The following is a 48,415-nucleotide window of genomic DNA, read 5'->3' as shown; positions in this document are numbered from 1 at the left end:
GTCGCTTCGTCTTGCGTCGCTTCGTCTTGCGTCGCTTCGTCTTGCGTCGCTTCGTCTTGCGTCGCTTCGTCTTGCGTCGCTTCGTCTTGCGTCGCGCTCGCGCGATGCGCTTCACGCGACGCGCGCACATCACGCGCAATCGCGACGCCCCGCACGCACGCCCCGCGTGAACGGCGCGCAGCGTCGCAGCGTTCGATCCACGCGGTCAAACGCGATTCGATCGAATCGCGACGAGCGGAGCGGAGCCACGCAGCGCGGCGTCGCTTCGAAGCGCACGCTGTCCGCGCGAGCGCCGCCCCGCGATCCGGCGGCATCCGCCCGCGCCCCGCGCCGCCGCGCTCCGCTATCTCCGGCTCGCGCCCCCGTCCGTCAACGGACCATACGCGTCAACGCTCCGCCAGGCCGCGCTCCAGCGCCGCCGCCACGCGCGCGACCACCTGCTCGCGCCGCGCGAGCACCGGCTTCGACCGCTCGCGCACGCGCTCGACGATCCGCGCCGGCGCGGTGTCCGGATCGCCCGCGTCGAACGGCGGCGCCGGCGCGTATTCGAGTTGCAATTGCACGGCCTGCGCAACGTCCTCGCCGACGAGTTCCGCCGCGAGCGTCAGCGCGAAATCGATCCCCGCCGTCACGCCGCCGCCCGTCACGAGGTTGCCGTCGCGCACGACGCGCTCGCGCACCGGAATCGCGCCGAGCGGCGCGAGCAGCGAATGGAACGCCCAGTGCGTCGTCGCGCGCCGGCCGCGCAGCAGCCCCGCCGCGCCGAGCACGAGCGCGCCCGTGCACACCGAGCTCACGTAGCGCGCGTGCGCCGCCTGCCGGCGGATGAACGCGAGCGTGTCCGCGTCCTCCATCAGATCGGCGACGCCCATGCCGCCCGGCACGCAGATCACGTCGAGCGGCGGACAGTCGTCGAACGTCGCGTCCGGCGCGAGCGCGAGCCCGCTGCTCGCCGCAACCGGCTCGCGCGTTTTCCAGACGAGCCGCGCCGTGACGCCCGGCAGCGACGCGAACACGTCGTGCGGCCCGGTCAGGTCGAGTTGCTGCACCTGCGGAAACAACAGTAATCCCACTTCGATGGCCATTCCTCACCTCCTCCTTTTCGCGGTTGTCGCACCGCGCCGCGCGCCCGCGCCGGCGTCGTGGACAAACCGACTGTACGCAAGTACCGTATGGCGGATATGCCAAAGTCCCCACGAATCCCGCCAGCCGAGCCGCTCATATCCGTGCCCGCGCCCGCCGCCGCGCGCCGCGCCGTACACGTGCTCGCCTTCGACGACGTGCAGTTGCTCGACGTCGCCGGGCCGCTCCAGGTGTTCTCGACCGCGAACGACTTCGCGGCGCAACGCGGCCTCGCGATTCCGTACGCGCCGCGCGTCGTCGCCGCGAACGCGCGTTCGGTGGCGTCGTCGGCGGGGCTTGCGTTCTTCGCCGCGCCGCTGCCCGCCGCGCGCGAGCCGTCCGACACGCTGATCGTCGCGGGCGGCTGGGGCGTCCACGACGCGACGCGCGATCCGCGGCTCGTCGACTGGGTGCGCCGCCGCGCGGCCCGGACGCGGCGCGTCGCGTCGGTGTGCTCGGGCGCGTTCGTGCTCGCGGCGGCGGGGCTGCTCGACGGCCGCCGCGCCGTCACGCACTGGTCGCGCTGCGAAGAACTCGCGCGGCGCTACCCCGGCGTGCGCGTCGACCCCGATCCCATTTTCGTACGCGACGGCAACGTCTGGACGTCGGCAGGCGTCACGGCCGGCATCGATCTGGCGCTCGCGCTCGTCGAGAACGATCTCGGCCGCGCGCTCGCGCTCGACGTCGCGCGGCATCTCGTCGTGTTCCTGAAGCGGCCGGGCGGCCAGGCGCAATTCAGCACGGCGCTGACGCTGCAGCATGAAGGCGGCGGCTTCAGCGAACTGCACGCGTGGGCGGCCGCGAATCCGGGCGCGGATCTGTCGGTCGCGGCGCTCGCCGCGCGCGCCGGCATGAGCGAGCGCAGCTTCATGCGCCGCTATCGCGAGGCGACCGGCAAGACGCCCGCGCGCGCGATCGAGCAGATGCGCGTCGAGGCGGCGCGCAATCTGCTGGCCGGCGGGCCGCTGCCGATCAAGCGCATCGCCGCGCGCTGCGGGTTCGGTTGCGAGGAAACGATGCGGCGCAGCTTCCTGCGCATGCTCGGCGTGACGCCGCGGGCGTACCGCGAGCGGTTCGCGCCGCATGGCGCGAGAACCGAAAATGTGCGACCCTAGCCGCATGCCCACGCAGCTTCCTCCCCTCTCGCACTGCTGGCGCCGCGCCTGACGCAGCGGCATAGTCACATCCCGTTCACGACCATGCCGCCGCATCCGGCCGGCATTGCGTCGATCGCGCCCCAGCTCGGCCCGGATTGCGGCGGTTCTTCCCGGAGAAACCGTTCATGCAAGACGACATCTCGATCCCGGCACGAGCGCCGATCGCGCTGACGGGCGACCGCCCGACCGGCCCGCTGCACCTCGGCCATTACGTCGGCTCGCTGAAGACGCGCATCGCGCTGCAGGACACCCACCGGCAGTTCATCCTCGTCGCCGACACGCAGGCGCTGACCGACAACGCGCACGATCCCGACAAGGTCCGCCGCAACGTGATCGAGGTCGCGCTCGACTATCTGGCCGTCGGCATCGATCCGCGCAGGAGCACGATCGCCGTGCAATCGGGGCTGCCCGCGCTCGCCGAGCTGACGCTCTTCTATCTGAACTTCGTCACCGTCGCGCGCCTGGAGCGCAACCCGACGATCAAGGACGAGATCCACGCGCGCGGCTTCGGCCGCGACATTCCCGCGGGCTTTCTCTGCTACCCGGTCGCGCAGGCGGCCGACATCACCGCGTTCAAGGCCGACACGGTGCCCGTCGGCGACGATCAGCTGCCGCTCATCGAGCAGACGAACGAGATCGTCCGGCGCATCAACCGGCAGGCGGGCGTCGACGTGCTGCCCGAGGCGAGCGCGCTGATCTCGTCGACGGGGCGGCTGCCGGGCGTCGACGGCCGGGCGAAGATGAGCAAATCGCAGGGCAACGCGATTGCGCTGTCGTCGCCGCCGGCGGCGATCGCCGATGCGGTCAAGCGGATGTACACCGATCCGAACCACTTGCGCGTGTCCGATCCGGGCACGGTCGAAGGCAACGTCGTGTTCACGTATCTCGACGCGTTCGACGACGAGCCGGACGAAGTCGAGCGGCTGAAGGCCGCGTATCGCGCGGGCGGGCTCGGCGACATGACGCTCAAGCGCCGCCTCGAAGACAAGCTGCAGGCGCTGATCGCGCCGATCCGCGAACGGCGCGCGCAGCTCGCGCGCGAGCCGGGCTACGTCGTCGACGTGCTGAAGGAAGGCACCGCGCGCGCGAACGACGTCACGCAACGCACGCTCGACGACGTGCGCGATGCGCTGGGCGCGTTTTCGTACCGGCGGTTCGTCGGGTGACGCGCGCGTCGGCGCGGAGCGACGTTGCGCCTTTTCGCCTTTTCGCCTTTTCGCCTTTTCGCCCGTTTCACCGTTTCACCGTTTCACCGTTTCATCGATTCATCGATTCATCGATTCACCGTTTCGACGTTTCGCCGCAGCACCGGGACGCTGGAGCGTCTGGGTATCGCTGCATGGCGGCATCGCTTGGCGTGTGCCGTTCGAGCGTGTCGGTCGGATCGCTCGACGCACGCGCTCGACAACGCGCCGTTTCCTCGGACGAATCGTTTCACCGGCCCGAAAACAGCCGTCCAGGACGGGATTTCCGCACGCGCCGACCGCGCGGCTACAGACTTTACACACTGTTACGCGCGGCGCTCATCCAACGATGACGGCATTCCCTATACTGCCGCCGTGCAATAGCAACCACCCGCTACCATGAACACGAAGCCCATCCGAAAGACGGCAACGCAGCGCCCGGCTTTCACGAAGACTGCTCTGCTCGCGTCGCTCGCCGCGACGGCCGCGCTGTCGCTGAGCGCATGCGTCGCGCCGGGTGCGTACGGACCGTATGGTTCGCAGCCGCAGTACGGCGCGCCCGTCTATTCGCAGCCGTCGTATGCGCAGCCGTCGTACTCGCAACCGTCGTACGCGCAGCCCGATTACTCACAGCCTGCACAGCCTGATTACTCGCAGCCCGGTTATCCGCAGCAAGGCTACGCGCAGCCCGGCTATCAATCCGGCTATCAGCAGGGCTATCAGCCCGGCTACTCGACCCAGTACGGCACGATCGCCGGCATCCGCCCGATCGGCGGCGCGATCGGCCCGTCGGGCGTCGCGGGCACGGTCGTCGGCGCGCTCGTCGGCGGCGTGCTCGGCAACCAGATCGGCCGCGGCCATGGCCGCGACGCCGCGACGGTCATCGGCGCGCTCGGCGGCGCGGTCGCGGGCAACCAGATCGGCCAGCAGATGGGCACGCAGCCGAGCGCCTATCGCGTCGACGTGCAATTGAGCGACGGCTCGATGCGCTCGTTCGACCTGCAGACGCCGGGCGATCTGCGCCCGGGCGATCGCGTGCGCATCGACGGCAATCAGATTTCACGGTATTGAATCGCGCCGCCCGACAGCGGCGGCGGCCGCGTACGCGGCGCATGAGCAAAGCGACGGAAAGCTCGGGGCCGGCCGTTACGGCCGCCCGGCTCCCGTCGTTTTTTTATGCGGCGTCGCGAAGCCCGTCTCGAACGTCCGGCCGCGTGATCGTTCGACGATTCGCGGCATGCGCCGGACTGCACGAGCCGACGCATCCTTGCGTCCCTTTCGCCTTCCTCGTCTTCGCGAGCAGGCGTACATCGACTTCCTTGGCCTCGTCACGCGCGTCGCCGGACACCTCGCGCGGAAGCCGATCCACTATCGCGCGAGGCTCGCCGCCGTCGGCGACATCGACGCGGCGCTCGCGCGCGGCCGCGCGTTGCGCGAACTCGTGCACGAAACGAATCGCGGCGACGCGTTCTGGTTCGTCGCGGATGTCGGCGCGCTCGCGCAACGGCTGCCCGAGCGCAGCCGCGCCGCCGGCGCGCGCTGAGCGCGCGGAGCCATCGCGTCGCGCGCGCGCCGAACCGCACGGATCGCGAACCCGAATCGGCGCGTCGATCCCGTGCGGCGCCCAGCGCGAGGCGATGCGAACGGCGTTGCGGCGCACCCGACGCATCGCCGCCCGCCCCGGACGCACGCGCTGAAACCGCTCGCTGAACCCGCGCGAGGCCCCGCCGCGCATCGCGCGACACATCGCGACCATTCTCCACAATCCGCGACACCACATTTCCTCGCGCCGGATGTACCATTCGGCCCGGTACGCGCCGCATTCCGAGACCTGGCCGAGCGACGTACGCGAAGGCAATTCGTAAGCATTTCCATCGAAAAACCAGTGACGCGCAAATGGGAGATGTGAACAAAACCGGCTGGCCGCCCCCGTCATCGCCTCGACTCAAACGCATCTGGTACGGCGCCCACGGCCTGCGAACCGGCTGGGCCGTGCTGCTGTATGCGGCGATCGTCGTGGCGATCGTGCTCGCGCTCGGCTACGCGGCTCGCATCGCGCACCATCCGTTTCGTCCGCACATCGAGTCGAGCGCGGCCGGCCAGATTCCGTTCGAGCTCGCGCTGTGCGCGGCATCGCTGATCGCGACGCGCGTGATGAGCCGCATCGACCGTCGCTCATGGCTCGACTACGGGCTGCGCGCGCCGCACAGCGCGTCGCACTTCGTCTGGGGCGCGCTCTGCAGTCTCGTCGCCGTGTCGGCGATCATGGGCCTGCTCGTGCTGACGGGCGGCGCGACGATCGAATACTCGGGCGCGAGCCGGGCGGCCGCGCTCGAATCGGCGCTCGCGTGGGCGGCCGCGTTCGCGCTCATCGCACTCGCCGAGGAAGTGGCGTTTCGCGGCTACCCGTTCTTCAAGCTCGCGCAGCGCGCGCATCCCGTCGTCGCGGCGGCGCTCACGTCGCTCGCGTTCGGCATGTCGCACGTATCGAATCGCAACGAGAACATCGCGGGCATCGTGCCCATCGTGATGTACGGGCTCGTCGCGTGCGTCGCGATCTGGCGCACCGGCTCGCTGTGGTGGGCGCTCGGCGAGCATGCGATGTGGGACTGGAGCGAGTCGTTCCTGTTCGGCGCGGCCGACAGCGGGCTCACCGCGCACGACACGCTGTTCAGGAGCCACGCGATCGGCCCCGTCTGGCTGAGCGGCGGCACGGTCGGCCCCGAGGCGAGCGTGCTCGTGTTTCCGGCGCTCGCGGCGCTTGCATACGTCGCATGGCGCCTGCCGCCGCGCGCGGCGTCGAACGATCCGGCGCTCGCGCACAAGCGCCGACAGATGATCTGAGCCGCCTGCGGCGGTCGATTCGCAATCGGCGCGCGGCCGGCGCGCTGCAACGCGCCTTTAGAGGTCACGCACGCGCCGCCCCGTCCCCACGCGCCGCGGCGCGCGCTCACCTCGCCGCCGCCTCCTTCGCAGCCGGCTGCGCGACGCTCGCTTCGCCGCGCGGCCCCGGCAGCTTCGCTTGACCGACGCGCTGCGCGCGATAGATGCCCGCCTGCCCGGAGAACAGATACGCGACGACGCAGGCCAGCGCCGCATACACGCCGATCGGCGCGCCGAACAGTTCGATCGCCATGATCGTCGACGCAATCGGCGTGTTCGCCGCGCCGGCGAACACCGCGACGAAGCCGAGCCCCGCGAGCACGGGCAAGGGCAGCGCGAGCAGATGCGACAGCGCGTTGCCGAGCGTCGCGCCGATGTAGAAGAGCGGCGTCACTTCGCCGCCCTTGAAACCCGACGCGAGCGTGACGACCGTGAACGCGAACTTGCCCGCGAAATCGTAGACGGGCAGCGGCCCGCGAAACGCGGCTTCGATCGTCGGAATGCCGAGGCCGAGATACTGCGGCGTGTGAAGGAGCGTCGCCGCAAGCGCGACGAGCGCGCCGCCCGCGACGGGACGCAACGGCGCATAGGCGATCCACCGCTTCGCGCGCGCGCCGAGCGCATGCGTCGCCGCGGCGAACAACCGGCCGACGATGCCGAACGCGATGCCGGCCGCCACCGCCGACGCGGCGCCCGCCGCGCTCAACGCGGGCACGAACGGCACCGCATAGACAGTGTGATGGATGCCCCACATCCGGCACACGGCATCGGCGACGACCGACGCCGCGACGCACGCGAGCAGCGCATCGTAACGCAGCCGTCCGATCGCGAGCACTTCGAGGCCGAACACCGCGCCCGCGAGCGGCGTGCCGAACACCGATGCGAAGCCGGCGGCGATCCCGCCCATCAGCATGATCCGGCGGTCGTCGCGGCCGAGTGCGAAAAGCTGCGTGACGCGATCGGCGAGCGCGCCGCCCATCTGCACCGCGGTGCCTTCGCGCCCCGCCGAACCGCCGAACAGATGCGTGAGAACGGTCGCGGCGAGCACGAGCGGCGCCATCCGCTTCGGCACGATGCGCTGCGGATCGTGGATCTCGTCGATCAGCAGGTTGTTGCCGCGCTCGACGGACCGGCCGGCGCGATGATAGACCCAGCCGGTCGCGAAGCCCGCGGCGGGCAGGAGCCACAGCAGCCACGGATGCGCGACGCGCGCGCCCGTCGCGAGATCGAGCGCCCGGAGAAAGAACGCGGACGCCGAGCCGGCGAGCGCGCCGACGACGGCCGACAACGCGAGCCAGCGGCACAGATGCGCGAGCGCCGCGACGGGCTCGAGGGTGTGCAGACGTTTCATGGATTTCCAGATTCGACAGGACATCAAACCCGGGCGGCAGGATGCCGCTTGTTGACGGATGGCCTACGACCTCCTGCACCCAGGAACGCGTAGGCATCATCAGCCGGCTCGCCGGCGGTTGTACGGAGGCATGCCATCTCCGGTCGCCGCGGATTGTACGCGATGCGGCTCGCGCGCGGCAACCGTCGCGGCGAACGCGGCGCGGCGGTTGCCGCGCGCCCTCGGCCCTCAGCGCATGCGCGGCCGGTCGAGGCACGGCGCGCGGCCCGTCGCCCGGCCGCGCGCCGCGTCGCTCGTCACGCGCCGAGCCGCTGCGCGAGTTCGACGAAATCCGCCGCGACGACGTCCCAATCCTGCTCCGCGCGCAGATCCGTCGTCTGCGCGGGGCCGTGCTCGCGCGGGCGCGCGACGAACGCGCTGCGGTAGCCGCAGCGCCGCGCGGCCGCGAGATCGCCGTTGTGCGCGGCGACGAGGCACACCTGCTCGGGCCGCAGCGCGAGGATGTCGGCCGTGCGCAGATACGCTTCGGGCGTCGGCTTGTACGCCTGCGCGAGTTCGGCGCCGAGGATCGCGTCCCACGGCAGACCGGCGCGCTTGGCCATGTCGATCATCAGGATCACGTTGCCGTTCGACAGCGGCGCGATGATGTAATGCGCCTTCAGCCGGGCGAGCCCCGCGACCGAATCGGGCCACGGATCGAGCCGGTGCCACGCGAGATTCAATTCGTCGAGATCGGTGTCGGGCACGCTCGCGCGATCGACGCCGAACGCGGGCAGGATCGCCTCGAGATTCTCCCGGTGCAGCACGTCGAGCCGCGTGAACGGCCGCCGGCCGCTTCGCACTTCCTCCATCGCGGGCGAATAGCTCGCGCGCCACGCATCGGCGAACGCCGCGGGATCGGCCCCCGCGCGGCCATACTTCGCCAGAAAGGGGCCCGCGTCGCGAATGATGCCCGCGCGCCAATCGACCACGGTGCCGAACACGTCGAAAACCAACGCCTTCACGCCAAGCGCTTGCATGATGCTCTCCTGAGTCGTGGGATGAAGTTTCAGGATGCAGCGGGCCCGTCGGGGAAATCGTGCGGTGCTCGTCGGCCGTGCGCGCGCGGCCGGCTCGTGCCGCGGCCGGCCGCGCGGGCGGGATCGACGAACGCAGAACCGCCCCGTGCGGCCGCCGAACGCAAACTGCCGAACGCGGACCGCCGCTCCTGCACGTCTGGAAAATCGCACATCTGCCGCTCGACATTATCGGCGAATAGCGCGCGCGCTTTCGCTAGGACGCAATCGAGGCAGAAGTCGATGTCGATGTCGATGTCGAATTGGAAGCCGAATCCGCGGTGCGAAGGGGAACTCGGGGAAGACTTCGAACGCTTCGAACGCTTCGAACGCTTCGAACGCTTCGAACGCTTCGAACGCTTCGAACGCTTCGAACGCTTCGAACGCTTCGAACGCTTCGAACGCGCGCTCAGCGCCAGCGATGCTTGCTGCGCGGAACGAGCGAGATCAGTTGATCGGCGATCCGGTCGAGCGGCAGCACGGCGGTCGCCGCGCCGATCGCGGCGGCCGCCTTCGGCATGCCGTACACGGCGCTCGTCGCCTCGTCCTGCGCGATCGTGTAATGCCCCTTCGTGCGCATCGCCTTCAGGCCAAGCGCGCCGTCGCGTCCCATGCCCGTCAGCAGCACGCCGATCGCCCCGCCCTTCCAGTGCTCGACGATGCTGTGAAAGAACACGTCGACCGACGGCCGATAAGGCGTCTCCTCCGGCCGCCGCGTGTAGCCGAGCAGCCCGCGCGGCGTCAGATGCAGGTGATCGTTCGTCGCCGCGAGCAGCACCTCGCCCATCTGCGGCACGCTGCCCTGCCGCGCGATGCGCACCGGCAGCGGCGAGTAGCCGTCGAGCCATTGCGCCATCCCGATCGCGAACGCCTGATCGACGTGCTGGACGATCACGATCGCCGCCGGGAAATCCTCCGGCAGCCGCCGCAGCAGCGCGGTCAACGCGGTCGGCCCGCCCGCCGACGCGCCGATCGCGACGAGCGGCGGCAGCGCGCCCTGCGGCGCGGGCGCGGCGGCGGACGGCGCGGCGGACGGCGTGCGCGTCGCGAGCAGCCGGCCGATCTGGTCGATCTTCGCGAGCAGCGGCTGCGACGGATCGGCGCTGCCGCCCTGCTCGAGCGTGGGCGTGTCGACCGCGTCGAGCGCGCCTTCGCCCATCGCCTCGTACACGTACGACGCATTCGCGCCGACGTTCGCGGTGACGATCAGGATCGCGCACGGCGAGCGCGCCATGATGCTGCGCGTCGCCGACACGCCGTCGATTCTCGGCATCACGAGATCCATCAAGACGAGGTCGGGCGGCTGCGCGACGCAGAAATCGACGGCCTGCGCGCCGTCCGTCGCGACCCACAGCACGCGATGCTCGGGCCGCAGCGCGATCGTGCGGCGCAACGCCTCGACGGCGAGCGGCAAGTCGTTGACGATGCCGATGTTCATGGCTTTACGCGTCCCCAATCAGGTCGTGCACGGCGTCGAGCAACGCCTCGTCGTGGAAGCCGCCCTTCGCCAGGTAATAGTCGGCGCCCGCTTCGAGCCCGCGCCGGCGGTCCTCGTCGCGATCCTTGTACGAGACGATCATCACGGGCACCGATTTCAGCAGCGGATCGCCCTTGATCAGCGTGACGAGCTCGATGCCGTCCATCCGCGGCATGTCGATGTCGGTGACGACCAGGTCGAAGCTGTCGCTGCGAATCGCGTTCCAGCCATCCATCCCGTCGATCGCGATCGTCACGTCGTAGCCGCGCTTCTCGAGCAATTTTCGCTCCAGCTCGCGCACGGTCAGCGAATCGTCGACGACGAGCACGCGCTTGCTGCGCCGCGCGAGCGCGTCCTGATCGCCGCGTCGCACCTTCGCGAGCTCGCCGCCGCGAATCAGCTTGTCGATCGAGCGGATCAGATCCTCGACGTCGACGATCAGCACCGGATCGCCATTTTCCAGCAAAGCGCCCGCCGCAATGTTCTGAATTTTGTTGAGGCGTCCGTCTAAAGGCTGCACGACGAGCATCCGCTCGCCGAGAAAGCGGTCGACCGCGACGCCGTAGGTTTCCGGCTCGCCGCCCACGACGACGACGGCCGTCGTCGGCCGGCCCTCGTCGAGCTCGCCTGCGTCGAGCAGCTGATGCGCGGTGACGAGGCCGACGCGGCGGTCGTCGAGCGGGAAATGCTGCTGGCCTTCGAGCACGTCGATGTCCGCGCGGTCGAGCTCGAGCGTGCGGCGCACCTGCACGAGCGGGAACGCGTACGGCTCGCCGCCGACCTCGACGATCAGGCTGCGGATCACCGACAGCGTGAGCGGCAGCTGCAGCACGAAGCGCATGCCGAGGCCCGGCTCGTTGAAGATCCGCACCGCGCCGCGCACCGATTTCACCATCTCCTGCACCGCGTCGAGGCCGACGCCGCGGCCGGACACGTCCGTCACCTGCTCGCGCATCGAGAAGCCCGGCAGCAGCAGGAATTCGAGCAGTTCCTGATCGGACAGGCGCGCGGCCGTGTCCTCGTCGGTCAGATTGTGGCGGACGATCGCCGCGCGCACCGCGGCGAGATCGGCGCCGGGGCCGTCGTCGCTCACGCTGACGAGCAGCGACCCGGCGCTGTGCCGCGCCTCGAGCGTGATGGCCGCTTCAGCCGGCTTGCCGCGCGCGAGCCGCGCATCGGGCGGCTCGACGCCGTGGTCGATCGCGTTGCGCAGCAGGTGGCCGAGCGGCGCGTCGAGCATGTCGAGGATGTCGCGGTCGACCTGCGTCGCTTCGCCGGCGATCGAAAAGCGCACACGTTTGCCGAGCGAGCGCGCGAGATCGCGCACGACGCGCGGATACGCGCGCGTCGCGTCGCCGAACGGGCGCATCCGGCATTGCAGCGCTTCGTCGTAGAGCTGCTCGGCGATGTGCGAGCTGCGGCGCTCGAAGCGGTCGAGCTCGTCGAGCCGCGTCGCGAACGTGCGCTGCACGTCGGTGAACATCTGCCGCGCCTCGTTGAGCGCGCCGAGCACTCGCGGGTCGGCGTCGTCGGCGAGCGATTCGACGAGCGCGTCGAGCGAGCGGGCCGCATCGCGCTGCGCGCGCTTCACGCGCAGCATCGATTCGGCGAACGGCTTCAGCCAGCGCGATTCGACGAGCGATTCGCCGGACAGGCTCAGCAGGCGGTTCAGCGTGTCCGCGCGCACGCGGCGCATCGAGCCGGATGCGCCGCGTGCTTCGCCGGCGTCCGATGCAACGCGAACGCCACCGACACCGGCCGCATCACTCGCATCACCCGCGCCACTCGCGCCGCCCATGCCGCTCGCATCGCCCGCGCCGACCGCGCCGACCACACCGCCCGCGCCGCGTCCGCCGCCGCTTGCGCGCATCGCGTCGGTCTTCCCGCTCGATCCGGCGGCGGCATCTCCGCCCGCCGCCCCGCCGCCGCGCGCGCCCGCGCCATCCGCCTCGCCCGCGTCGCCCGTCTGCGCGTCGCCCGTCCCCGCATCCGCCGCCGCGAGCGCCGCCGCGAACGCGTCGATCTCGTGCTGCGCGACCACCGCCGCCGCCTGCGGATCGCCCACGCGCACGAGCAGGTCGACGCCCGTCAGCAGCGCGTCGACATGACACGGCGTCAGCGGCCGCCGCCCGTGCTGCGCGGCGACGAAGCAATCCTCCATTCGCCCCGCGATGTCGACGCCCTGCGGCACCCCGACGATCCGCGCCGCGCCCTTCAGCGAATGCGCGGCGCGCATGCACGCCTCGAGCGTCGCCGCGTCCTGCGCGCCGCGCTCGAGCGCGAGCAGCCGCTCGGAGAGCGCCTGCGTCTGCGTGTGCGTCTCCTCGCGGAACAGCTCGAGCAGCGACGCGCGGCCGAAATCGTCGTCGTGACTCATCGCAGGCTCCGCGTGAGCGAATCGAACAGGCGGTCCTCGTCGAGCAGGCCGATCGTCTTGCCGCGCCACGCGAACACGCCGCGCGAATGCGCGTCGCCCGTGCGCGCGACGGTCGCCGGCACCGGCATCCACTCGGCCGGCGTGAAGCGCAGCACGCCTTCGACTTCGTCGACCGGGAACACGACCGGATCGCCGCGATGCGCGACGACGAGCATGCGCGTGAAGCTCGCGCGCGACGCGGCGCTATCGGCGCGCGCATCGAGGCTCAGCAGCTCCGCGAGCGACACCGCGACGCGCAGCGTGCCGCGCACGTTGACGATGCCGAGCACCGCACGGTTGCGGCGATGCGGCAGCGGATGAATCGATCTCGTGTCGGTGATCTCGCGCAGCACGCGGACCGGCAGCGCGAGCCATTCGTCGGCGACGCGAAACGCGAACGCCGAATGAACGGTCTCGGCCGCGCCGTCGCGCGCCGCCGACGGGGCCGGGGCCGCGTTCGCGCGCGGCGCGCGCTCGGCGGCGAGGCGCGCCGCGTCGGCGAGATCCGCGTCGGTCAGCGGGCGGTCGAGCAGCAGCGCCGCGTGACGCTCGAACACGGGGCAGTTCAGGCAGCGGCGGTACGTATCGAGCCGCTCGCACGAACGGTCGCCGCGCGTGCCGATGCGATTCCAGCAAGCGTCGATGTCGAATGCGATCCGTGGTCGCTCAACGGCGTCGCGGTCCATGGGTTCCTCTCGGTTCGCCGCCGTCCGTGTCGGTCACGGACGCGGCCGATTCGTATTGGGCCGCGCGCCGGGCCCGTTGCATCAGCCACTGTGCGCCGTCGCGATCGCCCGCTATGTCGAGCAGCGTCGCCAAATGAGTCAACGCTTCGTAATGCGACGGCTCGAGGTACAGCGCCTTCCGATAGCAGTCCGCCGCTTCGTCGCCGCGGCCTCGCGCATCGGCGATCAGGCCGAGCAGGTAGAAGGCGTCGGCGCACGGGCCGGACTGTTCGATCGACGCATGCACCGCCTGCTGCGCGGCGTCGAGCGCGCCCGCGTCGGCGAGGCGGCGGGCCACGTCGAGCAGCGCCTCGGGCGGCGCGCCGATGCGCGGATCGCCGGTCGCGCGCTGCGCGGCGTCGATCGCGGCGCCCATCGCGGCGGCGCCGCCGAGCGCCGGCGAGCCGGGCGCGCGCGGCGCGGGTGCCGGCTGCGCGACGCCGGCCGCGCCGGCGATCGGCCCAGACGCGAGCCACGCGGTGTCGAACGCCCGCGCGAGCGACGCGGACGTGCGCGGCGCGGCGCCGGCATCGCGCGCGATCGGCCCGGCAGCGGGCCAACCGGCGTCGGCCGCCGCCGTGGGCAGTGATTCGAGCGCCGGACGCGCGACGTTCGCGCGACGCGCAAGCGGCTCGGCCGCGACATGCGCGCCGCCGCCCGCACGCTCGAACGCATCGGCGTGCGCGTGCGCGCCGCCGGGCGCGCGCGAGAACGCGCCGGCCGCCGCCCAGCCCGCATCGAACGCGTTCGCTTGCGGCGCGATCGCGGCGCGTGCGGCGTCGCGAACCGCTCGCGCGAGCGGTTCGCCACCGGGCCGCGCGACGTCGGGCGCGCGCGCGAATGCGCCGACGGCCCGCCAGCCGGGATCGGAGCCGGAGTTGAAACCGGAGTTGAAGCCGGAGTCGAAGTCGAAGTCGGAATCGGATTCGGAATCACCGCCACGCGCGAGCGGCTCGGATGCGGAGCGCATCGCGGCCGGCGCGGGCACCGACGATCCGGCGGACGGCTCGGCCGGTGCGCCGTCGATCGCGCGCGCGATCGGCTCGGGCGTCGGCCATCCGGCATCGAAGAACCATTCATGCGCGATCGCGCGCAACGTGCCGCCGAGCGTCGGCGTGCGATCGGCGCCCGCGATGCCCGCCGCCGCCGATCCGCCGCGCCACGCGGCGCCCGCCGCATGCGCGCCGGTGCCGTTCGCGCCGGGCCACGCCGACGCGTCCACGGCCGGCTTGCGAAACGCGAATGCCAACGGAATCTGCGCGGACGTCAACCCCTGCCGCATCACGACCCCCGTCTCGGCCGGCCCGACGAACAGGATTCCGCGCTCGTCGAGCTGCTCCTCGACGATCCGCACGACGCGATCCTGCGCGTCGCGATCGAAATAGATCAGCACGTTGCGGCAAAACACGAAGTCGTACGGTTGACCGGGGCAGCCGAGCAGATCGAGCAGATTCGCCTGCCGGAACCGCACGCACGCGCGCACTCGCTCGTCGAGCACCCAGGCGTCGGCCGCCGCCTTGAAGTGCCGGCCGCGAAAGCCGAGCGCGTGGCCGCGAAACGAGTTGCGCCCGTAGCGCGCGCGCTCCGCGTGCGCGATCGCGCGCGCGCTGATGTCGAGCGCGTCGATCTCGAAGCGCGCCGGATCGATGCCCGCGTCGAGCAGCGCCATCGCCGCCGAATACGGCTCCTCGCCCGTCGAGCACGGCGCGCTCAGGACCCGCAGCGCGCGCGCGGGCTGAGCCGACAGCCGCTGCGCGCCGAACCGCGCGAGCGCGCCGAACGCCTCGCGCTCGCGGAAAAACCACGTCTCCGGCACGACGAACAGCTCGATCAGCGCGCGCCGCTCGTCGTCCGACGCGTTCAGGCGCTGCCAGTACGCATCGAGCGCTTCGCTCGTGATCGGCTGCGGCGAACGTGCGGCCTGCTCGGCCGCATCGCCGCCCGCGCCCGGCTGCGTCGCGGCGATCCGCTCGGCGAGCGCGCGCGCGACGAAGTCGTTGCCGAGCGAGGCCGGATCGATCCCCGTCTCGCGCGACAGCCACGCCTGAAAGCGCGGATCGAACGCGTTCATCGGCCGCCTCCCGTCGGTGCGCCCGCGAGCGGCGCGCTCGCGCCGGCCGGATCGAGCGCCGCCGCGTAGTCGAACAGCAATGCGCGCGCATCGCCGCTAACGATGTGCTGGACCGCGACCCACTGGACGACGCCGTCCGCGTCGCTCGCGATCGGCCCGAGCCAGCGCGCGTGCGGCGTCGCGATTCCGCTGTCGCGGAACGCGTCGCGCGCGATTCGCGCGGTCTGCGTCGCGCGCTCGACGATGAGCCCGAGCAGACGCACGCGCGGCGGCGCGACCGCCGGCTCGGCGGCAGGCAGCCGGTAGCGCACGAGCACGAGCCGCGTCGAGCGCAACGGCTGCGCGGCGCGGCCGAGCGCGAGCCGCGGCACGTCGATCACCGGCACCGGCTCGCCGCGATGCATGAGGATGCCGGCCGCCCACGCGGGCGCGCCGGGAATCGTCTTGGTCGCGGCGAGCGGCAGCACTTCGGCGATCTCCGCCGCATCGAGCGCGTAGCGCTCGCCGTCTAGGTGAAACAGCAGGAACAGCATGTCGGCTCCGCTTGGCGCGTCACGCACATCACGCGTCGACCTTGAAGCGCGACACGCCCGTGCGCAACTGGTTCGCGACGAGCGTCAGATCGTCGATCGCCTGCGACGATTGCCGCAGCGATTCCGCCGTCTGCTGCGCGGCCTCCGACAGTTGCGACAGCGCCTGCGTGATCTGCTCGGCGCCGCTCGCCTGCGTCTGCATCCCTTCGTTGACCATCTGGAAGCGCGGCGCGAGCGTCTGCACTTCGGCGATGATCTGCGACAACTGGCCGCCCACCTGCTGCACGTCGCGCATTCCGCGCCGCACTTCCTCGGAAAACTTGTCCATCCCCATCACGCCCGCCGACACCGCCGACTGGATCTCCTTCACCGTCTGCTCGATGTCGTACGTCGCGACCGCCGTCTGATCCGCGAGGCGGCGGATCTCGGTCGCGACGACCGCGAAGCCGCGGCCGTACTCGCCCGCCTTCTCCGCTTCGATCGCGGCGTTCAGCGACAGCAGGTTGGTCTGGTCGGCGACCTTCGTGATCGTCGCGACGACCTGGTTGATGTTGATCGCCTTCTCGTTGAGGATCGCGAGCTTCGCGTTCACCGAGCCCGCCGCATCCATCACGCTGCGCATCGTCTCGCCCATCCGCGTGAGGCCGCTCTGGCCGACGCCCGCGAGCGTCGCCGACTGCTCGGCGACCGCCGACACCTCGTTCATCGTGCGCAGCAGATCGCGCGACGTCGCGAAGATCTCGCGCGAGGTCGCGCCGATCTCGGTCGTCGTCGCCGCCGTTTCGTTCGCCGTCGCCTGCTGCTCGCGCGACGTCGCCGCGATCTCGGCGACCGACGTCGTCACCTGCAGCGACGACTGCTGCGCCTGCGCGACGAGCGCGGTCAGCTCGTCGGCCATGCGGTTGAAGCCGCTCTCGAGCGTGCCGAATTCGTCGCTGCGGCCAAGGTTCAGGCGCTGCGTCAGATCGCCCGTGCGCATCACGTCGTGCACGTCGACGAGCCGCGCCATCGGCACCGTCACCGCGCGATAGAGAAAATAGCCGAGCACGAGCGCGGCGACGAGCACGACGCCAAGCGCGACCGCGAGCGTGATCTCGGTGCCGTGCACCGATTCGCGGATCAGCGTCGCCGACTGCTCGGCGAAGCGCCGGTTCTCCTGCACGAGAACGTTGGCGGTGCGAATCACCTCTTCCCACGCGAGCGTCATCTTCGCGTACGCGGCGAGCGAATCGGGCTTCGCGCCGTGCGCCTTCTGCACGGCGTCGTTCAGGAGCGGCACGTAGCGCTCGTAGGACGCGCGAAACGCGTTGAAGCGCTCCTGATCGTCGTTGCGGTAGATCGACGCCTGATACGCGGACATCAGCTTGTCGGTTTCCTCGAGCAGGCTGGGCACCTTCGCGAGATCGCGCCGGACGGCGTCGGCGTCGGCGTCGACGAACACCGCGCGCTGCAGCGCGATGTACGATTCGTTCGTCGCCGCGCGCAACGAAGCGGCGAGATAGACGCCCGGAAGGGAATCGCGCTCGATGCTGATCGCTTCGTCGTTGATCGCGCGCAGGCGCTGATAGGACAGCGCCGCCATGAACAGCATCAGCACGAACAGCGCGCCGAAGCTGAACAGTATCCGGTTGCCCAGCGTGAGCCGGCTGCCGGCGGCGGGTTTGCGAAGAATCTCGTGGCTGGCGCGAGGCGTCACTGTGGGCATGTCGTTTTATCCGGCTGGCGGAAAATCAGATGAGGAAAGCGTCGCGCTACGCACGGGGCGGATCGCATCGATCCCGGCGCGACGCGAAACCCGGGCATCGCGAGTGTAACTTGAACCATCGTGAACGAGGACAGGTCGGTGCGCGCGAAGCGGATCGTGTCGCACGGACGGCGGCGTGCGGCCAGCGCGCGCGTCACGCGGCGCTCGCATCCTTCGGAATCCGAAGTCCCGCGAGGAAGCCGCGCGGCGTGTAGCGCATCAGGATCAGACCGCGATGCTTCGCGGCCGTCGCGCGCACGAACGCGAGCCCGAGCCCGAAGCCGCCGCGCTGCGCGCCGCCCGCCGGCACGAGCCGCACGAACGATTCGGTCGCGGCCGCGCGCTGCTCGGGCGCGATGCCGGCGCCTTCGTCCTCGACGCCGATCAGCCAGCCGTCGCCGTCCTCGACGAGCGTGCAGCGCACCTCCGAGCCCGCCGGCCCATACTTCAGCGCGTTGTCGACGAGATTGGCGACCGCGCGCGTGAGCATCATCCGGTCGCCGATGCACAGGCACTCCGTCGGCGGCACGTCGGCGCTCACGCGGCTGCCGACGCTGCCCGCTTTCTCCCACATCTGGTCGACGGCATCGAGCACGACCTCGTTCAGGCTCACCGTCTCGCTCGGCCGCTTCTCCGATTGCGCGCGCGTCAGATGAATGAAGCCGTCGGCGAGCGCGAGCGCGCGGCGCGCGTGCGTCTCGATCCGCTCGAGAATCGGCGGCATCGCGCCGTGCTCGTTGCGATAGACGTCGAGCAGCGCGAGGATCGACGTCTGCGGCGTGCGCATGTCGTGCGACAGGAAATCGAGCACCTCGTCGCGCTGCCGCAGCATCAGGTAGGAATTCGAGTGGTAGCGGATGCGCGCGATCAGCTCGATCGTGTCGGGCAACTTGACGAGATAGTCGTTCGCGCCGGCGACGAAGGCCGCGCGCTTGACGACAGGCTCTTCCTTCGCCGAGAGCACGATGATCGGCACGCGCGCCGTCTGCGCGTCGGCGCGCCATGCGCGCACGAGATCAAGGCCGTCGATGTCGGGCATCACGAGGTCCTGCAGGATCACGGTCGGCTTCACTTCCCTCGCCATCGCGAGCGCGCGCTGCGCGTCGGTGCACGTGTGCAGCACGATGTCGCCCTCCGGGACGAGCGAGCGGCGAATCACTTCGCCGACGAACGCCTGGTCGTCGACCAGCAGCACCGAGATCCCCGATTCAAGCGAATCCGAAGCATTATCCCTACTCGTTTTGTTCATCATGTCGTAGCGCTACGCAATCGTTGCCTTGTTGCCTGTTCCAGCCCCGTTCGTCGCTCGCCTGCCCGGCTGGTTCAGCATGCGATCGCGTGAGCGCGAGCCCGCCGTTCCTCGTGAACGGCAATGAAACGGGCCCTCATTCTTTCTTAAAACGAATATAAAGTGCTGATGTTAAATGAAATTAAGTCCGCTCGCTGATCTCGCTCGATAATCGATGCGCATTTCACTCCTTTTTACGATCGAGTCATCGTTCGATCAGGTAAAAGCGTGTGTCGGAGCGGCCCGGCTGATTTCGTGGTCACAATGCGCCGGATACGCGCGGCGCGCAATTGCATCCGAGCAGTGTGTTATCTGCTCGCCACAGTGCGGTTTATCAATCGGGCTCGCGACGCCGGAAGATGAAGGGAGCGCAAACGTTTTCTTCGACGCAAGTCACCGCATGTTCGCCGAACCTGCGCGGCCTGCCGGAAATCGGCCCGCGACGCCCGCTCGACGGGCGTTTGACGCGCGCGCGCGACACGCGCCGGCGCTCGGCTCTCGGCTCGACGCCTCACACATGCACGAAGCCGCCCGGTTCGGCCGGACGCGCCGTCAGATTGACCGTCCGGTCGGTGAACGATAGCATCTCCAATCGATGCGGCGGCGCGCATCGCCGTCAATGCCGGCGTGAGCGGGAACGCTTCGCGCGCCGCCCCCCCGGTTTTTCGAGACGGCGACGATCGCGACCATTGCCGCCTTATCTCGATATTCGGCAATTGCCGTTTAATACGCGGCCGCCACTTTCTTATCCAATTATTCTGCGCATCCTCATGAATACGAGTTACAACGTCGGCGAAACTATCTCGAAAATGGTCACGTTCGACATTGAATCCGTTCGCCGATTTGCCGCGCTCGCCGGCGACATGAATCCGCTGCATCACGACGAGGCGCTCGCCGGATCGACGCGATTCGGCGGACTGATCGTCAGCGGCACGCACTATTCGGCGCTGATGATGGGGATGGTCGCGACGTTCCTCAGCGAGCGGCGGCCGGCGCTCGGGCTCGAATTCGAATTTCAGTTCCGCAAGGCGGTCGCGGCGGGCGATACGGCGACGATGGAATGGCGGATCGTCGCGATCGAGCCGAACCCGAAGCTCAAAGGCGACGTCGTGCGCCTCGAAGGCACGCTGCGCAACGCGGCGGGCGACGTCTGCGTGCTCGCGAAGTCGACGAGCCTCAGCCTGCCGGGCCACGCGATCGCGGCGGCGTAGCGCGCAAGGCGCCGTCGCCGCGATTCGCGGCCGTCTTGTCGCGGCGGCCGCTGCGCATTTCGCCCTGCATCGACGCCACGCACCGCCCGTCGCGCTCGCCCGCTTCCCGCGCGCCGATCCGCCGGATGCTCGTGACGAAAGGATAGGTCTGCGGAATCGCACGCCGAGCGCACCGAACAAGCCGAGCGCGCAGCGAAGCGGCGGCGACGCGCGCGACGGCGGCACCGCATCACGCCGCCGCGCCGCAATCAACGCTTGCGCACCACCATGAGCCGCAGCTCGGTCATGTCCTCGATCGCGTAGCGAATCCCTTCGCGGCCGAGCCCCGAATCCTTCACGCCGCCGTACGGCATGTTGTCGACGCGGAACGACGGCACGTCGTTGATCACGACGCCGCCCACTTCGAGCTCGTCCCACGCGCGCTGCGCGTGCGCGAGCGAATCGGTGAACACGCCCGCCTGCAGGCCGAAATCGCTGTCGTTCACGCGCGCGAGCGCGTCGTCGAAATCGGAGAACGTCTCGAGCAGCGCGACGGGGCCGAACGCCTCCTTGCGATACAGATCCTGATCGCGGCCGACGCTCTCGAGCAGCGTCGCCTCGAACATCGCGCCGTCGACGCCGCCGCCCGCGACTATCCTCGCGCCCGCCGCGACGGCCGCTTCCATCCAGCCGGCCAGCCGCCGCGCCTCGGATTCGGAGATCATCGGGCCGACGAACGTCGCCGGGTCCTTCGGATCGCCCATCTTCAGCGAGCGCGTCTTCGCGATCAGCTTCTCGCGCAGCGCGTCGTAGACATCCGCATGCGCGATGATCCGCTGCACGCCGATGCAACTCTGCCCTGACTGGTAGTACGCGCCGAACGCGAGCCGCTCGACGACGTAGTCGAGCCGCTCGCGCTGATCGGCGTCGACGATCGCGGCCGCGTTGCCGCCGAGTTCGAGCACGACCTTCTTCTTGCCCGCCTTCTTCTTCAGCTCCCAGCCGACCGCGGGCGAGCCCGTGAACGACAGCAGCTTGAAGCGCTCGTCGGTCGTGAAGAGATCGGCGCCGTCGCGATGCGCGGGCAGGATCGAGAACGCGCCCTTCGGCAAATCGGTTTGCGCGAGCACTTCGCCGATGATCAGCGCGCCGATCGGCGTGCGGCTCGCGGGTTTCAGCACGAACGGGCAGCCCGCGGCGAGCGCGGGCGCGACCTTGTGCGCGGCGAGGTTCAGCGGAAAGTTGAACGGCGAGATGAACGAGCACGGCCCGATCGGCACGCGCTTGTAATAGCCGCTGTAGCCCTGCGCGCGCGGCGAGATTTCGAGGTTGATGAGGCCGCCCTCGATGCGCACCGATTCCTCCGCCGCGACGCGGAACGTGTCGATGAGGCGCGTCACTTCACCCTTCGAATCGTTGATCGGCTTGCCCGCCTCGATGCACAGCGCTTCGGCCAGCTCGTCGAAGCGCTCGCGAAACCGCGCGACGCAGTGCTCGAGGATCGCCTGCCGCCTGAACGCCGGCAGCTCGCGCAGCGGCTTTTGCGCGGCGACGGCCGCGCCGATCGCGGCGTCGATCGTATTCGCGTCGGCGAGCGCGACGCGCGTCGCGACCTCGCCGCTGTACTTGTCGGTGACGTCGAGATCGGTGTTCGCGTACACCGCCTCGTTCGCGAGGTAATACGGATAGGTTTCCTTCAGCATGTCGAATCACTCCGTCCGGTTTGATGCGCCGTGCCGCCCACTGCGGTCACAACTGCGCCGACAGGCGCTTGATTTCGCGATTGAGCACGCGCTCGTTGTCCGAGTAGTCGATCGGCACGTCGATCAGATGCACGCCCGGCGACGCAAAGCATTCGCGCACGAGAGGCTCGAGTTCGTCGGCCGACGCGATCCGGTGCCCATGCGCGCCGTAGCTCTGCGCGTACGCGACGAAATCCGGGTTCGCGAGCGTCATCGCGTAATCGGGGAAGTTCATGTTCTCCTGCTTCCAGCGGATCATTCCGAACGCGTCGTCGCGCAGGATCATCACGACGAGGTCGAGCTTGAGCCGCACCGCCGTTTCGAGCTCCTGAGAATTCATCATGAAGCCGCCGTCGCCGCACACGGCCATCACCTTGCGTTGCGGATGCACGATCTTCGTCGCGATCGCCGACGGCAGGCCCGCGCCCATCGACGCAAGCGCGTTGTCGAGCAGCAGCGAATTCGGCTCGTGCGCGCGCCAGTAGCGCGCGAACCAGATCTTGTACATGCCGTTGTCGAGGCAGACGATGCCGTCCTCCGGCATCGACCGGTACAGATCGTTGACGATCCGCACCGGATACATCGGAAAGCGCGGGTCGTCCTGCCCTTTCTTCAGGTGCGCCTCGAAGTGCTCCTTGATCAGCATGAAGCGCGAGAAATCCCAGTGCGGCTGGCGCGCGAGCGTCTCCTTCATCTGCCACACCGCGTTCGCGATGTCCCCGACGACCTCGATCTGCGGGAAGTACACGGGATCGACCTGCGCGCCGAGGAAGTTCACGTGGATCACGGTCTTGTCGTCGGCGCGCATGAAGAACGGCGGCTTCTCGATCACGTCGTGGCCGACGTTGATGATGCAGTCCGCGTGCTCGATCGCGCGGTGCACGAAATCGCCGTCCGACAGCGTCGCGTTGCCGAGCCACAGCGGATGCGTTTCGTCGATCACGCCCTTGCCCATCTGCGTCGTGAAGAACGGTATGCCCGTCGTGTCGACGAATTCCTTGAGCATCTTGCGGGTCGTCTTGCGATTGCCGCCCGCGCCGATCATCAAGAGCGGATGGCGCGCCGCCTGGATCGCTTCGGCCGCGTGCGCGACCGCCTTCTCCTCGGCGATCGGCCGGCGGCTGTAGCTCGCGGGAATCGGCTTGCCGTCGCCCTCCTCGTGCGCGATGTCCTCGGGCAATTCGAGGTGCGTGGCGCCGGGGCGCTCTTCCTCCGCGCGCCGGAACGCCTCACGCACCGCCGACGGAATGTTGCCGATCGACACGATCTGCCGCGTGAGCTTCGTGAGCGGCTGCATCATCCCGACCACGTCGACGATCTGGAAATGGCCCTGCTTGCTCGACTTGATCGGCTTTTGCCCGGTGATCATCAGCATCGGCATGCCGCCCAGCTGCGCATACGCGGCCGCCGTCACGAAATTCGTCGCGCCGGGGCCGAGCGTCGCGAGGCACACGCCCGTCTTGCCGGTCAGCCGCCCGTAGGTGGCCGCCATGAAGCCCGCCGCCTGCTCGTGGCGGGTCAGTACGAGCTTGATGCGGGAGCGCCGCAGGGACTCGAGGAGATCGAGGTTTTCCTCGCCGGGAATGCCGAACACATACTGGACGCCTTCCGCCTCCAGCGCCTTCACGAACAGATCGGATGCTTTCATGGGGACTCTCGGTTGGTGCCGCGCCTCCGGCTTACGGCGCGCGCGGCGTTGAGCGACGCTTACGCCGGCCTACGGCGTACGCGACCCTTTCCTTCGACAGACAAAAGCAAAAGCAAGCAGAGCGAAACAGCCGCGGCGATGGGTTGCGCGGCCCGCTATTTCCGGCCGCGGCCGGACGGCTGCCGGCGCGCGATCGACGCCGCATCGGCGGCGCATCGGTGGCGGCGATTCTCGATTGTAGGAGATCGCCGAAAAAGCCGCTTCGAGGCGGGCAGCTTACGAAACGATGACACGCCGGAGGGCAATGCGCGTCGCGCCGCGCACGCCGCTATCCCTTCGCGTGCTGCGCCGCGATCTCCTGCAAGTCGAGATCGCGTTCGAGCAGGTACAGCATCTCGTCGTGGATCTGGCCGCCGCGATGCAGCCGCAGCAGCTCCGCACGGCCGGCCGCGATCGCCGCGAGCACGACGTCGTAGTGCGCGTTGCGCTCGTGCTCCGGAAACGCCGGCTCGTTCTGATGGCGCGCGGTCACGTTCGCGCGGTACGTATATTGCTCGAGCAGCCGCGGATGAATGAGGTTGCCGCCGGCGTCGCGCACGAGCGGCTGGATCGCCGCGAGCTGCGCGGCCTCGACGCGCGCCCACGTCTGCGGTTCCGTCAGATGATGCGGCGCGGGCCCCGGATCGCGCAGCCTCAGCAGTTGAATCAGCGGCCCGATCGTCGTGCCCTGCAGCAGCACGGTGACGAGGATCACCGCGAATGCGGCGACGAGGATCAAATCGCGGCCCGGCATCGCGTCCGGCAGCGACAGCGCGATCGCGAGCGTCACGACGCCGCGCATTCCCGCCCAGCTCATCACGGCCGCCGCCTTCCAGTCGGCGAGCGGTCCACGCCCGCGCACGCGCGCGACGGGCGCCTTCAGCAGCTCGACCGCGAACACCCAGACGAAGCGCGACACGACGACGGCGGCCAGCACCGCGACCACCGCGGGCGTCATCGTCGCGAACACCTCGCCGAGCCCGCCGAGCCGCACGATCACGCCGCGCAGCGACAGGCCGATCAACACGAACACGAGCGCCTCGAGCAGGAACACGATCACCTGCCAGAACGCGGTGCCGCGATTGCGCACCGACGCGGAGAACACCTCGTGCTGATGCCAGCCGAGCATCATCCCGGTCGTCACGGTCGCGATCACGCCGGACACCTCGAACATCTCGCCCGCGATGTAGCTGATCCATGCGGCGAGAACGGCCGTCGTGATCACGAGATAGTCGTCCTCGATGAGTTTCAGGAAGCGCACGATCAGCCAGCCGACGACGAAGCCCACCGCGACGCCGCCGAAGCCGAGCTCCGCGAAGCGCACGAGCGCGTCGCCCGCGCTGAACGCGCCCGTCAGCGCGGCGGCGAGCGCGAAGCGAAACAGCACGAGCCCCGCCGCGTCGTTCAGCAGGCTCTCGCCTTCGAGCAGCACCATCAGCCGGCGCGGCAGCGCGACGCGCTCGAGCACGGCCTTCGCGGCGACCGCGTCGGGCGGCGACACGATCGCGCCGAGCGCGAAGCACGCGGCCCATGGCAGGCCCGGCGCGACGAGATGCACGGCCAAGCCGACCGCGAACGTGGTGAACGCGACCGCGCCGATCGCGAGCATCATGATGCCGCCGACGTTGCGCTTGAACTCCTCCCATACCGAGAAGTACGCGCCGTCCATCAGCAGCGGCGGCAAGAACACGATCAGCACGAGATCGGGATCGAGATCGACGGGCGGCAAGCCGGGCAGGAACGCGATGCCCGCGCCGCCGACGAGCAGCGCGGCGGCGGGCGGCAGCTTGAGCCGCTTCGCGAGCAGCTCGAGCGCGACGATCGCGAGAAACGACAGCAGGACGAGCTTGAATGCCGAGACCGGAGACATGGGTGCGCCTTCCACGCGAGAGTTAAACGGCCGAACGACGGGCGGCCGATCGCGCGATTACAGCATGCCGACGCATGCGGCGTCGAGCGCGCAATCGTCAAATTCGTTCAGGATGCCGATGCTTCGGCGCGGTGATCTCGCTGATCTCGCTGATCTCGCTGATCCCGGCGAAAGCGCCGAAAGCGCAGCGGCGACGAACGCGCGCGCTCAGAAAGGCAGCGCGCCCGCCCAGCGCGCGAGGCTCGACACCGCATAGAGCCCGAGCCCGATCAGCCCGCCGACCAGCGTGCCGTTGATCCGGATGTATTGCAGATCCTTGCCGATGTTCAGCTCGATCTGCCGCGACATCTCGCGCGCGTCCCAGTTCTTCACGGTGTCGCTGATGTGCCGCGTCAGGAACTCGGCGAACTCGGGCGCCATCTCGCTCGCCGCGCGCTCGACGTGCTCGTTCATCGAGTCGCGCAATTGCGGGCTCTGCGCGAGCCGCTCGCCGAGCCAGCCGCCGAGCGCCGTCGCGCGCTGGTGGACGACCGAATCGTCGCGCGCGAGATCGGCCTTCAGCCAGGCGCGAAGCTGGTCCCACATGTCCTTCACGTAGCGGTTGAACACGTCGCCGTCGCGCAGATAGCGTTTGATTTCCTCACCCTTCTCGATGAACGCGGGGTCGCGCTTCAATCGCACCACGAGGCGCGCTGCCGCGTCGTCGAAGCTGCGCCGCAGCCGATGCTCGGGGTCCTCGGCGATCTGCGTGAGCACTCGCGTCACGACGTTCGAGATCAGCTCCGCGCCGTGCTCGCCGAGCCAGCTCGTCGGCAGCAGCTTCTCCATCTTCGGAAACTGGTATTTCAGCCAGTCGACGATGTACGTCGCGATCGACGCGCGATTGTCGGGATCGCGAAGGAATCCGACGATCTGCGCGATCCCGTCGTCGAGCAACGCCTGATGGCGGCCGTCCTTCGTCAGCGTGTCGAGGATCGCGCCCGCGGATCGCGACAGGTCGATCCGGTCGAGCGCCGCATGAAACGCGTCCTTCACGAACGACTGGATTCGCGCGTCGTCGGTCATGTCGAGCCCGAACGCGACGAGACGCGTCGCGTAGCCGCCCAGCACGTGCGCGTTGCGCGGCGTCGCGAGCCACTGCGCGAGCCGGGCCGCCGGGTCGTGCCGCTTGATCAGCGCGACGATCGACGCCGGGTCGAGAAACTTCTCCTGCACGAATGCGGCGAGATTGTCGGCGATCTTTTCCTTGTTCTGCGGAATGATCTCCGTGTGCCGCGACACGAACGGTATCGGCACGCGCCGAAACAGCGCGACGACCGCGAACCAGTCGGCGAGCGCGCCAACCATCGACGCCTCCGCGATCGCCTTGACGCCGTCGATCCAGAAGCCGCGCGGCGCGAACAGCGTCGCCGCGAACACGCCCGCCGCGGCGAGCAGCAGCGCGAGCGCGCGCCGCTTGCTGTTTCGGAGTTCCCGTTCCTTGTCGTCGAGCATCGCGATCCGGTCGTATCGATTTCGTCTCGTCACGCGCGCGGCGGCGCGGACGGCAGGAACTTCACCATCAACCATTCGTCCGCGTAGCCGTTCGCTCCCTTGAGCGCGCGCGGCTCGACGCCGTACGCGACGAAGCCGTGCCGCTCGTAGAACGCGCGCGCCGCGCCGTTGCCGTCGGCGACGGCGAGCGTCACCTGCTCGGCCGCTTGCTCCGCGGCCGCGAGCACCGCATCGAGCAGCGCCGCGCCGACGCCGCGCCGCCTTGCAGCGGGTGCGACATACATGCCCCACAGGAAGCCCTTGTGACGCTCCTTCGCGCCTTCCCGACGCTTGAAGCCGGCCATGCCTGCGATCGCGCCGTCGACGTACGCACCGAACACGATCGCGCTGTCGAGCCGCTCGGCGAACGCGACCGGCGGCCGCGCGGCCTCGGCTTCGTAAGTCGAGCCGAATGCGTCCGGCGCGTCCTTCAGCGCGGCGAGGCGGATCGCGCGATAGTCGGCCGCGTGCGCGGCGCGAAGGCGCCTGATTTCGATGCAAGGCGAGGATGCCGGATGGGCCATGACGGGCTTCGCGAGCAGGAATGACGGACTCGTCAGATGGTACACCGGGCGGCGCGCGGCTCGGTTGACCCGCGTCGCCGGCGCCACTTAGAATGCCTTCGCGCGGCGCCCGGCCTGCCGCGCCGTCGATTCGACGATCATCCAGACAGATGCCCGAAGGAGGTCTCAACGTGCCGGATCGTGCCGCCCGCCGCGGCTTGCCGCTGCACCGCCCCACCCGCTTCATGACGGCCGCCGCGTGCGCGCTCGTGGTGTGCGCGGCGCTCGGGCTCGCCGGCTGCGCGACGCATCCGCCCGCCACGGCGCTCGACCGCACGGTCTCCTACGCGTTGCCGCCCGGCACGTCGACGCCCCTCGCGGCCGCGCTCGCCACGCAAGCGCCGCTGCACCCGGGCGAATCGGGCTTTCTCGTGCTGCCGCGCGGCGACGAGGCGCTGCAGATGCGCATCGCGGTCGCGCGCGCGGCGACGAAGACGCTCGACATTCAGTACTACATCGCCGCCGAGGACACGACGGGCAAGCTGCTGCTCGGCGCCGCGCTGTATGCGGCCGACCGCGGCGTGCGCGTGCGGATGCTCGTCGACGATCTGAATTTCAAGGACGTCGACAAGCTGATGTCCGCGCTCGACGCGCACGCGAACCTCGAAGTGCGCGTGTTCAATCCGTTCGGCGCCGCACGCCGTGGGATGCTCGCGCGCACGACGAACCTCTTCACGCAGATCGACAATTTCACGCGCCGGATGCACAACAAGGCAATGATCGCGGACAACCAGATCGCGATCGTCGGCGGCCGCAATCTCGGCGACGAGTATTTCAACGCGAGCCCGACGCTGCAGTTCCGCGATCTCGACGTGCTCGCGGCCGGCCCCGTCACGCGCGACATTTCGGCGAGCTTCGACGCGTACTGGGCGAGCGCGCTCACGTATCCGCTGCCGGCGCTGAATCGGCGGCACTACGACGCGACCGATCTGGACGCGGCGCGCGAGGCGCTGCGGGCGCACTGGCGCGCGAACGCGACGCCGTACAACGCGAAGCCGCTGAACGCGACGCCGCTTTCCGCGCAGATCGCGCGCAGCGAACTCGGCCTCGTCTGGGCGAGCGCCGAGTTCACCGCCGATTCGCCCGACAAGATCGCCGCGCCAGACGACAGCTACAAAAGCCCGCCGATGCAGCGGCTCATCGCGCTGACGCGCGACGCGCAGCGCGAATTCCTCGTGCTGTCGCCGTATTTCGTGCCGCACAAGGCCGGCGTGAAGGCGCTCGGCCAGTTGACCGCGCGCGGCGTACGCGTAGCGATCCTGACGAATTCGCTCGCGGCGACGGATGCCGTCGCCGTGCAGGCCGGCTACGCGCCGTATCGCGTGCCGATGTTGCGGCACGGCGTCGAGCTGTACGAATACAAGCCGGATCAGGCACGCGCGCGCATCGGCATGCTCGGCTCGCGCTCACGCGCGAGCCTGCATGCGAAGGCGTACGTGATCGATCGGAAAATTCTCGTGATTGGCTCGATGAATCTCGATCCGCGCTCCGCGCACCTGAACACGGAGCTCGCGCTCGTGATTCACAGCCCGCAACTCGCGAACGAAGTCGCGAACCTGTTCGACGAAGTGACGAAGCCGGCGATCAGCTACCGCGTGACGCTCGCGCCCCACGCGCCGGATGCGCTCCAGACGGCGGGCGCGAGCGCGACGGCGTGGCCGCTCGTGTGGACCGAGGTCGCCGACGGCCGCGTGCGCACGTACAGCGTCGATCCGAACGCAGGCTTCTATCGGAACCTGCTGGCGGGGCTGTGCCTGCTGTTGCCGATCGACGATCAGCTTTGACGCGCGGCGCGGCGCAGCCCGTCGCCGCGCCGCGCCCGCCCGCGCATGTTGCGCTTACAACGCCGCGCGAATCCGCTCCGCCAGCGCTTGCAGTTCCGCCGCATCGGCCATCTCGCGCGCGTGCATCTTGAGCGGCTCGTCGGCCCAGCGCGGGATCACGTGGAAATGCACGTGCGGCACCGTCTGGCCCGCCGCCGCGCCGTTGAACTGGCCGATGAACAGCCCTTCCGGTTCGAGCGTCTTGCGCAGCGCGAGCGCGACGCGCTTCACCATCTTCATCGATTCCGCCGCCGCTTCTTCGGACAGCTCGTAGAACGTCTCCGCCGCCTCCTTCGGCACGACGAGCGCATGGCCCTTCGATTGCGGCATGATGTCCATGAACGCGAGCGTCGTGTCCGTTTCGCACAACCGGATGCACGGCACCTCGCCACGCAGGATCTTCGCAAAAATGTTCGATTGATCGTAGGCCATCAAAGTCTCCCGGCTCGCGAGCCTGTCTGTCGGATGTCAGTCAACACGCGATTCTTACCGCTCGCGCGCGAACGCGCAAGCGATACGGCGCGAGAAGGCGCACGCGCGCAAGCGTCCGGCGCTCGCACGCGTGCGTGACGGCATCGATCGGGCAGCCGTTCCGCAAGGCGCGGACGCTACGCGCTACGCACCGCGAGGCAACATCGAGCGCAACGCGGCGGACGGGTCCGCGAGGCGCGCGGGATCGAGCACGACGTTCGCCGTCATCAATCGGCGGCACGCGGCGATCTCGCGCCCCGCGTTGACGGCCGCGACCGCCTTCAGCTCGCCGCGCGCGTTCAGCGCGAACACGCAAAACGCGCCGTCGCGCTCGGGCGAGCCGCGCAGCACGAGCGTCTGCTCGCCGTCGAAGAGGCCGAGCGTCTGCAGGTTGCAGTCGTACTGATCGGACCACAGCCACGGCCATTCCGCGTAAGTCTCGGCGCCGCCGAGCATGTTCGCCGCCGCGACGGCCGGCTGGTTCTCCGCGACCTGCCACGACTCGATCCGCAGATCACGGCCGACGAGCGGATTGAAATGCCGCGTGACCTCGCCCGCCGCGAAGATCGCCGGATCGGCGGTGCGGCACCCGTCGTCCACGCAGATGCCGTTGTCGACGTCGAGCCCCGCCGCCTGCGCGAGCTCGACGTTCGGCACGACGCCGATGCCGGCCACGACCACGTCGGCCTCGACGTCGCCCGCGCTCGTCTCGACGACGGCCGCGCCGCTCGCGCAACGGCGGATGCGCTCGGGCAGCGCGGCGAGCCGCACGTCGACGCCGCGCCGCGCATGCAGCGCGAGCGCGAATGCACTGACGACTTCGGGCATTCCGCGCTGAAGCAGGCGCGGCGCGGGATCGATGACCGTCGCGCGGCAGCCGAGCCGCACGGCCGACGCGGCCACTTCGAGCCCGATGAAGCCGCCGCCCAGCACCACGACGCGCTTGCCCGGCGCGAGCGCCGCGCGCAACGCGCGCGTATCGGCGACCGTGCGCACGTAGTGAACAGGCACGCCGGCGTCGATCGGCCCGGCGAAGCGCCGAACGCGCGAGCCGGTCGCGATCAGCAAACGCGCGTAGCCGACGCTCGCGCCGTCGCTCAAGCGCACCCGCTGCGCGGCGCGCTCGATCGCGTCGACGCGCACGCCGAGCCGCAGCGCGATGTCGCGCTCGCGATACCACGCGGCGTCGCGCACGAACGCGCGGCGCTCGCCTTCGTCCGCTTCGACGAGCGCGTCCTTCGACAGCGCCGGCCGGTCGTACGGCAGCTCGGGCTCCGCGCCGATCATCACGATGCGCGCGGCCGGATCGCGCGCGCGCAGCGTCTCGGCCGCGCGCCGCGCCGCATGCCCGCCGCCCGCGATCAGATACGGATCATTCGTCGACATGGATCTCGACCTGTCCGTCGACGATGCGGATCGGATACGCGCGCACGGCTTCGGTCACCGGCGCGCATTTCGGCGCGCCCGTCCGGATGTCGAAGAGCCCCTGATGCAGCGGGCACTCGACGCAGCCGTCCTCGACGAATCCTTCGGACAACCGAGCATGCCCGTGCGTGCACAGGTCGTGCAGCGCGAACACGTCGTCGCCGATCCGAAACACCGCGACCGGCCTGTTGCCGACGACGCGCGCGGCCGGCTCGTCCGCCGAGAACTCGTCGAGTGCGCCGAGCGGATGCCACGCGGCGACGGTTTCGTTGCTCATGCTTCGAACTCCTGGTGAAAATCAGATCGGCGTCGCGAGCAGCGTCTGCACGCGCGACGTGTCGTAAATCACGCGCTTCTTCTTGTAGCGCAGCCCCTCGGCCGTGCGCACGACCGTGTCGTAATACTTGCCCGCCTGGTAGACGTTCGATTCGCCGTCGCTGCGCGTCTGCACGACGACGTAGCTGCTCTCCGTCTCGATCTCGCCGCCGTTCCCGCCGACGATCGTGAGCCCGGACGTCATGTGCCGGTACGTGTGCGCCTCGTAAATGTTCGCGTGGCGCAGCGATACGACGCGGTCGCGCAGCATCCGCCGGTTCGTGCAGTAGACGATGCCGATCGGCAAGCCCATGTCGGCGTTTTCCTTCGGAACGATCTCGTACAGGCAGTCTTCGGTGAAAAGCTCCGGCCACCGTTCGAGCCGATCGTTGTCGAGGTGGCCGATGTAACGGTCCTGCAGCATGTGCAGTTCGAACCAGGTGCGGATATCGCCGGTGATGTCGTCGGTGATGTCGGTCATGTTCGTCTCCCCTTCAATAGCCCATCAGCTTCTGGTAGCCGACCCAGAACTTGCGGATCAGGCTTTCGGTGATCGCCGTGTCCTGCTGGTCCGGATTGCCTCGCGACATCTCGATCACCGACGCCGCATCCGCGTCGCGCACCGTGCCGCGCTGCACGAGCTCGGTCGCCTCGGTGTCCTCCATCGAGATGTAGCCTGCGGGCCCGACGAGGTTCGCCTGCTTGATCCGCAATGCGCGCAGCTCGGGCGTGTCGTCCGCGTAGCCGAAGAAGTGGAAGATCAGCTCGAAGTTCTTCGGCCCTTTCGGCAGCAGCTGACGCGCGACGAGCGTGTTGTGGATCTGCTGGATCACGAGCTGCGGAAAGATCGGCTGGATGTGGTTCGTCGTGTCCTCGTCGTACTCGGACACGAGCGCGAGGATCGAATCGTCCTCGAGCGAGAAACCTTCGTCGAACGAACGGATGTTCTGCTGCTTGTATGCGCTCGCGGTGTCGGCGTCCTCGCGCGTCTTCGTCATCGTGATGATGCTGTGCAGGCCGTGCGTCGCATCGGGAATCGAGCGCGCCTTCATCCCGACGCGGAAGATGTTGAACGTCGTGTGAAACAGGTGCAGCATGCTCGCGTGATACGGGTCCTTCACGTTCTCGAAGTACAGCTTCCAGTTCGATTTCGAATACTGGCGCGTGCAGCCGAGATACTCGACCGGCTTATGGAAGATGCGGTCGATCCACGGGCGCATCTGCGCGCCGAGATAGTCGGGCAACGGCGCGACGTCGTCGCTGAACGTCGCGAACACGAGGCCCTTGTAGCTGTCGACGCGCAGCTTGCGCAGCCCGTGGTTTTTCGGATCGAAATCCGCGGGCATCCCGGTCATGCCCTTCTGGCCGCGCCGAAACGGCACGCCGAGCAGGTTGCCCTGATTGTCGAAGCTCCACTGGTGGTAGACGCACGTGTGCGAGCTCGCGTTGCCGCGCGCCTTGCGGCACACCTGCGCGCCGCGATGCGCGCAGCGGTTCACCCACACGGCGAGCGCGCCGTCCTCGCCTCGCGTGACGACGACGGGCGTGTCGCCGACGAACGTGCTCTTGAAGTCGCCAGGCTTCGGAATCTCCGCTTCGAGCGCGACGAAATTCCACGTCGGCCCGCGGAAGATCCGCTCCTGCTCGCGGTCGTACACCGCTTGCGAGCTGAACACCTTGTACGGCACGCGCGATCCGTCGTCGCGCGGGAATCGCACGTCGGACGAATCGGCGCGATTGATCAGCGATACTGGCGATTCGGTCGTTTCCATCGTTGTCTCCTGTCGATCGGAGCCAGCGCTTCAGCGCTCACTCCACTCCCATGCAAGATGCTTGCGGTTGAGGCGGACGACAATCCGCCTGACGAGACCGATTTTTGAAACGCTAGAATTCGCCGTCTATCCGGAAAGTGCGATTGCGGCGGCGCAGTATCCACTTCCGGCGGATTTCCGCGCTACGATGCGCGCATCAGACATGCCGCCCGGCCGACGAACGATATTCAGGATGCCGGCGCTTTGTGCGAGGCAGACGATCATGCCCCCGACCCCATTCGACCCGCTCGCGCTGCGCGAGCACCGGCTGTTCGAATCGCGCGACCTCGACGAGACGCGCGAGCGGATCTCGCGCGTGATGCAGCCGCATGCGCTGCTGCCGGACGGCACGCGCCATGGGCCGTCGCACATGGATTTCGTGCGGCTCGGCGGGCTTGGAATCGGAACCATTGCGTTCGGCGACGCGATGCGCGTGCGCATCGACGCGGTCGACGGCTACCACCTGCTGATGTTTTGTCTGACCGGCAGCGCGCAGGTCCGCACGATGGGCCGCGCGTTCGACGTCGATGCGCACACGGGCGTGCTGTGCGCGCCCGGCGAGCCGTTCGACGCGCATTTGTCCCGCGATTGCGAGCAGTTCGTCCTCCGTATCGATGCGGCGACGCTCGCCGCGCACGCGGGCGACGCGGCGGCGTCGCTCGACCCGGTGATCGGCGTCGACGATTCGGCGCTGAGCGCGTGGATGCAGCAGTTGAAGCTCGTCGCGCGCTCGCCCGAGCTGATCGCGAGCGCGAGCGCGAACCCGCGCGTCGCGGCCGCGCTCGAACAACTGCTGCTCGATCTGCTGATCGACGGCCATCCGCCCGCCGCCGCGCCCGTGCGGCGCGCCGATCCCGCGCCCGGCTTCGTGCGGCGCGCGCAGGAATTCATCGACGTCCAGTTCGCGCTGCCGCTGCAACTCGCCGACATCGCACAGGCGGCGGGCGTGCCCGAGCGCACGCTGCGCGACGGCTTCCTGCAGTTTCGCGGGATGAGCCCGATGCAGTACCTGCGCAAGCTGCGCCTCGACCGCGCGCGCGAACTGCTGCGCGCGGCGGGGCCCGACCGCCGGATCGCCGAGATCGCGCTCGACTGCGGATTCGCGCATTTCGGCCGCTTCGCGCTCGCATACCGGGAACGGTTCGGCGAACTGCCTTCCGCGACGCTCGCCGGCGAGCGCGACGCCTGATTCTTACGTTTCCCCTTCATCCGCGCGGCGCGCGGCGTCAGCGGCCCGCCATCAGCTCGCGCGCGAGCGAGCAGAACAGCGCGGTCGCGCGGCTTTCGTCGTGCAGCCGCCGGCTCAGGATGATCGGCGACGTCGCGACGGGCTCCGGCAGCCGCCGGTAGACGACGCCCTTCACCCTCACCCCTTCGACGCTCTCCGGCACGAGCGACACGCCCACTTGCGCGGCGACGAGCCCGAGCGCCGTCTGCAGCTCGCGCACCTCGTGCACCGCCGCGGGCGCGAGCCCGCCGTCGCGCAGCGCGGACAGCTGCTGATCGGCGAAGCTCGGCCGCGGCGTGCTCGGGTACACGATCAGCGTCTGCCCGGCGACGTCCGCGAGCGAGATCGGCGCATCCGGCGCGGCGAGCGGATGGCCGTGCGGCAGCGCCGCGATCAGCCGCTCCTCGACGAGCACCTCGCGCACGAGCTGGTCGTCGTCGAAACGCAGCCGGCCGAAGCCGATGTCGATACGCCCGCCCTTGAGCGCGCCCAGTTGCTCTAGCGTGAACATTTCGATCAGCGACAGCTCGACCGCCGGCGCGGCCTCGCGAAACGCGCGGATCACGTCGGGCAGCGCGCCGTACAGCGTCGACGGCACGAAGCCGATCACGATGCGCTCGGCCGCCTGCGCGAGCCGCCGCGTGAGCGGCGCGAGTTCGTCGGCCTGCTCGAGCACGCGCCGCGCCTGCGCGTACAGCACCCGCCCCGCGTCGGTCAGCTTCAGCGGCCGCGCGCCGCGCTCGAAGAGCGGCAGGCCGATCTCGTCCTCGATCAGTTGCAACTGGCGGCTGAGCGGCGGCTGCGTCATGTGCAGCCGCTGCGCGGCGCGCGTGATGTTCATCTCCTCGGCCACCGCGATGAAATACCGGAGCTGACGCAGTTCCATGCATACCTCGAAAGTATGGAAGTAGTCGGAAAGGGTGTTGGACGCCGCCGCGCGTTTGTTTCTACCATGTGTGCGACAGGAGGATTCCGATGATAGCAACAGGCATCACCATCGACCGCATCGAGACGCTGCTCGTCGACGTGCCGACGATCCGGCCGCACAAGCTGTCGGTTGCGACGATGAACCGCCAGACGCTCGTGCTCGTGCGCGTTCGATGCTCGGACGGTATCGAAGGCGTCGGCGAAGGCACGACGATCGGCGGTCTCGCGTACGGCGAAGAAAGCCCCGAGAGCATCAAGACGAACGTCGACACCTATTTCGCGCCGCTGCTGCAAGGCGCGGACGCGACCCGTCCGGGCGCCGCGATGGCGCACGTGCGCAAGCTGTTCCAGGGCAACCGCTTCGCGAAATGCGCGCTCGAGACGGCCCTCTTCGACGCGCAGGCGCGCCGTCTCGGCGTGCCGCTCTCCGAACTGTTCGGCGGCCGCGCGACCGATGCGCTCGACGTCGCATGGACGCTCGCGAGCGGCGACACCGGCCGCGACATTGCGGAGGCCGAAGCGATGCTCGAGGCGCGCCGCCATCGCGCGTTCAAGCTGAAGATCGGCGCGCGCGCGGTGGCCGACGACGTCGCGCACGTCGTCGCGATCAAGCGCGCGCTCGGCGAGCGCGGCGACGTGCGCGTCGACGTGAACCAGGCGTGGACCGAAAGCGAGGCGGTGTGGGCGGGCGCAAGGCTCGCGCAAGCCGGCGTGAGCCTCGTCGAGCAGCCGATCGCCGCCGCGAACCGCGCGGGCCTCAAACGCCTGACCGCGCTCGCGCACATTCCGATCATGGCCGACGAGGCGCTGCACGGCCCCGTCGATGCGTTCGCGCTCGCGCGCGACCGCGCGGCCGACGTGTTCGCGGTGAAGATCGCGCAATCGGGCGGCCTGCAAGGCGCGGCCGCCGTCGCCGCGATCGCGGCCGCGGCCGGCATCGAGCTGTACGGCGGCACGATGCTCGAAGGCGCGGCCGGCACGATCGCGTCGGCGCAGCTCTTCAGCACGTTCGGCCCGCTCAAGTGGGGCACCGAGCTGTTCGGCCCGCTGCTGCTGACCGAGGAGATTCTCGTCGAGCCGCTGCGCTACGCGGATTTCAAGCTGCACCTGCCGGCCGCCCCCGGCCTCGGCATCACATTCGACTGGGCCCGCATCGAGCGGATGCGACGCCGGGCCCGCTGACCACGCCATCATTCTTTGATATTGGAGACGCAGATGAACAAGGAAGCCATCGACGCCCTGCTGAAGTCGTTCGACGACGCCGCGACGAAGCCCGGCAACCCGCGCGTGCGCGCGATCGTCAATCGGATCGTGAAGGATCTGTTCCACACGATCGAGGATTTCGACGTGCAGCCGAGCGAGTTCTGGACCGCGCTCAACTACCTGAACGAAGCGGGCAAGGAATTCGGCCTGATCGCAGCCGGCCTCGGCTTCGAGCGCTTCCTGGACGTGCGGATGGACGAAGCCGAAGCGAAAGCGGGCCTGCAAGGCGGCACGCCGCGCACGATCGAAGGGCCGCTGTACGTCGCGGGCGCGCCGGAATCGGTCGGCCACGCGCGGCTCGACGACGGCACCGATCCGGGCCAGACGCTCGTAATGCGCGGCCGCGTGCTCGGGCAAGACGGCGCGCCGCTCGCGAACGCGCTCGTCGAAGTGTGGCACGCGAACCATCTCGGCAATTATTCGTACTTCGATCCGTCTCAGCCGGCGTTCAATCTGCGCCGCTCGATCCGCACCGGCGCCGACGGCCGCTACAGCTTCCGCAGCGTGCTGCCCGTCGGCTACAGCGTGCCGCCCGGCAGCAAGACCGAGCAGTTGCTCGACCAGCTCGGCCGCCACGGGCACCGCCCCGCGCACATCCACTTCTTCGTGTCCGCGCCGGGCCATCGCAAGCTGACGACGCAGATCAACATCGAGGGCGATCCGCACATCTGGGACGACTTCGCGTTCGCGACACGCGAGGGCCTGATTCCGAAGATCGAGCAGGCCGAAGGCGCGCAAGGCAAGCCGTACGGCGTCGACGGCCGGTTCGCGCTGATCGATTTCGATTTCTCGCTGACGCCCGAGCGCGGCGACGTGCCGGCGAGCGAAGTCGAGCGCGTTCGCGCGCAAGCGTGACGGGCGTCGCGATCACGTTCAACACAAGGAGCGAGCCATGCTGTTTCATGTGGAAATGACCGTCAACCTGCCCGTCGACATCGATCCGGTGAAGGCGGCGAGCCTGAAGTCGGAAGAAAAGGAAATGGCGCAGCGGCTGCAGCGCGAAGGCGTGTGGCGGCACCTGTGGCGCGTCGCGGGCCGCTACGCGAACGTCAGCATCTTCGACGTCGAGAGCCCCGCGCACCTGCACGACGTGCTGAGCCAATTGCCGCTGTTCCCGTACATGCAGATCGACGTGCGCGCGCTGTGCCGTCATCCGTCGTCGATCCGCGACGACGATCGCTGAGCGGCGGCGCACCTCTTCGCAATGCGCCGCCCCGACGAAAACGCCGCCCGTCGCCAGGCGGCGCGCATCGCTCGATCGCTGCCGCCCGGCTCGCTCGTCGGAGACTTACGCGCGTGCGATGCCGCCCGCGCATCCGCTGAGGCGCGCCGCCCAGATTGAGCCGATCGCCCGCCGATGCGCCTGCTCATTCGCCTGCTCATTCACCGACCAACTCGCCTCGACACGACGACGCCGACATCCCCGAGCGTCGCATTCCGCCGCGCTACCCGCTGCGCCCCGGCGCCGACCAGCCGCCGCCGAGCGCCTTGTACAGCGTGATCAGGTTCGACTGCTTCGCCAGCAGATCCGTGACGAGCTGCTGTTGCGCAGTGTACAGCGTACGCTGCGCGTCGAGCAGCGTGAGGAAGCTGTCGGTGCCATTCCGGTAGCGCGCCTGGGCAAGCGCGTAGTATTCCTGCGCCGACGCGACGTATTCGCGGTCGGCCGCCACCTGCTCGACATAGGTCTCGCGCCCGACAAGCGCATTCGCGACTTCCTTGAACGCGGTCTGGATCGCCTTCTCGTAGTCGGCGATGTCGATGTCCTTCTCGATCTTCGCGACGTCGAGCGACGCCTTGTTGCTGCCGTAATCGAAAATCGGCATCGTGATCGTCGGCGCGAACGTCCATGCGCCGCTGCCCGCCTTGAATAGGCCCGACAGGCTGCTGCTCGACGTGCCCGCCGACGCGGTCAACGCGATCTTCGGGAAGAACGCCGCGCGCGCCGCGCCGATATTCGCGTTCGCGGCCTTCAGCGTGTGCTCGGCCTCGACGATGTCCGGCCGGCGCGCCAGCAGGTCCGACGGCACGCCCGCGCCGATATCCTCCAGCAGGCTCCGGCTCTCCAGCGTCCCGGCGGGCGGCAGATCGTCGGGCAGCGGACAGCCGATCGCCGCGACGAGATTGTTGAGATCCTGCTCGACCGCGCGCGTGTAGGACGCGAGGCTCGCCCGCGCGCTCGCGAGCGAGTTCTGCGCCTGCCGAACGTCCTGCAGCGACGCGTTGCCGATCTTCATGCTCGCCATCGTCAAATCGAGCGTCTGCCGATCGGCGGCCACCGTGTCGGCGGCGATCTTCAACAGCGCGCCGTCCGCGAGCCATTGCAGATAATCGGTCGCCACCGTCGCGATCAGACTGATCTGCGTGCTCGTGCGCGACGCGTCGGTCGCGAGATACTGTTCGAGCGCCTGCCGCTTCAGGCTGCGCAGCCGCCCAAAGAAATCAATCTCCCAAGACGTGGTGCCGACACTCACGCTGCTGGAGCCGAGACCGGACTCCGTGCCGAGCGCGCGCTCGCGCGTGAGCGAGCCGGACGCGTCGATCGCCGGCGCGAGATTCGCCCGTGCGATCCGGTACTGCGCCTCGTATTCGGCGACGTTCAGCGCGGCGACGCGCAAATCGCGGTTATTGTCGAGCGCGAGCGCGATCAGCCGCTGCAGCCGCGCGTCCTTGAAGAAATCGCGCCAGCCCACGTCGGCCGCGAGCGGCGCCTGCGCCGTACGCGACACCGCGGCATCGGATGCGTACGCCGGCCACGCCGCTTCGACGGGCGACGCGGGACGCTGATACGCGGGATCGAGCGAACAGGCGCTCAGCGCGATCGCGCAGGCCAGACTCAAAGTCTTGAATTTCATGCTTCGCCCTCGCCGGCCTGTTGCGTGTCGCTCGAATGGCCGTGCTCGCCGAACAACCTGCGCACGACGACAAAGAAAATCGGCACGAAGAAGATCGCGAGCGCCGTCGCGGCGACCATCCCGCCCGTCACGCCCGTGCCGATCGCACGCCGGCTCGCCGAGCCCGCGCCCGTGCTGATCACGAGCGGCAGCACGCCGAACACGAACGCGAGCGACGTCATCAGGATCGGCCTCAGCCGCATGTGCGCGGCTTCCAGCGCCGCGTCGATCAACCCGCGCCCTTCCGCCTGCAGATCCTTCGCGAATTCGACGATCAGGATTGCGTTCTTCGTCGACAGCCCGATCGTCGCGAGCAGCCCGACCTTGAAATAGATGTCGTTCGACAGCCCGCGCAGATGCGCGCCGAGCAACGCGCCCAGGACGCCGAGCGGCACCACCAGAATCACCGCGAGCGGCACGGACCAGCTCTCGTAAAGACCCGCCAGGCACAGAAACACGACGATCAGCGAGATCGCGTAAAGATAGACCGCCTGCGATCCGGCGAGCCGCTCCTGATAGGACTGGCCGGTCCATTCGACGCCGAACCCGGCCGGCAACTGCTTCGCGAGCCGCTCGACGGCCGTCATCGCCTGCCCCGTGCTCGCGCCCGGGCCGGTCTGCGCGGACATTTCCATCGCGAGCGTGCGGTTGTAGCGCTCGATCTGCGGCGGCCCGAACGTCCAGCGGCTCGTCGAGAACGCGGAGAACGGCACCATCGATCCGTCGTAATTCGTCGCCCCCGATGACGTGGAAGACGAAGACGAGGACGACGACGAAGCCTTCACGTACCATTGATCGATGTCGGCGGGCATCATCCGGAAGGGCGCGTCGGCCTGCACGTAAACCTTCTGAATGCGCCCCGTATCGACATAGTTGTTCACGTAGGTCGAGCCGAACGCGGTCTGCAACGTGCCGTCGACGTCCGAGATCGACAGCCCGAGCGCGCTTGCCTTCTCGCGATCGATGTCGATGTGGAACTGCGGCGCATCTTCGAGGCCGGACGGCCGCATCAGCGCGAGCGCCGGGTCCTTCGCAGCCAGCGCCATCAGCCGGTTGCGCGCGGCGAGCAGCTTGTCGTGCCCCTGTCCGCCGCGATCCTCGAGCTCGAAATCGAGGCCGCTCTGCGTGCCGAGGTCGTGAATCGCGGGCGGATTCATCACGAACACCTGCGCATCGCGTTCCTTCGCGAAATGCGCGTTCGCGCGCGCGATGATCGCGGTGGCCGTCTGGCCGGACGCGGTCCGCACGCTCCAGTTCTTCAGCGAAACGAATGCGAGCGCGTTGTTCTGGCCTTGTCCGTTGAAGCTGAAACCGTTGACCGTGATCATCTGGTCGACCGACGGTTCGTCCTTCAGGAAGTAGCGTTCGACCCGCTCGACCGTCTTCAGCGTTTGCCCGGCAGGCGTGCCGACCGGCGTCGAGATCGACACGAGGAAATAGCCCTGGTCTTCGTCCGGCAGATACGACGACGGCAGCTTGACGTAAAGCCATGCAACGAGCGCGCCGATCAGCGCGTAGACGATCAGGTAGCGCCCCGGCCGGCCGACCATCCGCACGAGCGTCGCGCTATAGCGAGCGTTGCCGGCCGCGAACGCGCGATTGAACCAGCCGAGGAAACCGCGCCGCGCGTGATGCTCGACGTCGGCGCGCTTGAGCAGCGTCGCGCACAGCGCGGGCGTAAGCGTCATCGCGAGCACGACCGACAGCGCCATCGCCGCGACGATCGTGATCGAAAACTGCCGGTAGATCGCCCCCGTCGATCCGGAAAAGAACGCCATCGGAATGAACACGGCGGTCAGCACCGTCGTGATGCCGACGAGCGCACCCGTGATCTGTCCCATCGCCTTGCGGGTCGCGTCCTTCGGTCCGAGCTTCTCCTCGGCCATGATCCGCTCGACATTCTCGACCACGACGATCGCGTCGTCGACGAGCAGGCCGATTGCGAGCACCATGCCGAACATCGACAGCACGTTGATCGAGAAGCCGACTGCGGCCATCACCGCGAACGTGCCGAGCAGCGCGACCGGCACGACGATGGTCGGGATCAGCGTCGCGCGCACGTTCTGCAGGAACAGGTACATCACGAGGAACACCAGCACGACCGCCTCGACGAGCGTCTTCAGCACCTCCTCGATCGAGATCCGCACGAACGGCGTCGTATCGTACGGATACGTGATTGCGAGGTCATTCGGCAATTGCGGCTTCAGCTCATCGATCTTCGCGCGTACGGCGGTCTCGACCGTCATCGCGTTCGCGCCCGTCGCGAGTTTGATCGCGAGCGCGGCGGCCGGCTTGCCGTTCAGCCGCGACGACGTATCGTAGCTGTCGCCGCCCACTTCGACGCGCGCGACGTCCTTCAATCGCACTTTCGAGCCGTTGGCGTTCACGCGCAGCAGAATGTCGCCGAATTGCTCCGGCGTGGTCAGGAGGCTGGCGGCGGAAATCGTCGCGTTGAGCGCCTGCGCGTCGGTGGCGGGCGCGCCGCCCAACTGCCCGACCGACATCTGCACGTTCTGGTTGGTGATCGCTGTCGTCACGTCGGATGTTGCGACGCCAAAGCCATGCATCTTCACCGGATCGAGCCAGATCCGCATCGCATGTTGCGCGCCGAACAGCGTGACGTCGCCGACGCCGCTTACCTGCGTGAGCTGATCCTCGAGCTGCGTCGCGATCACGTTGCCGAGATCGATCGAATCGAGGCTGCCGCCCGGCGACGACAATGCGACGATCATCAGGAAATCGCTCGCCGATTTCGCGACCTGCACGCCCTGCTCCTGCACAGTCTGCGGTAGCGACGACGTCGCCTGGCTGACCTTGTTCTGCACCTGCACCTGCGCGATGTCGGGATCGGTGCCGGGCTGGAACGTCAGCGTGATCGTCGCCTGGCCGGCCGCGCTGCTCTTCGAAGACAGGTACAGCAGATTGTCGATGCCGCTCAGCTTCTGCTCGATCACCTGCGTGACGGTGGCCGCGATCGTCTCGGCGGATGCGCCGGGATAGGTGGCCGTGATCTGCACCGAAGGCGGCGCAATGCTCGGATACTGCTCGACCGGTAGTGTCGTGACCGACGCCGCGCCGATCATCATCACGACGATCGCCATCACCCACGCGAGAATCGGACGGTTGATGAAGAAGCTCGCCATGCCGCCCCCCTCAGTGTGCCGCCGACGCCGCGGTTGCGGCGGACGTGTCGTCGCCGGCGATCCGGACCGGCGTTCCGCTACGCACCTGCTGCAATCCGCTGACGATCACGCGATCGCCCGCCTTCAGCCCCTGTGTGACGATCCATTGATCGCCGTATGCGGTGTCGGCCTTCACCGCCGCCTGCTTCGCGTTGCCTTTCTCGTCGACCACGAATACCGTCGCGCCGCCATCCGATCTGCGCGTCACCGCGAGCTGCGGCACGAGCAGCGCATGATCGTCCGTGCCCTCGTCGAGCCGCGCGCGTACGAACATGCCGGGCAGCAGCGCGTGGTCCGGATTCGGAAAGATCATCCGCAGCGTCACGGAGCCTGTTGTCGCATCGACCGTAATGTCCGAGAACTGCAGCGTGCCGGCTTGCTCGTACTCCGCGCCGTCTTCGAGCAAGAGCTTGACGGCCGCACCGCTCCCCGCCGTTTTCAGCCTGCCCGACGCGAACGCGCGGCGCAGCTTCAGCCAATCGGCGCTCGCGCGGGACACGTCGAGATACATTTCGTCGATCGCCTGGATCGTCGCCAGCGCAGTCGTCTGATCCGCCGTGACGAGCGCCCCTTCGGTGACGCTCGACGCGCCGATCCGCCCCGACACGGGCGCGACGATCCGCGTGTAGCCGAGGTTGACGCGCGCGGATTCGAGCGACGCCTGATCGGCGATCACGTCGGCGGCGTCCTCGCGCACGGCCGCGACCGCGTCGTCGTAATCCTGCCTGCTGACCGCGTTGATCTTGACCAGTTCCGCGTAGCGATCGGCCTTGGTCTTCGCCGACGCGAGCGTCGCCTGCGCCTTCGCGAGCGTGCCGCGCGCCTGATCGTATGCGGCCTGATAGGTCGCCGGATCGATCTGGTACAGCACCTGCCCCGCCTTCACGTCCGAGCCTTCGGTGAAGAGCCGCTTGCGGACGATCCCGCCGATCTGCGGTCGCACCTCGGCGACCTTGATCGCGGACAACCGGCCCGACAATTCGGTGTGCTGGACGATGGACTGCTCGGCTAGCGTCACCACGCCGACTTCGACAGCCGCGGTGCCTGCGCCGGACGCCCCGCGCTGGCCGCACCCCGCTTGCAACGAGACGGCCAGGACGACGAGCGCGAGCGACGCACGCCGGTGCAACGGGCGCGCCGGTGCGCGCGGACGATCGGATGGAATGGGTAGGCGGTTCATGGCTTCTCGTCAGCTCCGTGTCGGTTCCGCCGCACGCGCGACGGCGCGCGCCGAAAGTAGCCGGTGCACGGCGGAACAGGAAACCACGAGCGTAAGGAAATGCCCCTTACGGGTGCTTAGCGCCGCATTACAGCGTGTAACGGACGTCAGGAAATGCGTCGTTCAGCGCCCCAAATCGTCGGGATGCGTGATCGCGCCGCGCGACGGGAGCGGGAAGGTCATCGTCGCGACGAAGCCGCCGTCGGGCGCGTTGCACGCGGCGAGCGCACCGCCGTGATAGCGGACGAGCCGCCTGACGATTGCAAGGCCGAGGCCGCAATGCGCATCGCCGCCGCGCGCGGCGTCGAGCCGAACGAACGGACGCAGCGCGCGTTCGAGCTGCGCGGGTGGAATGCCTGCGCCGTGATCGCGCACGCTCAGCACGTAGCCGCCGGCCGTCGCGCGCGTCGCGATCTCGACGGGCGGCTCGCCGTAGGTGAGCGCGTTCTCGATCAGGTTCGACAAGATCCGGTCCAGATCGACGAGCGGCAGGCCGAAGCCGTCGCCCGCGCGCAGGTCGAGCGTCAGCAGCGCATCTTCGCCCAGGCTGTCGCCGTAATGCTGACGGCAATGCGCATCGACGTTCGCGACCGGCGACGCGTCAGCGGCATCCCGCGCGAAGTCGAGGAACTGCGTGACGATCCGCGACAGCGATTGCGCGTCGCGCAGGAAGCCCGTGCGATTCGCCTCGTCGGGCAGCAGATCCGCGCGCACCTGCATTCGCGTGATCGGAGCGCGCAGGTCGTGCGCGAGCCCCGCCAGCATCACCGAGCGCTCCTGCTCCGTCTGCGCCAGTTCGCGCACCATGTCGTTGAAGTCGCCGATCAGCTCCTTCACCTCGCGCGGCCCGCTCTCCCGCACGACAGGCGGCCGGTGGCCGAGCCGATACTCGCGGGCTGCCTGCGCGAGCCGCCTGAGCGGCCGCTGCAAGTGCCATGCGCCGAGGACGGCCAGCGCGATCGCCAGCAGCACCGCCAGCGACGACATGCCGATGAAGCGGGCAAACGACGGCATTGCGCTCGTCATCGTCACCCAGTAATGATCGTCCGGATAGCGCACCCACAGCGTGTTGGTGCCTTTGTCGGCGACGACGTGCGAGCCGGGCGGAAGCTGGCGGCGCAGATCGCGCTCGAACGGCCCGTTCGTATCCACGCACGACGCGGGACAACCATATGCCGCCGCGTCGCCGACGTTGACGAACGATGCGCCGAGCGTCGAGCTGACGGCGCGCCCCAGTTCGCCGCCCGTCGTGCGCGACTGCACCGACAGCGCGACTACACGCCGCGTCTGGTCCACCGCGAGCGCGAAGCGCTCGCGGTCCACCAGCACGATGCCGAGCACGTGAACCGCGACGATGAGTCCCATCGTCATCAGCGCGAGGCGGACGAACAGCGTGTCAGCGGGATTCTTCATCGTCGCCGCCGCTCGCGCCGCCCGGTACGAACATGTAGCCCGCACCGCGCATCGTCCGGATATGGTGCGGCTGCGCGGGATCGTTTTCCAGCAGGCGGCGCAGGCGCCACACCGGCACGTCGATGCCGCGCTCCGTCAGATCGGAATACGGGCCGTGCAACAAGTCGAGCAGCCGCGCGCGCGACAGCGTCTCCATCGGATGCAGCGCGAACGCTTCGAGCAACGCGTATTCGCTGCCCGTGAGCTTCACCGGATCGCCGTCTCGCAGCAGCGCCCGCGCGGCGAAATCGAGCCGAAACCGGCCGAACCGCAGCGGCGCCCGCGGCTCTGCGCCCCGCCCCTGCGCGCGCGGCGGCGCTTGCCGGCGCAGCACCGCCTGAATCCGCGCAAGCAGTTCCTGCGGCATGAACGGCTTGCCGAGATAGTCGTCCGCGCCGAGCTCCAGCCCGACCACCCGGTCGACGCCGTCCGCGCGCGCGGTCAGCATGATGACGGGGATCGTGTCGCCGCTCGCGCGTAACTGCTTGAGCGCCGTCAGCCCGTCGACGCCCGGCATCATCAGGTCGAGCACGATGATCGACGGCCGCTCTCGTTCAAGTCGGCGCGCGAGCCCGGTGGCGTCATGGAGAACCGAGACGGCGATGCCGCGTTGCTGGAAGAACGTTCTCAGCAGATCGCGCAGCGCGGCGTCGTCGTCGATCAGCAGGATCTGAAGGGACGTATCGTGCATGGTCGTGAGCACAAGATGGCGGCAAACGCACAAGGCCGCGAACCCGCGCCGCTTCCCGCCGCGCCGGTAGCCGGCCTTCTGACCCGGCGACTATAGCGAAGAACGCGCGCCGATCGGTTGCCGGTCCTTTGCGATTCTTACCGTTCATTACGGCGCAGTATCGCATGCATGCCCCGCGCGCACCGGGCACGCAAAAAAGCCGCCCCGATGTGAAGCGCCCCCAAAAAGTTGGATCGGTGTCCAATTCTTGCGGGACGATTCGGAAAAAAGGCGGCTTCTCCACGAGCCGACCGGCGCGGCCCCATGCTCATCGGCCGTTCGGCGCCTGCCGCGGCTGCCGTCAGCGCGACATCATGTTCATGCCGACATTGTGCATGACCCAAAGCGTGCCGACGATCAGGATCGCCGCCGTCAGCACCGTGTAGCTGAACGCCATCACGTTCCAGCGCTGGCTGGACGATCCGTTCATGTGCAGGAAGTAGACGAGGTGCACGACGATCTGCACGAACGCGAGCACCGCGAGCGAGATCAGCGACGCGTGCGACGACAGCGCGCCGCTCAGCACGAGCCCGAACGACGCGGCCGTCAGCAGCACCGACAAAATGAATCCGGCGACGTAGCCGCCCACCGTGCCGTGCGCCTCGCCTTCATGAGAGAGATGGGTGTCGGCCATTTAGATCACGCTCGCGAGATAGACAAAGGAAAACACGCAGATCCAGACGATGTCGAGGAAGTGCCAGAAGAGGCTCAGGCAGGTGAGCCGGCGGATGTCCCGCTCGGTCAGCGCCGGGCGGCGCATCGCCTGGAACGCGAGCACGGCCATCCACAGCAGGCCGATCGCGACGTGCAGCCCATGCGTGCCGACGAGCGTGAAGAACGACGACAGGAACGCGCTGCGCTGCGGCCCCGCGCCTTCGGCGATCATGTGCGAGAACTCGCGCAGCTCGAGGCCGAGGAACGCCGCGCCGAGCGCGAACGTCACCGCGAGCCAGCCGAGCAGCGCGCCGCGGCGGCCGCGCTGCGCGCCGATCATCGCGAAGCCGTACGTGATGCTGCTCGTGAGCAGCAGCGCGGTCTCGAGCGCGACGCCCGGGATGTCGAACAGGTCGACGGCGGTCGGGCCGCCCGCGAACTGGTGCGCCATCACCGCGAACACGGCGAACAGCGCGGCGAAGATCACGCAGTCGGTCATCAGGTACAGCCAGAAGCCGAACACCGAATGCGACGGCGGATGATCGTGCGCATCCAGATGACGAGCGGCGCTCGCGGATTGATACGACATCAGTTTGCCTCCAGTTCGACTTGCGCCGGCCGCGCGACGAAGCGCGCGCCGCCGCGTTTTTCCTCGATCTTGCGCACGGCTTCGGCCGGGATGTAATAGCCGTCGTTGTCGCTCGCGCTATGCGCGATCACCGTCGCGACGATGCCGACGAGCGCCGCGATCGCGAGCCACCAGATGTGCCATACCGCCGCGAAGCCGAGCACGAGGCTGAACACGCCGACGAACAGTCCCGCGCTCGTGTTCGACGGCATGTGGATGTCGCGATACTCCGCCTGCTTGCCGATGCCGAGGCCGCGCTCCTTGCGGTACGCGAATTCGTCGAGCGCGTGCACGCGCGGAATCGTCGCGAAGTTGTACGCGGGCGGCGGCGACGACGTCGCCCATTCGAGCGTGCGGCCGCCCCACGGGTCGCCCGTGAGATCGCGGTTCTCGGGCTGCTTGCGATCGCGCAGGCTGACGACCAGTTGCAGAAGCTGGCACGCGATGCCGATCGCGATCAGCGCGGCGCCGCATGCGGCGACGATGAGCCACGGATGCCACGCGGGGTTGTCGTAATGATTCAGGCGGCGCGTCATGCCCATGAAGCCGAGCACGTAGAGCGGCACGAACGCGACGTAGAAGCCGACCTGCCAGAACCAGAACGCGGCCCGGCCGAGCTTCTCGTTCAGCTTGAAGCCGAACACCTTCGGGAACCAGTAGTTGAAGCCCGCGAGATAGCCGAACAGCACGCCGCCGATGATCACGTTGTGGAAGTGCGCGATCAGGAACAGGCTGTTGTGCAGCACGAAGTCCGCGCCGGGGATCGCCATCATCACGCCCGTCATCCCGCCGAGCGTGAACG

Annotated in this window: 40 protein-coding genes and 1 riboswitch; of the genes, 11 read left to right on the top strand and 29 right to left on the bottom strand. The window is 68.9% G+C overall.

Features of this window, described 5'->3' with window-relative positions:
• Nucleotides 1-386 precede the first annotated feature (386 nt).
• Nucleotides 387-1,085: a DJ-1/PfpI family protein gene (locus X946_RS19875; RefSeq protein WP_038751055.1), complete on the bottom strand. Its 699-nt coding sequence runs from the start codon at nt 1,083-1,085 to the stop codon at nt 387-389.
• Nucleotides 1,086-1,172: 87 nt separating this feature from the next.
• Here X946_RS19875 and X946_RS19870 point away from each other — a divergent pair, with 87 nt between their 5' ends.
• The 5 genes from X946_RS19870 to X946_RS19850 all read left to right on the top strand — a co-directional run bounded on the left by X946_RS19870 (nt 1,173) and on the right by X946_RS19850 (nt 6,307).
• The gene (locus X946_RS19870) at nt 1,173-2,237 is read left to right on the top strand and encodes a GlxA family transcriptional regulator (protein WP_038751053.1); all 1,065 of its coding nucleotides are present in this window, start codon (nt 1,173-1,175) and stop codon (nt 2,235-2,237) included.
• A 167-nt stretch (nt 2,238-2,404) separates the two neighbouring features.
• Nucleotides 2,405-3,445: a tryptophan--tRNA ligase gene (gene trpS, locus X946_RS19865; RefSeq protein ID WP_038751052.1), complete on the top strand. Its 1,041-nt coding sequence runs from the start codon at nt 2,405-2,407 to the stop codon at nt 3,443-3,445.
• Between the two features lie 417 nt (nt 3,446-3,862).
• On the top strand, nt 3,863-4,534 hold the full coding sequence (locus X946_RS19860; RefSeq protein WP_038751051.1) for a glycine zipper 2TM domain-containing protein: 672 nt from the start codon (nt 3,863-3,865) through the stop codon (nt 4,532-4,534).
• 196 nt (nt 4,535-4,730) lie between these two features.
• Entirely contained in the window at nt 4,731-5,006 is a 276-nt protein-coding gene (locus X946_RS19855) for a DUF4180 domain-containing protein (RefSeq protein WP_052145128.1), read from the top strand.
• Between the two features lie 353 nt (nt 5,007-5,359).
• The gene (locus X946_RS19850; protein ID WP_038751050.1) at nt 5,360-6,307 is read left to right on the top strand and encodes a CPBP family intramembrane glutamic endopeptidase; all 948 of its coding nucleotides are present in this window, start codon (nt 5,360-5,362) and stop codon (nt 6,305-6,307) included.
• A gap of 106 nt (nt 6,308-6,413) precedes the next feature.
• Here X946_RS19850 and X946_RS19845 read toward each other — a convergent pair whose 3' ends face one another.
• The 9 genes from X946_RS19845 to X946_RS19805 all read right to left on the bottom strand — a co-directional run bounded on the left by X946_RS19845 (nt 6,414) and on the right by X946_RS19805 (nt 18,970).
• Nucleotides 6,414-7,697, bottom strand: a complete 1,284-nt coding sequence (locus tag X946_RS19845; protein WP_038751049.1) for a voltage-gated chloride channel family protein — start codon at nt 7,695-7,697, stop codon at nt 6,414-6,416.
• 83 nt (nt 7,698-7,780) lie between these two features.
• Nucleotides 7,781-7,847: riboswitch (Fluoride riboswitch) on the bottom strand.
• Between the two features lie 146 nt (nt 7,848-7,993).
• Entirely contained in the window at nt 7,994-8,716 is a 723-nt protein-coding gene (locus tag X946_RS19840) for a haloacid dehalogenase type II (protein ID WP_038751047.1), read from the bottom strand.
• 445 nt (nt 8,717-9,161) lie between these two features.
• A complete protein-coding gene (locus X946_RS19835; RefSeq protein WP_038751045.1) occupies nt 9,162-10,190 on the bottom strand; it encodes a chemotaxis response regulator protein-glutamate methylesterase in 1,029 nt (342 codons plus the stop codon).
• 4 nt (nt 10,191-10,194) lie between these two features.
• On the bottom strand, nt 10,195-12,606 hold the full coding sequence (locus X946_RS19830) for a hybrid sensor histidine kinase/response regulator (protein WP_038751043.1): 2,412 nt from the start codon (nt 12,604-12,606) through the stop codon (nt 10,195-10,197).
• Nucleotides 12,603-13,331 carry a chemotaxis protein CheW gene (locus tag X946_RS19825; protein ID WP_038751041.1) on the bottom strand — a complete coding sequence of 243 codons (729 nt, stop codon included), beginning with the start codon at nt 13,329-13,331 and terminating at the stop codon, nt 12,603-12,605. The genes X946_RS19830 and X946_RS19825 overlap by 4 nt, the downstream gene beginning before the upstream one ends.
• Nucleotides 13,312-15,441 (bottom strand): CheR family methyltransferase, encoded by a 2,130-nt coding sequence (locus X946_RS19820; protein ID WP_038751039.1) that lies wholly within the window; start codon nt 15,439-15,441, stop codon nt 13,312-13,314. The genes X946_RS19825 and X946_RS19820 overlap by 20 nt, the downstream gene beginning before the upstream one ends.
• Nucleotides 15,438-15,974 carry a chemotaxis protein CheW gene (locus X946_RS19815; protein WP_038751037.1) on the bottom strand — a complete coding sequence of 179 codons (537 nt, stop codon included), beginning with the start codon at nt 15,972-15,974 and terminating at the stop codon, nt 15,438-15,440. Before X946_RS19815 ends, X946_RS19820 begins: the two co-directional genes overlap by 4 nt.
• A 28-nt stretch (nt 15,975-16,002) precedes the next feature.
• Nucleotides 16,003-17,679, bottom strand: coding sequence for a methyl-accepting chemotaxis protein (locus tag X946_RS19810; RefSeq protein WP_038751035.1), 1,677 nt, complete (start codon nt 17,677-17,679; stop codon nt 16,003-16,005).
• 193 nt (nt 17,680-17,872) lie between these two features.
• Complete coding sequence (locus X946_RS19805; RefSeq protein WP_038751033.1) at nt 17,873-18,970, bottom strand: hybrid sensor histidine kinase/response regulator; 1,098 nt, start codon at nt 18,968-18,970, stop codon at nt 17,873-17,875.
• 806 nt (nt 18,971-19,776) lie between these two features.
• On the opposite strand from X946_RS19805, the gene X946_RS36350 reads away from it, so the two are divergent.
• Complete coding sequence (locus X946_RS36350) at nt 19,777-20,217, top strand: MaoC family dehydratase (RefSeq protein WP_231752118.1); 441 nt, start codon at nt 19,777-19,779, stop codon at nt 20,215-20,217.
• 248 nt (nt 20,218-20,465) lie between these two features.
• On the opposite strand, the gene X946_RS19795 is transcribed toward X946_RS36350, so the two are convergent.
• The 5 genes from X946_RS19795 to X946_RS19770 all read right to left on the bottom strand — a co-directional run bounded on the left by X946_RS19795 (nt 20,466) and on the right by X946_RS19770 (nt 27,552).
• On the bottom strand, nt 20,466-21,899 hold the full coding sequence (locus X946_RS19795) for an aldehyde dehydrogenase family protein (RefSeq protein ID WP_038751032.1): 1,434 nt from the start codon (nt 21,897-21,899) through the stop codon (nt 20,466-20,468).
• A 46-nt stretch (nt 21,900-21,945) separates the two neighbouring features.
• Nucleotides 21,946-23,586 carry an acetolactate synthase large subunit gene (locus X946_RS19790; RefSeq protein ID WP_038751030.1) on the bottom strand — a complete coding sequence of 547 codons (1,641 nt, stop codon included), beginning with the start codon at nt 23,584-23,586 and terminating at the stop codon, nt 21,946-21,948.
• 328 nt (nt 23,587-23,914) lie between these two features.
• Nucleotides 23,915-25,495: a Na+/H+ antiporter gene (locus X946_RS19785; protein WP_038751028.1), complete on the bottom strand. Its 1,581-nt coding sequence runs from the start codon at nt 25,493-25,495 to the stop codon at nt 23,915-23,917.
• Between the two features lie 207 nt (nt 25,496-25,702).
• Complete coding sequence (locus X946_RS19775) at nt 25,703-26,989, bottom strand: DUF445 domain-containing protein (protein WP_038751025.1); 1,287 nt, start codon at nt 26,987-26,989, stop codon at nt 25,703-25,705.
• Between the two features lie 29 nt (nt 26,990-27,018).
• Nucleotides 27,019-27,552, bottom strand: coding sequence for a GNAT family N-acetyltransferase (locus tag X946_RS19770; RefSeq protein WP_038751067.1), 534 nt, complete (start codon nt 27,550-27,552; stop codon nt 27,019-27,021).
• A 170-nt stretch (nt 27,553-27,722) separates the two neighbouring features.
• On the opposite strand from X946_RS19770, the gene X946_RS19765 reads away from it, so the two are divergent.
• A complete protein-coding gene (locus X946_RS19765) occupies nt 27,723-29,375 on the top strand; it encodes a phospholipase D family protein (RefSeq protein WP_038751065.1) in 1,653 nt (550 codons plus the stop codon).
• Nucleotides 29,376-29,429: 54 nt separating this feature from the next.
• Here X946_RS19765 and X946_RS19760 read toward each other — a convergent pair whose 3' ends face one another.
• From X946_RS19760 to andAc, 5 genes are all read right to left on the bottom strand, one after another.
• Complete coding sequence (locus tag X946_RS19760; protein ID WP_038751023.1) at nt 29,430-29,846, bottom strand: HIT family protein; 417 nt, start codon at nt 29,844-29,846, stop codon at nt 29,430-29,432.
• A 183-nt stretch (nt 29,847-30,029) separates the two neighbouring features.
• The gene (gene andAa, locus X946_RS19755; protein WP_038751022.1) at nt 30,030-31,271 is read right to left on the bottom strand and encodes an anthranilate 1,2-dioxygenase system ferredoxin--NAD(+) reductase; all 1,242 of its coding nucleotides are present in this window, start codon (nt 31,269-31,271) and stop codon (nt 30,030-30,032) included.
• Nucleotides 31,258-31,587 carry an anthranilate 1,2-dioxygenase ferredoxin subunit AndAb gene (gene andAb, locus X946_RS19750; protein WP_038751020.1) on the bottom strand — a complete coding sequence of 110 codons (330 nt, stop codon included), beginning with the start codon at nt 31,585-31,587 and terminating at the stop codon, nt 31,258-31,260. The genes andAa and andAb overlap by 14 nt, the downstream gene beginning before the upstream one ends.
• Before the next feature lie 21 nt (nt 31,588-31,608).
• Nucleotides 31,609-32,106 (bottom strand): anthranilate 1,2-dioxygenase small subunit AndAd, encoded by a 498-nt coding sequence (gene andAd / locus X946_RS19745; RefSeq protein WP_038751018.1) that lies wholly within the window; start codon nt 32,104-32,106, stop codon nt 31,609-31,611.
• Nucleotides 32,107-32,119: 13 nt separating this feature from the next.
• On the bottom strand, nt 32,120-33,397 hold the full coding sequence (andAc, locus tag X946_RS19740; RefSeq protein ID WP_038751016.1) for an anthranilate 1,2-dioxygenase large subunit AndAc: 1,278 nt from the start codon (nt 33,395-33,397) through the stop codon (nt 32,120-32,122).
• Nucleotides 33,398-33,599: 202 nt separating this feature from the next.
• Here andAc and andR point away from each other — a divergent pair, with 202 nt between their 5' ends.
• Nucleotides 33,600-34,625, top strand: coding sequence for an anthranilate 1,2-dioxygenase regulatory protein AndR (gene andR / locus X946_RS19735; protein ID WP_038751014.1), 1,026 nt, complete (start codon nt 33,600-33,602; stop codon nt 34,623-34,625).
• Between the two features lie 37 nt (nt 34,626-34,662).
• Here andR and X946_RS19730 read toward each other — a convergent pair whose 3' ends face one another.
• Nucleotides 34,663-35,550 carry a LysR family transcriptional regulator gene (locus tag X946_RS19730; protein ID WP_038751012.1) on the bottom strand — a complete coding sequence of 296 codons (888 nt, stop codon included), beginning with the start codon at nt 35,548-35,550 and terminating at the stop codon, nt 34,663-34,665.
• An 89-nt stretch (nt 35,551-35,639) separates the two neighbouring features.
• Between X946_RS19730 and X946_RS19725 the strand changes: the two genes are divergently transcribed.
• Genes X946_RS19725 through catC form a run of 3 tightly spaced genes read left to right on the top strand, consistent with a single transcriptional unit; the run spans nt 35,640 to nt 38,037 of the window.
• Nucleotides 35,640-36,773 carry a muconate/chloromuconate family cycloisomerase gene (locus X946_RS19725; protein ID WP_038751011.1) on the top strand — a complete coding sequence of 378 codons (1,134 nt, stop codon included), beginning with the start codon at nt 35,640-35,642 and terminating at the stop codon, nt 36,771-36,773.
• A gap of 33 nt (nt 36,774-36,806) precedes the next feature.
• Entirely contained in the window at nt 36,807-37,709 is a 903-nt protein-coding gene (gene catA, locus X946_RS19720; RefSeq protein WP_038751063.1) for a catechol 1,2-dioxygenase, read from the top strand.
• 37 nt (nt 37,710-37,746) lie between these two features.
• Nucleotides 37,747-38,037 carry a muconolactone Delta-isomerase gene (gene catC, locus X946_RS19715; protein WP_038751009.1) on the top strand — a complete coding sequence of 97 codons (291 nt, stop codon included), beginning with the start codon at nt 37,747-37,749 and terminating at the stop codon, nt 38,035-38,037.
• Between the two features lie 262 nt (nt 38,038-38,299).
• On the opposite strand, the gene X946_RS19710 is transcribed toward catC, so the two are convergent.
• The 8 genes from X946_RS19710 to X946_RS19675 all read right to left on the bottom strand — a co-directional run.
• Entirely contained in the window at nt 38,300-39,709 is a 1,410-nt protein-coding gene (locus tag X946_RS19710; RefSeq protein ID WP_038751007.1) for an efflux transporter outer membrane subunit, read from the bottom strand.
• Nucleotides 39,706-42,891, bottom strand: coding sequence for an efflux RND transporter permease subunit (locus X946_RS19705; RefSeq protein ID WP_038751005.1), 3,186 nt, complete (start codon nt 42,889-42,891; stop codon nt 39,706-39,708). The genes X946_RS19710 and X946_RS19705 overlap by 4 nt, the downstream gene beginning before the upstream one ends.
• A gap of 10 nt (nt 42,892-42,901) precedes the next feature.
• Nucleotides 42,902-44,110, bottom strand: a complete 1,209-nt coding sequence (locus tag X946_RS19700) for an efflux RND transporter periplasmic adaptor subunit (protein ID WP_052145127.1) — start codon at nt 44,108-44,110, stop codon at nt 42,902-42,904.
• A gap of 162 nt (nt 44,111-44,272) precedes the next feature.
• Nucleotides 44,273-45,562, bottom strand: coding sequence for an ATP-binding protein (locus X946_RS19695; protein WP_038751003.1), 1,290 nt, complete (start codon nt 45,560-45,562; stop codon nt 44,273-44,275).
• Nucleotides 45,546-46,292, bottom strand: a complete 747-nt coding sequence (locus tag X946_RS19690) for a response regulator (protein ID WP_038751059.1) — start codon at nt 46,290-46,292, stop codon at nt 45,546-45,548. The genes X946_RS19695 and X946_RS19690 overlap by 17 nt, the downstream gene beginning before the upstream one ends.
• Before the next feature lie 340 nt (nt 46,293-46,632).
• Nucleotides 46,633-46,965, bottom strand: a complete 333-nt coding sequence (gene cyoD, locus X946_RS19685) for a cytochrome o ubiquinol oxidase subunit IV (RefSeq protein ID WP_038751001.1) — start codon at nt 46,963-46,965, stop codon at nt 46,633-46,635.
• A complete protein-coding gene (gene cyoC, locus X946_RS19680; protein WP_038750999.1) occupies nt 46,966-47,574 on the bottom strand; it encodes a cytochrome o ubiquinol oxidase subunit III in 609 nt (202 codons plus the stop codon).
• Nucleotides 47,574-48,415, bottom strand: an 842-nt coding sequence (locus X946_RS19675) for a cbb3-type cytochrome c oxidase subunit I (protein WP_038750997.1), incomplete at its 5' end; no start/stop codon positions are given. The genes X946_RS19675 and cyoC, both read right to left, overlap by 1 nt.

It is taken from the genome of Burkholderia sp. ABCPW 111 (assembly GCF_000773065.1).
In the GTDB taxonomy this organism is placed as follows: domain Bacteria; phylum Pseudomonadota; class Gammaproteobacteria; order Burkholderiales; family Burkholderiaceae; genus Burkholderia; species Burkholderia savannae.
Note: the sequence above shows the minus strand (reverse complement) of the source record. Positions and strands in the feature narration are given on the sequence as shown.

Bases quoted from the DNA above. Each gene is read 5' to 3' on its own strand.
- X946_RS19850 (WP_038751050.1), top strand. From the start codon at position 5,360: ATGGGAGATGTGAACAAAACCGGCTGGCCGCCCCCGTCATCGCCTCGA.
- X946_RS19710 (WP_038751007.1), bottom strand. From the start codon at position 39,709: ATGAAATTCAAGACTTTGAGTCTGGCCTGCGCGATCGCGCTGAGCGCC.
- X946_RS19870 (WP_038751053.1), top strand. From the start codon at position 1,173: ATGGCGGATATGCCAAAGTCCCCACGAATCCCGCCAGCCGAGCCGCTC.
- X946_RS19805 (WP_038751033.1), bottom strand. From the start codon at position 18,970: ATGATGAACAAAACGAGTAGGGATAATGCTTCGGATTCGCTTGAATCG.
- X946_RS19790 (WP_038751030.1), bottom strand. From the start codon at position 23,586: ATGAAAGCATCCGATCTGTTCGTGAAGGCGCTGGAGGCGGAAGGCGTC.
- cyoC (WP_038750999.1), bottom strand. From the start codon at position 47,574: ATGTCGTATCAATCCGCGAGCGCCGCTCGTCATCTGGATGCGCACGAT.
- X946_RS19840 (WP_038751047.1), bottom strand. From the start codon at position 8,716: ATGCAAGCGCTTGGCGTGAAGGCGTTGGTTTTCGACGTGTTCGGCACC.
- X946_RS19845 (WP_038751049.1), bottom strand. From the start codon at position 7,697: ATGAAACGTCTGCACACCCTCGAGCCCGTCGCGGCGCTCGCGCATCTG.
- X946_RS19795 (WP_038751032.1), bottom strand. From the start codon at position 21,899: ATGCTGAAGGAAACCTATCCGTATTACCTCGCGAACGAGGCGGTGTAC.
- X946_RS19810 (WP_038751035.1), bottom strand. From the start codon at position 17,679: ATGCCCACAGTGACGCCTCGCGCCAGCCACGAGATTCTTCGCAAACCC.
- X946_RS19705 (WP_038751005.1), bottom strand. From the start codon at position 42,891: ATGGCGAGCTTCTTCATCAACCGTCCGATTCTCGCGTGGGTGATGGCG.
- X946_RS19815 (WP_038751037.1), bottom strand. From the start codon at position 15,974: ATGCTGTTCCTGCTGTTTCACCTAGACGGCGAGCGCTACGCGCTCGAT.
- catC (WP_038751009.1), top strand. From the start codon at position 37,747: ATGCTGTTTCATGTGGAAATGACCGTCAACCTGCCCGTCGACATCGAT.
- X946_RS36350 (WP_231752118.1), top strand. From the start codon at position 19,777: ATGAATACGAGTTACAACGTCGGCGAAACTATCTCGAAAATGGTCACG.
- X946_RS19875 (WP_038751055.1), bottom strand. From the start codon at position 1,085: ATGGCCATCGAAGTGGGATTACTGTTGTTTCCGCAGGTGCAGCAACTC.
- X946_RS19695 (WP_038751003.1), bottom strand. From the start codon at position 45,562: ATGAAGAATCCCGCTGACACGCTGTTCGTCCGCCTCGCGCTGATGACG.
- X946_RS19830 (WP_038751043.1), bottom strand. From the start codon at position 12,606: ATGAGTCACGACGACGATTTCGGCCGCGCGTCGCTGCTCGAGCTGTTC.
- X946_RS19775 (WP_038751025.1), bottom strand. From the start codon at position 26,989: ATGCTCGACGACAAGGAACGGGAACTCCGAAACAGCAAGCGGCGCGCG.
- X946_RS19825 (WP_038751041.1), bottom strand. From the start codon at position 13,331: ATGGACCGCGACGCCGTTGAGCGACCACGGATCGCATTCGACATCGAC.
- andAc (WP_038751016.1), bottom strand. From the start codon at position 33,397: ATGGAAACGACCGAATCGCCAGTATCGCTGATCAATCGCGCCGATTCG.
- X946_RS19690 (WP_038751059.1), bottom strand. From the start codon at position 46,292: ATGCACGATACGTCCCTTCAGATCCTGCTGATCGACGACGACGCCGCG.
- X946_RS19835 (WP_038751045.1), bottom strand. From the start codon at position 10,190: ATGAACATCGGCATCGTCAACGACTTGCCGCTCGCCGTCGAGGCGTTG.
- X946_RS19725 (WP_038751011.1), top strand. From the start codon at position 35,640: ATGATAGCAACAGGCATCACCATCGACCGCATCGAGACGCTGCTCGTC.
- andAa (WP_038751022.1), bottom strand. From the start codon at position 31,271: ATGTCGACGAATGATCCGTATCTGATCGCGGGCGGCGGGCATGCGGCG.
- andAd (WP_038751018.1), bottom strand. From the start codon at position 32,106: ATGACCGACATCACCGACGACATCACCGGCGATATCCGCACCTGGTTC.
- X946_RS19760 (WP_038751023.1), bottom strand. From the start codon at position 29,846: ATGGCCTACGATCAATCGAACATTTTTGCGAAGATCCTGCGTGGCGAG.
- X946_RS19860 (WP_038751051.1), top strand. From the start codon at position 3,863: ATGAACACGAAGCCCATCCGAAAGACGGCAACGCAGCGCCCGGCTTTC.
- catA (WP_038751063.1), top strand. From the start codon at position 36,807: ATGAACAAGGAAGCCATCGACGCCCTGCTGAAGTCGTTCGACGACGCC.
- X946_RS19700 (WP_052145127.1), bottom strand. From the start codon at position 44,110: ATGAACCGCCTACCCATTCCATCCGATCGTCCGCGCGCACCGGCGCGC.
- X946_RS19770 (WP_038751067.1), bottom strand. From the start codon at position 27,552: ATGGCCCATCCGGCATCCTCGCCTTGCATCGAAATCAGGCGCCTTCGC.
- andR (WP_038751014.1), top strand. From the start codon at position 33,600: ATGCCGCCCGGCCGACGAACGATATTCAGGATGCCGGCGCTTTGTGCG.
- cyoD (WP_038751001.1), bottom strand. From the start codon at position 46,965: ATGGCCGACACCCATCTCTCTCATGAAGGCGAGGCGCACGGCACGGTG.
- X946_RS19785 (WP_038751028.1), bottom strand. From the start codon at position 25,495: ATGTCTCCGGTCTCGGCATTCAAGCTCGTCCTGCTGTCGTTTCTCGCG.
- trpS (WP_038751052.1), top strand. From the start codon at position 2,405: ATGCAAGACGACATCTCGATCCCGGCACGAGCGCCGATCGCGCTGACG.
- andAb (WP_038751020.1), bottom strand. From the start codon at position 31,587: ATGAGCAACGAAACCGTCGCCGCGTGGCATCCGCTCGGCGCACTCGAC.
- X946_RS19820 (WP_038751039.1), bottom strand. From the start codon at position 15,441: ATGAACGCGTTCGATCCGCGCTTTCAGGCGTGGCTGTCGCGCGAGACG.
- X946_RS19730 (WP_038751012.1), bottom strand. From the start codon at position 35,550: ATGGAACTGCGTCAGCTCCGGTATTTCATCGCGGTGGCCGAGGAGATG.